General features: G+C 69.5%; 51 protein-coding genes (2 of these 51 running past the window's edge). 32 read left to right on the plus strand and 19 right to left on the minus strand.

Translation table 11 applies throughout. The annotated features are described in order from the left end of the window. The 3 genes in view from proS to ACVFYP_RS16695 are tightly spaced (at most 48 nt apart) and all read left to right on the plus strand, a layout consistent with a single transcriptional unit that may run on beyond the window. A protein-coding gene (gene proS / locus ACVFYP_RS16685) for a proline--tRNA ligase (RefSeq protein ID WP_499201331.1) crosses the window boundary here: on the plus strand, positions 1-27 show its 3' portion. Its footprint begins 1,278 nt before the window's first position; 27 of the gene's 1,305 nt are visible here — the last part of the coding sequence; the start codon falls outside the window, past its left edge; its stop codon occupies positions 25-27. 2 nt (positions 28-29) lie between these two features. After that, positions 30-1,280 (plus strand): lipoprotein-releasing ABC transporter permease subunit, encoded by a 1,251-nt coding sequence (locus tag ACVFYP_RS16690; RefSeq protein WP_499201914.1) that lies wholly within the window; start codon positions 30-32, stop codon positions 1,278-1,280. 48 nt (positions 1,281-1,328) lie between these two features. Beyond that, on the plus strand, positions 1,329-2,024 hold the full coding sequence (locus ACVFYP_RS16695) for an ABC transporter ATP-binding protein (protein ID WP_499201332.1): 696 nt from the start codon (positions 1,329-1,331) through the stop codon (positions 2,022-2,024). A gap of 4 nt (positions 2,025-2,028) precedes the next feature. Here ACVFYP_RS16695 and ACVFYP_RS16700 read toward each other — a convergent pair whose 3' ends face one another. After that, positions 2,029-2,499 carry a nucleoside deaminase gene (locus ACVFYP_RS16700; RefSeq protein WP_499201333.1) on the minus strand — a complete coding sequence of 157 codons (471 nt, stop codon included), beginning with the start codon at positions 2,497-2,499 and terminating at the stop codon, positions 2,029-2,031. Then, positions 2,496-3,137: a class I SAM-dependent methyltransferase gene (locus ACVFYP_RS16705; protein WP_499201334.1), complete on the minus strand. Its 642-nt coding sequence runs from the start codon at positions 3,135-3,137 to the stop codon at positions 2,496-2,498. Before ACVFYP_RS16705 ends, ACVFYP_RS16700 begins: the two co-directional genes overlap by 4 nt. Positions 3,138-3,392: 255 nt before the next feature. On the opposite strand from ACVFYP_RS16705, the gene ACVFYP_RS16710 reads away from it, so the two are divergent. The 4 genes from ACVFYP_RS16710 to ACVFYP_RS16725 all read left to right on the plus strand — a co-directional run bounded on the left by ACVFYP_RS16710 (position 3,393) and on the right by ACVFYP_RS16725 (position 9,330). Continuing rightward, entirely contained in the window at positions 3,393-3,602 is a 210-nt protein-coding gene (locus tag ACVFYP_RS16710; RefSeq protein WP_499201335.1) for a hypothetical protein, read from the plus strand. 323 nt (positions 3,603-3,925) lie between these two features. Beyond that, positions 3,926-7,369: a DNA polymerase III subunit alpha gene (dnaE, locus tag ACVFYP_RS16715; protein WP_499201336.1), complete on the plus strand. Its 3,444-nt coding sequence runs from the start codon at positions 3,926-3,928 to the stop codon at positions 7,367-7,369. 74 nt (positions 7,370-7,443) lie between these two features. Next, positions 7,444-8,178, plus strand: coding sequence for a hypothetical protein (locus tag ACVFYP_RS16720; protein WP_499201337.1), 735 nt, complete (start codon positions 7,444-7,446; stop codon positions 8,176-8,178). After that, complete coding sequence (locus ACVFYP_RS16725) at positions 8,179-9,330, plus strand: hypothetical protein (RefSeq protein WP_499201338.1); 1,152 nt, start codon at positions 8,179-8,181, stop codon at positions 9,328-9,330. A gap of 77 nt (positions 9,331-9,407) precedes the next feature. Here the strand turns inward: ACVFYP_RS16725 and ACVFYP_RS16730 are convergent, their stop codons facing one another. From ACVFYP_RS16730 to ACVFYP_RS16745, 4 genes are all read right to left on the minus strand, one after another. After that, positions 9,408-10,343, minus strand: coding sequence for an alpha/beta fold hydrolase (locus tag ACVFYP_RS16730; protein WP_499201339.1), 936 nt, complete (start codon positions 10,341-10,343; stop codon positions 9,408-9,410). 63 nt (positions 10,344-10,406) lie between these two features. Continuing rightward, positions 10,407-11,447, minus strand: coding sequence for a glycosyltransferase family 4 protein (locus ACVFYP_RS16735; RefSeq protein ID WP_499201340.1), 1,041 nt, complete (start codon positions 11,445-11,447; stop codon positions 10,407-10,409). Further along, positions 11,447-12,721: a glycosyltransferase gene (locus ACVFYP_RS16740; protein WP_499201341.1), complete on the minus strand. Its 1,275-nt coding sequence runs from the start codon at positions 12,719-12,721 to the stop codon at positions 11,447-11,449. The genes ACVFYP_RS16735 and ACVFYP_RS16740 overlap by 1 nt, the downstream gene beginning before the upstream one ends. Then, entirely contained in the window at positions 12,714-14,216 is a 1,503-nt protein-coding gene (locus tag ACVFYP_RS16745; RefSeq protein WP_499201342.1) for a hypothetical protein, read from the minus strand. Before ACVFYP_RS16745 ends, ACVFYP_RS16740 begins: the two co-directional genes overlap by 8 nt. Before the next feature lie 391 nt (positions 14,217-14,607). On the opposite strand from ACVFYP_RS16745, the gene ACVFYP_RS16750 reads away from it, so the two are divergent. Further along, positions 14,608-15,465 (plus strand): polysaccharide pyruvyl transferase family protein, encoded by an 858-nt coding sequence (locus ACVFYP_RS16750; protein ID WP_499201343.1) that lies wholly within the window; start codon positions 14,608-14,610, stop codon positions 15,463-15,465. Positions 15,466-15,482: 17 nt separating this feature from the next. After that, positions 15,483-16,379, plus strand: a complete 897-nt coding sequence (locus ACVFYP_RS16755) for a beta-1,6-N-acetylglucosaminyltransferase (protein WP_499201344.1) — start codon at positions 15,483-15,485, stop codon at positions 16,377-16,379. Here the strand turns inward: ACVFYP_RS16755 and cysQ are convergent. Next, positions 16,357-17,145, minus strand: a complete 789-nt coding sequence (gene cysQ, locus ACVFYP_RS16760; RefSeq protein WP_499201345.1) for a 3'(2'),5'-bisphosphate nucleotidase CysQ — start codon at positions 17,143-17,145, stop codon at positions 16,357-16,359. The genes ACVFYP_RS16755 and cysQ overlap by 23 nt on opposite strands. Positions 17,146-17,239: 94 nt before the next feature. Here cysQ and cysN point away from each other — a divergent pair, with 94 nt between their 5' ends. Genes cysN through ACVFYP_RS16775 form a run of 3 tightly spaced genes read left to right on the plus strand, consistent with a single transcriptional unit; the run spans position 17,240 to position 20,737 of the window. After that, positions 17,240-19,117: a sulfate adenylyltransferase subunit CysN gene (cysN, locus tag ACVFYP_RS16765; protein ID WP_499201346.1), complete on the plus strand. Its 1,878-nt coding sequence runs from the start codon at positions 17,240-17,242 to the stop codon at positions 19,115-19,117. 25 nt (positions 19,118-19,142) lie between these two features. Beyond that, the gene (locus ACVFYP_RS16770) at positions 19,143-19,937 is read left to right on the plus strand and encodes a hypothetical protein (protein WP_499201347.1); all 795 of its coding nucleotides are present in this window, start codon (positions 19,143-19,145) and stop codon (positions 19,935-19,937) included. Beyond that, entirely contained in the window at positions 19,934-20,737 is an 804-nt protein-coding gene (locus ACVFYP_RS16775) for a sulfotransferase family protein (protein ID WP_499201348.1), read from the plus strand. Before ACVFYP_RS16770 ends, ACVFYP_RS16775 begins: the two co-directional genes overlap by 4 nt. A gap of 13 nt (positions 20,738-20,750) precedes the next feature. Here the strand turns inward: ACVFYP_RS16775 and ACVFYP_RS16780 are convergent, their stop codons facing one another. The 3 genes from ACVFYP_RS16780 to ACVFYP_RS16790 form a co-directional block, all read right to left on the minus strand. Further along, complete coding sequence (locus ACVFYP_RS16780) at positions 20,751-22,817, minus strand: DUF6212 domain-containing protein (RefSeq protein ID WP_499201349.1); 2,067 nt, start codon at positions 22,815-22,817, stop codon at positions 20,751-20,753. Continuing rightward, positions 22,814-23,968, minus strand: a complete 1,155-nt coding sequence (locus tag ACVFYP_RS16785; RefSeq protein WP_499201350.1) for a glycosyltransferase family 4 protein — start codon at positions 23,966-23,968, stop codon at positions 22,814-22,816. Before ACVFYP_RS16785 ends, ACVFYP_RS16780 begins: the two co-directional genes overlap by 4 nt. 221 nt (positions 23,969-24,189) lie before the next feature. Beyond that, positions 24,190-26,541, minus strand: coding sequence for a glycosyltransferase (locus ACVFYP_RS16790; protein ID WP_499201351.1), 2,352 nt, complete (start codon positions 26,539-26,541; stop codon positions 24,190-24,192). A 268-nt stretch (positions 26,542-26,809) separates the two neighbouring features. Here ACVFYP_RS16790 and rpsB point away from each other — a divergent pair, with 268 nt between their 5' ends. The 17 genes from rpsB to ACVFYP_RS16875 all read left to right on the plus strand — a co-directional run bounded on the left by rpsB (position 26,810) and on the right by ACVFYP_RS16875 (position 43,635). Then, positions 26,810-27,664, plus strand: coding sequence for a 30S ribosomal protein S2 (rpsB, locus tag ACVFYP_RS16795; RefSeq protein WP_499201352.1), 855 nt, complete (start codon positions 26,810-26,812; stop codon positions 27,662-27,664). 131 nt (positions 27,665-27,795) lie between these two features. Beyond that, complete coding sequence (gene tsf, locus ACVFYP_RS16800; protein WP_499201353.1) at positions 27,796-28,704, plus strand: translation elongation factor Ts; 909 nt, start codon at positions 27,796-27,798, stop codon at positions 28,702-28,704. Positions 28,705-28,907: 203 nt separating this feature from the next. Next, a complete protein-coding gene (pyrH, locus tag ACVFYP_RS16805) occupies positions 28,908-29,630 on the plus strand; it encodes a UMP kinase (protein ID WP_499201354.1) in 723 nt (240 codons plus the stop codon). 74 nt (positions 29,631-29,704) lie between these two features. After that, positions 29,705-30,277, plus strand: coding sequence for a ribosome recycling factor (gene frr, locus ACVFYP_RS16810; protein WP_499201355.1), 573 nt, complete (start codon positions 29,705-29,707; stop codon positions 30,275-30,277). Positions 30,278-30,308: 31 nt separating this feature from the next. After that, positions 30,309-31,082, plus strand: coding sequence for a polyprenyl diphosphate synthase (gene uppS, locus ACVFYP_RS16815; RefSeq protein ID WP_499201356.1), 774 nt, complete (start codon positions 30,309-30,311; stop codon positions 31,080-31,082). Positions 31,083-31,098: 16 nt separating this feature from the next. Then, positions 31,099-31,962 carry a phosphatidate cytidylyltransferase gene (locus tag ACVFYP_RS16820; protein ID WP_499201357.1) on the plus strand — a complete coding sequence of 288 codons (864 nt, stop codon included), beginning with the start codon at positions 31,099-31,101 and terminating at the stop codon, positions 31,960-31,962. Continuing rightward, positions 31,962-33,131, plus strand: coding sequence for a 1-deoxy-D-xylulose-5-phosphate reductoisomerase (gene dxr / locus ACVFYP_RS16825; protein ID WP_499201358.1), 1,170 nt, complete (start codon positions 31,962-31,964; stop codon positions 33,129-33,131). Before ACVFYP_RS16820 ends, dxr begins: the two co-directional genes overlap by 1 nt. Positions 33,132-33,192: 61 nt before the next feature. Further along, positions 33,193-34,302, plus strand: coding sequence for an RIP metalloprotease RseP (gene rseP / locus ACVFYP_RS16830; protein WP_499201359.1), 1,110 nt, complete (start codon positions 33,193-33,195; stop codon positions 34,300-34,302). Between the two features lie 224 nt (positions 34,303-34,526). After that, positions 34,527-36,866 (plus strand): outer membrane protein assembly factor BamA, encoded by a 2,340-nt coding sequence (bamA, locus tag ACVFYP_RS16835; protein ID WP_499201360.1) that lies wholly within the window; start codon positions 34,527-34,529, stop codon positions 36,864-36,866. Positions 36,867-36,889: 23 nt separating this feature from the next. Continuing rightward, positions 36,890-37,678 carry an OmpH/Skp family outer membrane protein gene (locus ACVFYP_RS16840; RefSeq protein WP_499201361.1) on the plus strand — a complete coding sequence of 263 codons (789 nt, stop codon included), beginning with the start codon at positions 36,890-36,892 and terminating at the stop codon, positions 37,676-37,678. 4 nt (positions 37,679-37,682) lie between these two features. Further along, positions 37,683-38,714, plus strand: a complete 1,032-nt coding sequence (gene lpxD, locus ACVFYP_RS16845) for a UDP-3-O-(3-hydroxymyristoyl)glucosamine N-acyltransferase (protein WP_499201362.1) — start codon at positions 37,683-37,685, stop codon at positions 38,712-38,714. Positions 38,715-38,744: 30 nt separating this feature from the next. Next, positions 38,745-39,221, plus strand: coding sequence for a 3-hydroxyacyl-ACP dehydratase FabZ (gene fabZ, locus ACVFYP_RS16850; protein ID WP_499201363.1), 477 nt, complete (start codon positions 38,745-38,747; stop codon positions 39,219-39,221). Next, a complete protein-coding gene (lpxA, locus tag ACVFYP_RS16855; protein ID WP_499201364.1) occupies positions 39,218-40,078 on the plus strand; it encodes an acyl-ACP--UDP-N-acetylglucosamine O-acyltransferase in 861 nt (286 codons plus the stop codon). The genes fabZ and lpxA overlap by 4 nt, the downstream gene beginning before the upstream one ends. A gap of 2 nt (positions 40,079-40,080) precedes the next feature. Next, positions 40,081-40,941 carry an LpxI family protein gene (locus ACVFYP_RS16860; RefSeq protein WP_499201365.1) on the plus strand — a complete coding sequence of 287 codons (861 nt, stop codon included), beginning with the start codon at positions 40,081-40,083 and terminating at the stop codon, positions 40,939-40,941. A gap of 16 nt (positions 40,942-40,957) precedes the next feature. Then, positions 40,958-41,353, plus strand: a complete 396-nt coding sequence (gloA, locus tag ACVFYP_RS16865; RefSeq protein WP_499201366.1) for a lactoylglutathione lyase — start codon at positions 40,958-40,960, stop codon at positions 41,351-41,353. 9 nt (positions 41,354-41,362) lie between these two features. Further along, positions 41,363-42,760, plus strand: a complete 1,398-nt coding sequence (locus ACVFYP_RS16870) for a YcjX family protein (RefSeq protein WP_499201367.1) — start codon at positions 41,363-41,365, stop codon at positions 42,758-42,760. After that, complete coding sequence (locus ACVFYP_RS16875; protein ID WP_499201368.1) at positions 42,757-43,635, plus strand: DUF697 domain-containing protein; 879 nt, start codon at positions 42,757-42,759, stop codon at positions 43,633-43,635. The genes ACVFYP_RS16870 and ACVFYP_RS16875 overlap by 4 nt, the downstream gene beginning before the upstream one ends. A 2-nt stretch (positions 43,636-43,637) precedes the next feature. On the opposite strand, the gene ACVFYP_RS16880 is transcribed toward ACVFYP_RS16875, so the two are convergent. Continuing rightward, a complete protein-coding gene (locus tag ACVFYP_RS16880; protein ID WP_499201369.1) occupies positions 43,638-43,934 on the minus strand; it encodes a hypothetical protein in 297 nt (98 codons plus the stop codon). 149 nt (positions 43,935-44,083) lie between these two features. Further along, complete coding sequence (gene gltX / locus ACVFYP_RS16885) at positions 44,084-45,487, minus strand: glutamate--tRNA ligase (RefSeq protein WP_499201370.1); 1,404 nt, start codon at positions 45,485-45,487, stop codon at positions 44,084-44,086. A 173-nt stretch (positions 45,488-45,660) separates the two neighbouring features. Between gltX and ACVFYP_RS16890 the strand changes: the two genes are divergently transcribed. Beyond that, the gene (locus ACVFYP_RS16890; RefSeq protein WP_499201371.1) at positions 45,661-47,778 is read left to right on the plus strand and encodes a ComEC/Rec2 family competence protein; all 2,118 of its coding nucleotides are present in this window, start codon (positions 45,661-45,663) and stop codon (positions 47,776-47,778) included. 187 nt (positions 47,779-47,965) lie between these two features. Here ACVFYP_RS16890 and lexA read toward each other — a convergent pair whose 3' ends face one another. From lexA to ACVFYP_RS16920, 6 genes are all read right to left on the minus strand, one after another. Beyond that, positions 47,966-48,685 (minus strand): transcriptional repressor LexA, encoded by a 720-nt coding sequence (gene lexA / locus ACVFYP_RS16895; RefSeq protein WP_499201372.1) that lies wholly within the window; start codon positions 48,683-48,685, stop codon positions 47,966-47,968. A gap of 138 nt (positions 48,686-48,823) precedes the next feature. Further along, the gene (locus ACVFYP_RS16900) at positions 48,824-50,029 is read right to left on the minus strand and encodes a molybdopterin molybdotransferase MoeA (protein ID WP_499201373.1); all 1,206 of its coding nucleotides are present in this window, start codon (positions 50,027-50,029) and stop codon (positions 48,824-48,826) included. Continuing rightward, a complete protein-coding gene (moaC, locus tag ACVFYP_RS16905; protein ID WP_499201374.1) occupies positions 50,029-50,508 on the minus strand; it encodes a cyclic pyranopterin monophosphate synthase MoaC in 480 nt (159 codons plus the stop codon). Before moaC ends, ACVFYP_RS16900 begins: the two co-directional genes overlap by 1 nt. Next, entirely contained in the window at positions 50,508-51,323 is an 816-nt protein-coding gene (gene trpC, locus ACVFYP_RS16910) for an indole-3-glycerol phosphate synthase TrpC (protein ID WP_499201375.1), read from the minus strand. The genes moaC and trpC overlap by 1 nt, the downstream gene beginning before the upstream one ends. Beyond that, the gene (gene trpD / locus ACVFYP_RS16915) at positions 51,320-52,351 is read right to left on the minus strand and encodes an anthranilate phosphoribosyltransferase (protein WP_499201376.1); all 1,032 of its coding nucleotides are present in this window, start codon (positions 52,349-52,351) and stop codon (positions 51,320-51,322) included. Before trpD ends, trpC begins: the two co-directional genes overlap by 4 nt. Continuing rightward, a complete protein-coding gene (locus ACVFYP_RS16920; RefSeq protein ID WP_499201377.1) occupies positions 52,348-52,950 on the minus strand; it encodes an anthranilate synthase component II in 603 nt (200 codons plus the stop codon). The genes trpD and ACVFYP_RS16920 overlap by 4 nt, the downstream gene beginning before the upstream one ends. A gap of 132 nt (positions 52,951-53,082) precedes the next feature. On the opposite strand from ACVFYP_RS16920, the gene ACVFYP_RS16925 reads away from it, so the two are divergent. Both ACVFYP_RS16925 and ACVFYP_RS16930 read left to right on the plus strand, forming a co-directional pair. Beyond that, positions 53,083-54,063 (plus strand): Bug family tripartite tricarboxylate transporter substrate binding protein, encoded by a 981-nt coding sequence (locus ACVFYP_RS16925; protein ID WP_499201378.1) that lies wholly within the window; start codon positions 53,083-53,085, stop codon positions 54,061-54,063. Continuing rightward, entirely contained in the window at positions 54,060-55,262 is a 1,203-nt protein-coding gene (locus ACVFYP_RS16930; RefSeq protein WP_499201379.1) for a mandelate racemase/muconate lactonizing enzyme family protein, read from the plus strand. The genes ACVFYP_RS16925 and ACVFYP_RS16930 overlap by 4 nt, the downstream gene beginning before the upstream one ends. A 28-nt stretch (positions 55,263-55,290) precedes the next feature. Here ACVFYP_RS16930 and trpE read toward each other — a convergent pair whose 3' ends face one another. Continuing rightward, on the minus strand, positions 55,291-56,362 hold the 3' portion of the coding sequence (gene trpE / locus ACVFYP_RS16935) for an anthranilate synthase component I (protein ID WP_499201380.1). Its footprint extends 434 nt past the window's final position; the window shows 1,072 of its 1,506 coding nt (coding positions 435-1,506); its start codon lies beyond the right edge, outside the window — the gene reads right to left on this strand; the stop codon is at positions 55,291-55,293.

Genomic DNA, 56,362 nt, shown 5'->3' on the forward strand with positions numbered 1-56,362 from the left:
GATGCGCTGGCCAAGATCCTCGGTTGAGCATGTTCAACGCCTTCGAACGCGCGATCGCCTTCCGCTACCTGCGCGCCCGCAAGGGCGAGCGCTTCGTCTCGGTCATCGCGATCTTCTCGCTCGTCGGCATCGCGCTCGGCGTGGCGACGCTGATCATCGTGATGTCGGTGATGAACGGTTTCCGCATCGAATTGCTGGGCCGCATCCTCGGCCTGAACGGCCATCTGGGCGTGCATGCGATCGAGCGGTCGCTGTCGGATTACGATGGCATCGCAGGCCGCATCCGCGCTCTTCCGGGGGTGGTCTCCGCCACGCCGATCGTGGAAGGCCAGGTGCTGCTGACCAGCGAGGCGGGTGGTGCCTCCGGTGGCCTGGCGCGCGGCATCAAGCCGGAAGATCTGCGCGCGCGCGGCCTGGTGGCGCAGAACATCATGGAAGGCTCGCTGGACCGCTTCACCGGGGATGACGCCATCGTCGTCGGCACGCGCCTGGCCCAAAAACTGCGCATCGGCATCGGCGACAAGCTGACGCTGGTTTCGCCTCAGGGCCGCACCACGGTCTTCGGCACTGTGCCGCGGGTGCGAGCCTATACGGTTGTCGCGCTGTTCCAGGTGGGGATGCAGGAATACGACAGCAGCTTCGTCTTCCTGCCCATGCCGGCCGCGCAGACTTTCTTCCAGACCGGCGACGCGGCATCGCAGATCGAGGTCTTCGTGCAGGACCCGACCGGGGTACGGGCGGTAACGCGGGAGATCCGCGCGGCGCTGCAGAACACGCCGGTGCGCATCGTCGATTGGCAGGACGCCAATTCCAGCTTCTTCGCGGCGGTGCAGGTGGAGCGGAACGTGATGTTCCTGATCCTGACGCTGATCATCATCGTCGCCGCCTTCAACATCGTCTCCTCCCTCATCATGCTGGTGAAGGACAAGGGGCGGGACATCGCGGTGCTGCGCACCATGGGCGCCACGCGCGGGTCCATCCTGCGCGTCTTCCTGCTCTGCGGCGCCTCCGTGGGCATCCTGGGCACCTTGATCGGCTTCACGGTCGGCCTTGTCTTCTGCCTGAACATCGAGAGCATCCGCCAGGCGATCCAGGCGCTGTCGGGCACCGAGCTGTTCAATGCGGAGGTCTATTTCCTGACGCGCCTGCCCGCCGTGGTGGACCCGAAGGAGGTGATGCAGGTGGTCGGCATGGGTCTCGGCCTGTCGCTGCTGGCGACGATCTATCCGAGTTGGCGCGCAGCGAAGACCGACCCCGTGGTGGCGCTGCGCAATGAGTAGCGCTGCGATCGCGGCGCACCGCAGGGCCGCAGGCCCGAGGAGCAGAGCGTGAATCGCAGCGCCAACGAACAAGCGCCCCTCGAACTCCGAAACGTCACGCGCCGCTTCAAGACCGAGGCCGGGGTGCTGGAGGTGCTGATCGGCGCCAATCTGACCCTGCTGGCCGGCGAGATCGTGGCCCTCGTCGCGCCCTCCGGTACCGGCAAATCCACTTTGCTGCATCTGGCCGGGCTACTGGAAAAGCCGGATGCGGGCGAAGTCTATTTCGCGGGCCAGGCCGCCGGCACGCTGGGCGACGACGCGCGCACGGCGATCCGCCGCACCGGCATTGGCTTCGTCTACCAGTTTCATCACCTGCTGCCGGAATTCTCCGCCATCGAGAATATCGCCCTGCCGCAGATGGCGAATGGCGTGGCGAAGTCGGCCGCCGATACGAGGGCGCGCGAATTGCTCGCCGATTTTGGCCTGGCGGGGCGGGAGCAGCATCGCCCCGGCAAGCTATCGGGCGGCGAGCAGCAGCGGGTCGCCATCGCCCGCGCCCTGGCCAACAAGCCGCGCGTGCTGCTGGCGGATGAGCCGACCGGCAATCTCGACGTCGGCACCAGCGACCGCGTGTTCATGGAACTGCTGCAAGCGGTGCGCGGGCAGGGAATGGCGGCGCTCATCGCCACTCATAACCCGGAACTGGCGCGGCGCATGGACCGGGTGGTGACGCTGCGGGATGGCAAGGTGGTAGCGGGCTAGCCTCCTACCACGCGCCCCGATGCGGCGCCTCCGCCTCATCCTCCAGCAGCGGACCCACCACCTGGATGCGCCGCTGCCCCGCGGCGAAGACGTCGCGGCAGGGCAGGTCCATGGTCAGGTTTTCGGGATGTGGGCCGATCAGCGCCTTCAACCGGCGTTCTGACAGGCCATAGACCACGCGGCCGATCCCGGCCCAGTAGATGGCGCCGGCGCACATGGCGCAGGGCTCGGCGCTGGTGACCAGGGTGGCGGCGGCGCGGACATCCGGCGGCAGTTCCAGGCAGGCACGGGTGGCCAGCAGCCGTTCGGCATGGGCGGTGCCGTCACCGTGTGGGCCGAAGCCGTTGATCTCCTCCATCAGCACGCGGCCTTCCGGATCGGCCAGCAAAGCGGCGAAGGGGTGCTGGCCTGCGGCGCGCGCTTCGCCGGAAAGCGCGATGGCACGGCGGAGCAGCGGTAAGTCGCTGTCCGTCACCGGCCATCCATCCGCTGGCGCTTCTCGACGATGATGAAGTGCAGGTTCTTGAGATGCGCGGCGGGTGTGAAGGGAAAGGTGCCGATCACCTCCCGCACGCCAAAATGGTCGCCGCCGATGCGGTTTAGCATCGCCACCAGCTCGTCCCGCTCCGCGCCGAAGGGGTCCAGTTCGTTCACGGCCTTGGGGGAATTCTGATCCGTATGTTCCAGCAGCATCACGCCGCCGACGCGTAGGCAGGATGCCCAGGCGGTGAAGCACTTCTCCGGATCGTAGCTGTGATCGTAGGAGTTGCTGTAAATGAAATCGACCGACTCCAGCCATTCCGGCTTCGTGTCGTGGAAGTCCCACTGGATGGTATGGGGAAATTCGGTCGCCGTCGGGCTGATCTCGGTGCCGATCACCTCGATGTCCAACTGCTCCCGCATCCATGTCTGCTCATAGCCACGGCGCGTACCGTGACACAGGCCGAATTTCAGGGGATCGATATTTTGCCGTAGCCAGTTGGAGAGGAAGCCAATGGTTTCGCGATGGACCCAATGGGAATGAAGTTTGCGCCGGTTGCCGGCTTCCTGCACCGCCTTGTACTTCTCGTAGTCGAACATGCCGTCCGGGGTGAGATAGCTGTGCAGCTTCATTCGTCCATGCTCCCGACTTTCACGTCCATGGTAATGGGCTTCGGGCCGCCCCGCCATCTGGGCCGTTGTTGATGAGACCCGTCCTGGTCCAGCGCCTGGGGGGGTATGGGCAACCGCATGTTCGAGCATATGGCGGCGAGGGCCATCCTGCGCGCGCGATGCACGGCTGGTGTTTCGGCAAGGCCCGGCGGCGCCGCGCACCTTTCCCGAGGAGAGCCTCGTCATCTGTGTCAGGGGGCGGAAATCCTGGGCGGCGTGCACAAGGATTACCGCCCGATCCCGCTGGCCTTCTATGAGCGCCTGATCGCGGCGACAGGCCGCCCGGCGGTCTTCCTGGGCCATCTCGGGGAGGATGCCTATTCGGCAGCGCTGCGGAAGCGCTTTCCCGCGGCGACCTTCGTGCCAAGCATGGGGCCGATGAAGGATTTTCCGGCCCTGCGTGCGGCCCGCCATCTCGTCGTCTAGGCCAGCACCTTTTCCTGACTGGCCTGCTGGCTCTCGATGGCGGAGACGATCGCTTATCCTGGGGCTGTACCATCCGCGCCGGCGCATCGACATCGATCTGCTGCCACTGGCCGATCCCCGCTACCGGTTCCACCTGCTTGCGCCTGACCCCTGGACCGGCAGCGGGGCGGAAATGGCGGAGGTGCTGGACGGCGATCAGGCAGGCGAAGCCGTGCCCCCCTCGGCCCTGCTGCCGCTTGTGCAACCCAATGTCGTGCAGTCCACGCCGCTGGAGCCGGGCTGACGTAGGGGGTATCGTGGCCGCGAAGCCGGAGCCACCGTCCTTGTCCTTCGTCCACCTCCACACCCATTCCGCCTATTCCCTCAGCGAGGGCGCGATCAAGGCGGAAAAGCTGCCGGCCCTGGCGCGGGCGGCGGGAATGCCGGCGGTGGCGCTGACCGATTCGGGCAATCTGTTCGGCGCGCTGGAATTCTCCCAGGCCTGTTCCGGCAAGGGCATCCAGCCGATCATGGGCTGCCAGCTTTTCCTGTCGCGCGCGACCACGGATGAAGGCGGGCGCGGCAACGACCCCTCACGGCAGCGGCCGGACCCGATCGTGGCGCTGGCGCGGGATGCGGCGGGCTTCGACAATCTCCAGCGGTTGTCCTCGGCCGGCTATCTCGGCAGCGATGTTTCGGGCCTGCCCTGCATCTCGCTGGCCACGCTGGACGCGCATCGGGCGGGCATCATCATGCTGACCGGTGGCACCACCGGGCCGCTGGGCCGGCTGCTCTCCGAAGGCCGGCGTGACGCCGCGGCGAAGCTGCTGGCCCAGCTCAAGGACATTTTCGGTCCCGATGACTTGGTGGTGGAACTCCAGCGCCACGGCCTGGCCATGGAGAAGATGGTGGAGGCCGGGCTGCTGTCCCTGGCTGATGAGGCCGCGCTGCCCATCGTCGCCACCAATGACGTGTACTTCGCCGAGGCCAGCATGCATGCGGCGCATGATGCGCTGCTGTGTATCGCGGAAAGCCGTGTGATCGCGGAACCCGACCGCCGTCGCGTCACCGCCGAGCATTTCTTCAAATCCAGCGCCGCGATGCGGGAGCTGTTCGCCGACCTGCCCGAGGCCTGCGACAACACGCTCGCTATCGCGCAACGCTGCGCCGTGATGGCGGAATCGAAAAAGCCTGCCTTGCCGGTCTGCCCGAAGGTAATGCCGGGCATGACGGAGGCCGAGACGGTCGCCACCATGGCCAGGCGCGGCCTCGAAGGCCGGCTGGACGTGCTGGGGCTGGAGGAGGCGGCGCGCGCACCCTATCGCGAACGCCTCGCCTACGAACTGTCCGTCATCGAGAGCATGGGCTTCTCCGGCTACTTCCTGATCGTGGCCGACTTCATTCAATGGGCCAAAGCACAGGGGATTCCGGTGGGGCCGGGGCGTGGTTCGGGTGCGGGTTCGGTCGCCGCCTGGGCGCTGCTGATCACCGACCTCGACCCGATGCGCTGGGGCCTGCTGTTCGAGCGCTTCCTGAACCCCGAGCGCGTCTCGATGCCGGACTTCGACATCGACTTCTGCCAGGACCGGCGGGATGAGGTGATCGACTATGTCCGCCGCGAATATGGCGAGGACCGCGTCGCCCAGATCATCACCTTCGGCAAGTTGCAGGCCAAGGCGGCGGTGCGCGACGTCGGCCGCGTCATGGGTCTGCCCTATGGCCAGGTAGACCGGATCGCCAGCCTGATCCCCTTCAACCCGGCCAAGCCCGTGACGCTCGCCCAGGCGATCGAGGGCGAGCCGAAGTTGCAGGAAATGCAGCGCGGCGACGAACAGGTGCACCGCCTGCTGGAAGTCGCGCAGGAACTGGAGGGGCTGTACCGCAACGCCTCCACCCACGCCGCCGGCGTGGTCATCGGGAGGGAACCGCTGGTCGATATCGTGCCGCTGTACCGCGACCCGCGCAGCCCGGACCTGATCACCCAGTACTCGATGAAATATGTCGAGCAGGCGTCGCTGGTGAAGTTCGACTTCCTGGGACTCAAGACGCTCACGGTTCTGCAGCGCGCGGTGGAACTGCTGAAGGGGCAGGGGGTCACCATCGACCTCGACACGCTGCCGCTGGATGACGCCAAGACCTACGCCATGCTGGCGCGCGGCGATGCGGCGGGGGTGTTCCAGTTCGAAGGCCAGGGCATGCGCGAATGCCTGCGCATGATGCGCCCCGACCGCTTCGAGGATCTGATCGCGGCGGTGTCGCTGTATCGCCCGGGTCCGATGGCCAATATCCCCGCCTATTGCCAGCGCAAGCATGGCGAGAACTGGGCGGCGCCGCATCCGAAGATGGCAGAGATCGTCGGCGAGACCTACGGCATCCTGGTCTACCAGGAACAGGTCATGCAGATCAGCCAGGAGCTGGCCGGCTACACGCTGGGCGGCGCCGACCTGCTGCGACGCGCCATGGGCAAGAAGATCCGCTCCGAGATGGAGGCCCAGCGCAAGATTTTCGTCGAGGGCGCGACGAAGAATGGTGTGCCGGACGCCAAGGCCGGCGAGATCTTCGACCTGATGGAGAAGTTCGCGGAATACGGCTTCAACAAGTCGCATGCCGCCGCCTATGCCCTGGTCAGCTACCAGACCGCCTGGCTGAAGGCGAACCATCCGGTGGCCTTCCTCGCCGCTTCCATGTCGCTCGACCTCGGCAATACCGACAAGCTGGCGGGGCATATGCAGGAGGCCTCGCGCCTCGGCATCGCCGTGCTGCCGCCCGACATCAATCGCAGCGGCGCGGAGTTCCGCATCGAGGCGAAGGAGGACGGCACCCCCGCCATCCGGTTCGCGCTCGCCGCCGTGAAGCGCGTCGGCATGACCGCGATGCGGGAGCTTGTGGCCACCCGCGATGCCACCTCGCCCTTCACCTCGCTGTCGGATTTCGCCGGGCGCGTGGACCCCAAGCTGCTGAACAAGATGCAGCTCGAAAACCTGGCGCGCGCCGGTGCTTTCGACAGCCTGGAGCCGAACCGGGCGCGCATGGTCCAGGGCATGGAATTCGTCCTCCGCGCCGCGCAGGAAGCGGCGGAACGCCGGCTGAACCCGACGCGGGACATGTTCGGCGCCGAAACCGCGCCGCCACCCCTGCGCCTGCCCGAGGCCGAGGACTGGCCGGAGCTGGAACGCCTGTCCTTCGAGGCGGATGCGGTGGGCTTCCACCTCTCCGCCCATCCGCTGGACACCTACAAGCGCGTGCTGGGCAAGCTCGGTGCCGTGCCTTCCTCCCGCATCGCGGAGAAGGCGCGGGCGGGGGCCGCGCGGATGAAGCTGGCGGGCACGGTGGTCGCCGTGAAGTCGGGCCGCACCAAGTCCGGCAACAAGATGGCCTGGGTCCGCTTCTCCGACGCCGAGGGCAGTTTCGAGGTCACCTTCTTCAGCGAAACCCTGGCCCGCGCCGACGGCATGCTGACCGAGGGCACAGCGCTGCTGGTGACCACGGAAGTGCGGCTGGACGGCGACACCGTGCGCCTGACGGCGCAGGAGCTGGAGCCGCTGGAGAAGGTGGCGCAATCCCAGGGCCAGGGCATCCGCCTCTGGCTCGACCAGGGCAGCGTGGTGGAACGCATCCGGGACATGCTGGGCCGCGAGGGCAAGGGCCGCGGCGAGGTGCGACTGGTGCCCATGACCGGCCCGGGTCAGGAGGTGGAGATCGTCCTGCCCGGCCGCTTCAACGTCTCCCCCCGGCTGATGCAGGCGATGAAGGTGCTACCCGGCGTGTCGGATGTTGCGGAGCTGTAGCCGCGCGGCCTGCCCTCGGCTACCAATGCATCGCCCGCAGGAGGGGGCCTATCCTGTCGCACGGCCATCATCCCTTGCTTGATCTTTCGCCAGATCACCGCGCTGCCGCGCTGATCGAATCCGCCCTGCTCCACGCCCAGGCGGCGCGGATGCGGGAAGTGGCGGCGCCCTTCCTGGCGCGGCTCGACCCCGATGCGCGCCTGTTCGGCGAGTATCTGGTGGAGGAGGTCGCCCGCCTTTCCGCCCAGGTCGAAGCCCTGGCCCAGCTTCGCGCCGCCGACGCGCTGTCGCGGGAGGAGCGGATGCGGATCGATCCGCTGCCCTTCATCCCCGCCGACCGCCAGGAGGCCGCCGCGGCGGGGGAGGCGCGGCCGGAGGAAGGCCCCGTCGCCTTCGACGTCGCTTCCGACGATTTTGCCGGCTTCGGCTGGTATCCGGCCGAGCCCACCGATGCCGGCGCGCTGCGCTGGTCGGGCTTGTCGCGCTGCGCCACGGTGCAACTGCCGGCTCTTGGCGGCGGCCCGGTGCGCGTCACGCTGGCGCTGCGCGCCCCCTTTGGCGCGACTCTGGACCCCGCTGGCCTGGATGCCTTCCTCGATGGCCTCAACCTGGATCTGGAACAGGTGGCGCGGGACGGCGCCGTGGTGACCTGCCAGGGCGTCGTCATACTGCCGGCGCTGCCGCCCGGAGCACGGGTGACGCTGCTGCTGCACGGCGAGCGCTATACCGACCCGGCGACCGGCCCCCTGCGTGACGGCCGTACACTCGGCCTCGGCCTCGGCTGGCTGCGGATCGAGCGCGCGGCCTGAATGACGCGGCGCATCCTCGTCACCGGCGATCTGCTGCGGCCGCAGGATCGTCTGTTCAAAGCTTCGCAGAACGGCAACATCCTCTGGTTCCATCGCCTGATGCGCCGCGCCCTGGCCAATGCCAGCGCGCTGCCGGTGGAGGCTCTGATCTGGGATGAGCCGGGTGCCGCCTCGCCCGAGGGCGATGTGCGGGGCTTCGACACGCCGGGCTTCTACGCCGCCGCCGGCGCCATCCCGGATGTGTCCGGCTGGGTCGGGCTGTTCGACGCGCCGGACCTGCCGCGCGATGCCCTGGCGATGTTGGCGACGTCCCTGCACGATGTCGCGGTGGTGGTGGGGTTCGAACTGACGGAGCTGCAAAAGCGCCTGTTCAGCTGGATGGGTGTGGCGTGGGTCGACGTGAATATCCACCCCTACCGCTTCGGCCCTGATGTGCTCTTCGCGGTACAGACCGGCCATCCCGAAATCCTGGCCCGTCTGCTGCCGTACCATGCGGAGGACCATGTCTTCGAACCCTGGGCGGATCTTCTGTCCGCCACGGCGGTGAAGATGCCGCCGCGCCAGCCGATCACCGCGCGCTGCATGCTGGTAGGTCAGACGCAGGTGGACCGGGCGCTGATCCGTGACGGCAAGCTGCTGGACCTGTCGCATTTCACCGCCGCCTTGCACGCCGCCATCGGGCCGGAGGAGGCGGTGCTCTATAAGCCGCATCCCTACAATCCGGACGGCTTCGGCCTGCACCAGGTCGGGCTCCGCCTGTCCCGCATCCAGGAGACGCGGGAGAATGCCTATGTGCTGCTGGCGCAGAATGCCGTGCGCCGCGTCATCGGCGTTTCCTCCTCCGTGGTCGCGGAGGCACGGTTCTTCGGCAAGGAGGGTATCTTCCTCGGCACGCCGCCGATGCGCATCGCCCCGCGCCGGGCGGACCTGTCTCTCGCGCGTCATGCCAGCGTGGTGGATGCCTGGATGTCAGCCGATTTCTGGCGCGACCTGCTGGCGCCGGTGCTGCCGGTGACCGCGCCGGATGGCCGCCGGCCTGTGCTGCCCCCGAATGCGCTGCGGACTTCGCTGCGGCAGTTCTGGGGCTGGGACGAGATCTTCTTCCAGCTGCCTTGGGACTTGGCGCAGGGGCGGGCGAAGGCGCGGGGCTGAGGTCGCGCCTTGCCCCCACCCCGGCCCTCCACCGTTTACGGGGGAGGGTGGCCGCGGAAGCGGCCGGGTGGCGGCTGCTACACCGCCTCCCTCGGCTCCTCACCTTGGAAGAAGGGCAGGAACGCCCCCAGCACCAGGTCAGGGCGCTGTTCCGAGGGGTAGTGCCCCGTGGGGATCGCCCAGCCGCGCAGATCCGGCGCCCAGGGCGTCCAGGCCTCCATCACCGCCAGGTGCCGCCCGACATGGCTGTTGCTGCCCCAGAGCACCAGCACCGGGCAGGCGATGCGCTTCTGGCCGAAATCCGCGCGATCCATCTCATAGTCCAGTGTCACCGTCGCACGATAATCCTCGCAGACCGCATGGATCTGCTCGGGCGTCGTGCAGCGCGCATATTCGGAAAAGGCCTCGGGCGAGAAGATCGAAAGGCCGACGCCTTTCTTGTTCAGCTTGTAGTTGATGTAATAGTTCAGGTCCGCGCAGAGCAGCTTCTCAGGGAAGGGCGCCTTCTGCGCCATGAAGAACCAGTGGTAGCTCTCCAGCCCCCAACCCAAGGTGATATTGGACAGCAGGTGCCAGGTCGGCACGATGTCCAGCGAGGCCAGGGCCGAGACCTTCTCCGGATGATCCAGCGCCATGCGGAAGGCGACCCGCGCGCCGCGGTCATGGCCGGCGACGCCGAAGCGGGTGAAGCCGAGCGTCTGCATCACCTCCACGCCATCCTGCGCCATTGCGCGGAAGCTGTAGGCGGCGTGGTCCTCGCCACCCTCCGGCTTGCTGCTGTCGCCGTAGCCGCGCAGGTCGATCAGCACCACGGTGAAGTGCTTCGCCAGCTCCGGCGCCACCCGGTGCCAACTGACATGCGTCAGCGGGTTGCCGTGCAGCAGCAGCAAAGGCGGGCCGGCGCCGCCGATGGCGGTCATGATCTCTGCACCCGTGGTGCGGATGCGCTGGTGACGGAAGCCGGGTAGCAGGGCTGCCGCCACGGGGCTCGGCGGCTGCGACGTCTGGGACATGAGTGTTTCCTCCGCCGGCAGGCTCGGCGGGGGAGAGGCGCGGGTCAAGACGGGGCGGGGCGGTCAGGCCTCCGTCAGCAGCCGGATCACTTCCTCAGCGCAGGCCTCGATGGCCGCGACGCCGTGCGTGCGCTCGATGTAGCGGCGTGCGAAGCGGCCCATGCGCTGGCGCAACCCGTCATCCGCCAGAAGCAGCTCCACCGCATGCGGCAGCCCTTCCCGCGACACCAGCATGCCGGCGCCCGGCGGGATGCCGCCGGAGATGGTCTCATGGAAGGCGATGACCGGCAGTCCGCAGGCCATGCCCTCCACCGTCGCGCGCGGCAGACCGTCCATGGTCGAGGTATGCACCATGATGCGGGCGCGGCGCAGATGCTCGAACACCCTGGGCTGCGGCAGACGTCCCGGCAGGGACAGCCGGGGATTGCCGCGGTATTCCCGTTGCAACGGCGGCAGCATCGGGCCACCGCCGATCAGCAGCACCCGATGGCGCTCGACGAAGGGCAGCAGCACGCTCTGGTTCTTCCGCGCCTCCGCGAAGTTGCCGACATTGGCGATGTCATAGGCGGCATCGGCAAGCGGCACCGGCATGCCCGGCCCGACCGTGGCGAGGTCGATGTATTTCGGCAGTACCACCGCCCGCTTGGCCCTGGCCAGCGCCGGGAAGTGCCGCTGCATCTGTTCGTTGTATTCGCCGAGCACCAGGCTGGCGCGTGGTACCAGCGGGTCCGTCACCGCGCCACCGATGACCAGGCCAATGCGCGTGGAGGCAGGCAGCGAATCCTGCACGTCCTGGTTCACGCGGTAGCTGAGGCCCTTGTAGAACACCACATCCGGCGCGAATTCCGCGATCTCCGCCCGCAGCGCGGCAGAGGTCTGGCGGTGCGGGATATCGGTCGGGTTGTCGGGCGCGCAGAAGGTGCCGGGCACGCTGCCATCCAGCAGCATCTCCCGCTCCGTCCCCGTGCCAGCATGCATGCGGAACATGCGCGCATCCACGCCGCGCGCGCGCAGCGCCCGCGCCAGGATCATGTCGCGTGTCGCGCCGAGCATGTTGCGGCTGGCATGCGACATCACGATGGCAAGGCGCAGCTGGGCTTTCATCACAGGCTCTCCGCCGCGGCGCGCGCCGCATAGGCCGCATCGAGGGCGGCGAGGAATTCCGCGCGCCCCGGCACGTCGCGGATGCTGGCGCCGAGGGCCGCGCGCAGCGCGGGCTCCGTCGCCTGGCTCATCACCCGCGCCAGGTCCACCGGCGCGGCGCGCTTGAAATGCAGCCCGTCCACGCCGTGCAGCACCTTCTCCGCCATGCCACCGATGTCGGACACGATCAGCGGCGTGCCGGCGCGGCGCGCTTCCTGGATGACCACCGGAGAATTCTCCCACCACACGCTGGGCACCACCACCCAACCGACGCTGCGCATCAGATCCACCGCATCCACCGGGTCGTAGCGCCCGGCGAAGGTCAGGCTGGGGCCGGCGGCCTCGATCATCGTCTCCAGCGTCGGGAACAGCCGCAGCACATCCTCCCGCTCCGCGCCGAAGACCGTCAGCACGATGTCCGGATTGCCACGCAGCGCCATGGGCAGCGCCCGCAGCAGCACATCGAGGCCCTTGAAGGAGGTGGGCTGGCCGAAGAAGCCGAAGCGGTGCGCCATGGCCGCGGCATCGGCGGGTTCGCGCGGCTGCGCCAGCATCGCGTCGCCCAGGTAGTTCTCTACCACCGGGTCATGCGGCGTGGTCAGGCCCCACTCGCGGTAGCGCGCGCGGATGAACTCGCTCGGATGGATCACCGCGTCGAAGCGCGCCAGCACGGACAGCAGTGTCGCCTTGCGATAGGCGAAGCGTTCCAGCGTCTGGTCGGGGAAGCAGGCCAGGCAGCGCAAGGGCGATTCCTTGCGGCACAGCTCCCGCGACCGGGTCTTCACCATCTGGCCGTGGTGCAGGCAGATCGCCAGCATCTCATGGATCGTCATGACGAAGCGCGCCTTCGGCCGCGCCTGCATCAGCTCATCGATCAGATCGACGCCGAGCCGCCAGTAGTGGTGGAAGTGATAGACATCGCAATCCAGCCCAGCGAGGAATTCGACCAGAATGCGGCGCTGGAAGGGGTCGTCCCAGGCCAGCCGGTCTTCCGCCATGCCGGCGAAGGAGAAGACGTACTCGTCCTCCGCGAAGGGCATCACCGTCTCGATCGCATGGCTTTCGGCGTATTGGCTGCCGATCTCGCAGGCGCCGACATACAGCACCTGACGCCCGGCCGCGCGCATGGTCTCGAACTGCCGATAGGCCGCCAGCTCGCCACCGCCCTTGGAGAATTCGGGGTGCGAGTGGGCGACGATGCAGACCCGTTCGGCCGGGCGTCCGCTGTCAGACATGCCGCGCCGCCTCCGTCGGACCCTGGGTCCAAAGCCGCGCGAGATGCGCGTTCACCACCTCCGCCGCATGCGGGCTGCTCCAGCCGCGCTGCACCGGTTGGAAGGCCGCCTCGCCCGGCGTCACACGCTCCAGCCGCAACAGCCGGACCAGGGAATCCGCCAGCGATGGCTCGCAGCCCGCCACGCCATGCAGGGCCAGGAGCCGCGCGAGATCGGCGGCACCGAGGGCGCGGGAGAAGGCCTCCGCCGGGCGGCCGCGCGCCACGGCCGCGGCGAAGCGCGGTGCCTCTACCGCCAGCACGCCGGCACGGCCGCCGGCCTCCCGCAGCGCGTCCAGCGCCGCGGGGCCGACCAGTACCGGCAGGCGGCCCCGGCGCAGGAAGGGCTGCGCCACCTCCTCCGCCGCATCGCCCAGGATCAGAAGCTGGTCGCAGCGCCCTTCGAATTCGGGGGCGGTCACCTGGAACAGCCGGGCCGCGATCGGGTCATCCGCGCCGAGGATCAGGCCGAGCCGTGGCAACTGGCCGCCGGCCTCCCGCGGCCGCTGGGCGGCGAGGCTGGCCAGCATCGGCCCGAAGGCCGCTTCCCGCCGCGCGGTCAGCAGCCGCAGCAGGTTGAGCGCGGCGGCGGCGGCGGCCTCCCCGGCCTCGGCGAAGGGCGTGGTGCGGCAGACCGCGTCAAGCAGGTCCGGCGCCGTTGCACTGCGCGGACGGCAGCGCAGCCACAGCGGCTCCTCCGCCCGTATCCGAACCTCCAGCACCACTTCGAGCAGCGACAGACGGTCGATCCAGGCGGGATCGATGCGGCCGTGAAAGACCAGGGCCTGGGGCAGGGCGGCGACGTGGGCTTCGAGCAGTGGCAGCGCCAGGCTTTGGCTGGTCCCGCGACCATCCGGCGCCAGCCCGATCAGCGCGACCTCCAGCCGCGCCTCGGGCGGGAAGGGGGCGCTGCCACGCACCACCACCAGCACATCCCCGGCGAGGGACGTCAGGCTCTCCACCTCCTCCAGCCCCGGAACCGCCTCTACCTGCTTGCCGCGCACCGGGTGCAGGCGCGTGATCCAGTCGGCAAAGGCGCCGAAGGGGCGGTTGTCGAAATCGAGCAACCCGGCCAGGGCGGGCTGGCCGGCGGCATCGCGCAGCAGGGTGAAGCCCAGCGCCGGCGGCTGTTCCGCCAGCAGGCGGACCAGGCCGAGGCCCGGCTCGCTGTCCTCCACGGTGGCCTCGACCGCCCGGTCGCCGGCTTGGAGCAGGATACGCGGAATGGCGGGAAGTTGTCCGGCGACCAGGCAGAAGGTGAATGCGGCCAGGCCGGCCTCGCCGCATTCGGCCATGGGAAGGAAGATGCTGTGTTCGATCGGGCAGGCGGCCTCGCCATCCATCACGGCCAGTTCGGCCGCCAGCTTGGCCGATGCGCTGGCCCAGCCGACCAGAAGGCAACGGCCATCCGGAAGGGGGGCGAGACATTTCAGGCCGAGTTGCAGACCACCCTCCACCGGGGGCAGCCCCCCACACGCCAAAGCCCTGCCAAACCGCACCGCCTTTGCCATTCCGGCAGCGGCGCCGTCAAACGGGGTCCTGCCCCGACTGTCAACCGCGCATGCAGGCGGCGTGCCGCTCTCGTCATACCGTTCCATCTTGACGCGGCATCGCGGGGCGGTCACGCAGCAGACTGCGGGCGGCAGGCGCCTCGGGTCGCCGTGCCGTGTCGTCGCAAGGCCGGTCGGCATCTGGGTTTACTTATGCACGGCTTCGCGCCAAAGGCCAAGAAATGACAGCCAGCATGTCCTATCCTGCGCGCCGCGCTTCAGGCCGGCGCCGTTGATGGGCTACAGCGGCGGTGGTCTGCAGTGTTCTGGTCGTGAATGCCCCAGTCGGGAGCGCGTGATGAATATGAGGTTTCACCGGATGCTGGTCGAGGAAGTCCTGCTTCCTCTTCGCAACAAGTCCGTCCTGTTCCTGCCGAATTCCGGCAATGCCGGGGATTCGCTCATCAACATGGCGTCGATGCATTGCCTCGAACGGATGAACATCCGTTACAAGGCCGTGGGCTCCGGCGCCGATGTGGTGGACCAGACGGTGCTGCTGGGTGGCGGCGGCAACTTCATCCCGGCCTATGGCACCATCCGCAAGGCCCTGCTGAACTTCCATGACAAGGCGAAGGAGATCATCCTTCTGCCGCACACCATCCGCGGCAACGAGGATGTGCTGGAAATGCTGGGGCCGAACATCACGCTGATCGCGCGCGATGTGGAAAGCTATCAGCACGCCTTGCAGGTCGCGACGCGGGCGCGGGTGCTGCTGGGCCATGACATGGCCTTCCACCTGGACGCCGAACGGCTGCTGCGCCACAGCGATGCGCCCACCGTCTACCAGCCTGCCTTCGAGGAGGCGCTGGAGCGCCACAAGGTCAACCTCGCCGCGCTTCAGGCCAAGCCGCGCGTCTATTTCGCGCGCCGCGACGTGGAGCGGGCCGGTCCGATCGGTGGGGCCGATGCCGATATCTCCGCGATCTTCGCCTTCGGCACCTGGCCCGGCAAGGCGGAGATGTCCAGCTGGTCCTTCCTGGAGGCGATCCGCACCGCCCCGCCGATCGAAAGCGACCGCCTGCATGTCGGCATCGGGGCCGCGCTGCTCGGGAAGGACTGCGTGCTGCACGACAACAACTACGGGAAGAACAAGGGCGTTTGGCAGCACAGCCTGCGCCACCACTTCCCACATGTCGCCTTCGCGGCCGCAGGCTGAGAAAGGGCCCGGAGTCCATGCGCGACTGCGCCTTCATCGTCCTGGCCCATCGCGCGCCGCTGGTCTGCCGCCGCCTGCTGCGCCGACTTCGCCGGCATGGCGACGTTTTCCTGCATGTCGACGCCAAGGTCGATCAGGCGCCCTTCCTGGAGGTGGAAGCCGACGAGCTGCCGGGGCGTCTGCACCTGGCCGACCAGCGCTTCGATATCCGCTGGGGCGCCTTTTCCATGATCGATACCACGCTGGCCATGCTGGCCCAGGCACGCGGCATGCGCGACTATCACCGCTTCACCCTGATCTCCGGCGACACCTATCCGATCCAGTCGGATACGATGCTGGCCTCCTTCCTGGCTTCCGACACCGATGCCATCGGCTTGCGTTCCGGCGTGCATGACGAAAGGCGTTCGCGGCTGGAGCGTGTCTTCCTGCCCGACACCCAGCTCGGCGCGCTGAAAGGCCCGCTGACCCAGCGCTTCCTCGTCCCCGGCGATATCCCGCAATTGCGGGAGGCGATGGAGCTGCTGCCCACCCGCGCGGCCTTCGTCGCACGCACGAATTACTACATCGGCAGCCAATGGTGGTCGCTGACGGCGGCGACCCTGGCGCGGATCCTGGCGCATCTGGAAGCGGATCCGGAGTTCCTGCGCCAGTTCCGCTTTTCCGCCGTGCCGGATGAGAGCTTTTTCCAGACAGCCTTCATGGCCGCGGCGGAAAAGCCGGAACGGCGCGACCTTGGGCCGGTCCATGTCCGCTGGGACCTGTCGCCGCGCCCCTTCGTCTTCCTGCAGGCCACCCAGTTCCAGGAGCTGCGCGCCAGCAAGCGGCCCTTCGCCCGCAAATTCGCCGATGAATCGATGGAGCTCCTGGACCTGCTGGACAGCGATGCGGAGGCTACGCAGCCCCCCACGCAATGAAGCTGCCATTGCGGAAGCCGCCTGCCGCCTTGCCATAGGTGAAGGGCGCGCCTTCCGGCGTCTCCACCCGGCCGCCGGCGGCCTCCAGCACCGCCTGGCCGGCTGCCGTGTCCCATTCCATGGTCGGGCCAAAGCGCGGATAGACATCGGCCACCCCCTCCGCCAGCAGGCAGAACTTCAGGGAGGAGCCGATGGCGCGATGCTCGCCGATCGGCAGGCGGGCGAGATAGGCCTCGGTTTCCGCATCCATGTGCGACTTGCTGGCCACCGCGGTCCAATCCGCCGCCGGGCAGGGGCGGGCGCGGATCGGCCGCCAGTCGGCGCGCCCCGGATCGGCGCCGGGCGCCAACTGCGCCATCGCCGCGCCATGGCCTCGTGCGCCCCGCCAGATGCGGCCGAGCGCCGGCGCGTAGACCACGCCGCAGACTGGCCGCCCATCCTCGATCAGCGCGATATTCACGGTGAATTCGCCAGACGGGCCGAGGAATTCGCGGGTGCCGTCCAACGGGTCGACCAGGATGAAGGGCGCACCGGGCGGCGGGGCAACGCGCTGGGCATCCTCCTCCGACACCACGGCGATTCCGGGGGCGGCGGCGGGCAGGGCGGCGGCGATCACTGCCTCCGCCGCCAGATCCGCCTCGGTGAGCGGGGACCCATCCGCCTTGGCGGTCACGTCATGCGGCCGGGCGCGCACCTCGACGATGCGGGCGCCGGCCTCCGCGGCGATGGCGGCGAAGCGGGCCAGCAAGGGGGCGTGGTCGGTCATGGTCGTGGAATCCCGTCAGTCATTGCGCATCTTGCCCGGGCAAGGCGCGGCATGGGATAGCCACATCGCAAGATTGGGCCCTGTGGACCATATGATGGACAGCCTCCGCCAAACCGGCCGCCATGACCAGGACGCGCGGGGCCTCCTGCGCTTCCTGACCTGCGGTTCGGTCGATGACGGCAAATCCACCCTGATCGGTCGCCTGCTGTTCGACAGCCGCCTGATCATGGAAGACACGCTGGCCGCCATCACCAAGGACAGCCGCAAGCACGGCACGGTGGGGGAGGAGGTGGACCTCGCGCTGCTGGTCGATGGGCTGGAGGCGGAGCGCCAGCAGGGCATCACCATCGATGTCGCCTACCGCTTCTTCGCCACGCCGCGCCGCAGCTTCATCGTCGCCGACACGCCGGGGCATGAGCAGTATACGCGCAACATGGCGACCGGCGCGTCCAATTCCGACCTGGCGATCATCCTGTGCGACGCCCGGCGCGGCGTGCTGACCCAGACGCGGCGCCACGCCTATATCTGCTCCCTGCTCGGCATCCGGCATGTCGTGCTGGCGGTGAACAAGATCGACCTGGTGGGCTTCGACCAGGCGGTCTTCGACCGCGTCGCCGGTGATTTCGCCACCTTCGCCGCCGGGCTCGGCTTTCATACTTTGCAGCCGATCCCGGTCTCCGCCCGCTTCGGTGACAATGTCTCCTCCGCCTCCGGCAACACGCCCTGGTATCGCGGCCCGACGCTGATCGCGCATCTGGAACAGGTGGAGCCAGAGGCCGAGGCCGCGTCGCGGCCCTTCCGCTTCCCCGTGCAATGGGTGAACCGGCCGAACCAGGATTTTCGCGGTTTTTCGGGCACCGTGGCCTCCGGCCGCGTGGCGCTGGCCGACCCTGTGGTGGTTGCTGCCTCGGGCAAGTCCAGCACCGTTGCCCGTATTCTCGGCCCCGATGGCGACCAGCCGGAAGCCGTGGCCGGGGAGGCGGTGACGATCTGCCTGGCCGATGAGGTGGATGTGGCGCGCGGCGACGTGCTGGCGCCCCCGGCTGAACGCCCCGCCGTCACCGACCAGTTCGCCGCCCATATCCTGTGGATGGACGAGGAGCCGCTGCTGCCCGGCCGGCAGTATCTGATGCGCGCCGGCCATCTCTGGACGCCGGTCTCCGTCACCTCCATTCGCCACCGCGTCGATGTGAACACGCTGGAGCATCAGGCGGCGCGGCGGCTGGAGCTGAACGAGATCGGCTTCTGCAACCTCTCCGCCGCGCAGCGCGTGCCGCTCGATCCCTATGCGGAGAACCGGCAGACCGGCGCCTTCGTGTTGGTAGACCGCTTCAGCAACCGCACCGCCGCCGCCGGCATGGTCAGCTTCAGCCTGCGCCGCGCCACCAATATCCATCAGGAGGAATTCCTGGTGGACAAGGCGGCGCGCGCGGCGCTGGACCGGCAGAAGCCGCTGGCCATCTGGTTCACCGGCCTGTCGGGTTCCGGCAAGTCCACCATCGCCAAGCTGGTGGAACAGGCGCTGCACGCGGAGGGCCGGCACACCTACACGCTGGATGGCGACAATCTGCGCCATGGCCTAAACCGCGACCTGGGCTTCACCGATGCCGACCGGGTGGAGAACATCCGCCGGGTGGGGGAGGTGGCGAAGCTGTTCGTCGATGCCGGGCTGATCGTGCTGTGCTCCTTCATCTCGCCCTTCCGGGCAGAGCGGCAGATGGTGCGGGAGATGATGGGCGCGCAGGAGTTCATCGAGGTCTTCGTCGATACCCCGATCGAGGCCTGCATCCGGCGCGACCCGAAGGGCCTCTATGCCAAGGCGATCGAGGGCACGATCCGCAACTTCACCGGCATCAGCAGCCCCTATGAGGCGCCGGAACATCCCGAACTGAGGATCGAGACGGAAGGCCAGACCCCGGCCCAGGCGGCGGAGCGCGTGCTCGCGCATCTGCGCGGCCTGATAGGCCGCTGACGGCGAGCGGGATGGAGCCCTGAAGATGTCGATGTCGCTACTGTTCGAGGCCCGGGTCGTGGACTACCTGCGACAGGCCCGGCTCGACCAGGCCCCCTGCATCTTCGTGCATGTGCCGAAGACCGCCGGCACGTCGCTGCGCGCCGAACTCGCCGCGATCCTGCCGCCCGACATCAATATCCACGTCGACTACACGGATACGACGCGCAGCTTCCACGACCGCATCGACGATGCGGTGGAGCGGTTCCTCGACCAGGCGGAACCGCGCGGCATCCGCTTCGCCTCCGGCCATATCGTCGCCCGGCATGTCACCCGCATCGCGGAGCGCATGCCCCGGGCACGCTTCATCACCATGCTGCGCGATCCGGTGGCGCGAGTGGTCTCCGACTACCGCCACCAGCGATCGCCGCGCCAGCCGGGATTCGAGGCGTTTCGCGCCCGGGTCCCGACACTCGACGCCTATCTCGACCTGCGCTGGGAGATGGACAAGACGACGCAGCATCTGGTGCCGCAGGACCTCATCCGGCGCGGCGATGCCGCCGCCTGCATCGCCCATGTCGAGCAGCGTTTCACCTTCATCGGCGTGCAGGAGATGTACGACCTGTCCTTCCGCACCCTGACCGCCCTGGCCGGCGGGGCCCGCGCCCCCAGGCTGCGGGCCAATGTGAACACGGATGACGACGGCGGCGACGCCATCAGCGCCGAGACGGCGGCGCGCATCCGCGCGCTGAACCCGCTGGACTGCGCGATCTACGACCATGTGGCACGGCGCCTGCGTGGGGTGGAGCCGCTGTTGGCGGGCGCACTGGTCGCCGCATGACCCCCTTGCAGGCCTTCTTCGCCGGCGATTTCGATCGCTGGGTCGCGGCCTCCGACCCGCCACTCTGGCTATTCGTGCATGTGCCTAAAACCGCCGGCTCCTCCCTGACCTCGGAGATCTCGCAGCACCTCCGGCCCTATCGCAGCCTGCATATCGACCATCTGGACCGCAGCCGTCCGGCCATGCTGCGCTACGACACGGCGGTGGAGGAGGCGCTGGAGGCCTATGGCGCCGCCCCCTTCCGCTTCGCTTCCGGCCATGTGCAGCAGCGCCATGTGGCCCGGCTCATGCAAGGCGTGCCCGGCGCGCGGTTGTTCACCCTGCTGCGGGAGCCGGCGGCGCGGCTGGTTTCCGACTACCTCTATCAGCGGTCCCGCATGCACCCGTTGGCGGAGGAGGTGCGCCGCCGCATCCCGCATTTCGATGCCTTCCTTGACCTGCCCGGCCAACGTAACCGGGCGGCGCGGCATCTGGTGCCGAAGCCGATCGTCGATGCCGGCGACGCCGCGGCGGCGATCGCCCATGTCGAGGCGAACTACGCCTTCCTCGGATTGCAGGAACGCTACGCGCTGAGCTTCCGGGCGCTGACACGGATGCTGGGTCAGGGCCGGCCGCCGCAGGCCCGGCTGCGGGTGAATGACGCCGCGAACGCCGAGCGCATCGAGATCAGCGCCCGCCTTGCCGATCCGGAGCTGATGGGCCGGATGGCGGAGCTGAACGGCATGGACTGGGCATTGTACCGCTACTTCGCGGCCCGCTGGGACTCGGTGGCGCGGCGGCTGGAAGCCTGGCTGGGCTGAACCGGCGCAGCTTTTATCCCGGCCCGACGGTGGCGCGCGCCGGCGTGGCCCGGCTGGCATCCACGGCGGCGATCAGCACGCGGCCACGCTCTGCCCAGCTTTCCTGCTCCTCCAGCGGCAACCCGGCGACGCGCGCGGCGCGGCGGGCGAGGCTCGGCAGCAGCTCCAGCAGCGCGGCCAGCATGGCACGGTCCTGGGCCGAGGCGAGCTTGGCCATCGATTCGACCGTGCGCAGGGTCTCCAGCCGATAATAGGGGCCGTACTGGTCGCTGCCATCCTGCGGCCAGGTCTCGAACATCGCGGGCCAGCCCTTGATGCGGCGGAATTCCAGCCCGATGGTACCGCGGCGGTCGAACAGCTTCAGCCGCACCTCTCGCCACACGCCGGCCGCCGCGACCAGCCCCGTGAGGGCAAGGTCGATATGGCGGTAGCTGCCATCGGCATTGGTGGTGTGCTGGTGCAGCCGCAGGTCCTGGAACTCGGCGCCGCCCGGCGCCATTTCGCCGACCACCATGGGCAGCGGCGCCGGCGGTGTCATCGGGGTGCCAGCGTCAGGCGCGGGCGGCGGCAGCGGGGCCCCGGCTTCCGCGACCAGCAGCGGCGGTGGCGTGGGTGTGGCGCGCGGCGGTGGGCCGGGCAGGCCGACGGTCAGAGGCGCCGACAGCGCCTCCGCCATTCGCGAACTGGTGGGCAGCGCGGTCGCAAGCTCAGGCGCCTCTGTCACCTCGGGCGCGGCTGAGACCATGCGGCCAGGCAGGGGCACCGCTAGGCGGATGGGCTGCATGCCGTCGCGGCGCGGCTGGCCCATCTCAGGCGCGAGCCGCCGCGGCGTACCAGCCGCCCCAGCCATCAGCGCCAACGTCGTGACCTCCACCATCATCGACGCGGTGCCGCGGTTGCGCAGCGCCAGGGTCAAGGCCAGCGCGCCGCCGAGATCCGGCGGCAGCGACATGGAGATGCGCAAGGCGCCGCTGCCCTCGGCCAGCCGCCAGCCGCTGTCGCGCGGCTTGCCACCCTCCGGCCCGGCCTGGAGGCAGGCTTGCAGGCCTGTGGCATCACCCAGCCGGCAGGACAGTTCGGCCAGCGCCAGGTCGGCGGTGCCCGGGGGCAGGGTCGGCAGGTGCAGTTGCGCACTGGCGCCGGCGGCGATCTCCACCATCAGCCGCGCCGCCTCGCCGCCCGCCGCCACCATGCGGCTGCTGGCACCGGTCAGGGTCGCGGCGGCCATCGCCTGCGCCGAGACCGGCATGGCGAGGCCAGGAATCGGCGCCGGAAGGTGGCAGGCAGACCAATCGAAATAGCGCGGCAGAACCAGATGGTGCGGCTCCGCCACTTCGGCGCGGAGGGCCAGCGGCGCGGCGCCGCCGGTTGCCCCGGCGGAGAGTTGCAGGATATCCGACCCCGCCACCTCCACGGCCACCTCCAGCAATGCCTCGGCGGGGCCGGGCGGGGCGGGGCGGGGCAGTTCCAGCGTCAGCCAGCCGGTGGGCACCTCATCCCCGGCGACTACCCAGGCGGCCAGCACCCGGCCGGCGGCCAGCAGTCGCACCCGGAGTTGGCTGGCGCTGCTGGCGCGGGAGCCCGCGACATGCAGCGCGATGGCGGCCAGCCCTTCCGCGGGCCGGCCCAGATGCTGGCTGATTCGCGCGGGCAGCGGCGCGCCCTGCGGCGCAGGCGGCAGATCCAACACCAGGGTGCGCAGCGCGGTCGGGCGGCTGCCGGGCGCGCCGATCAGCGCCAGCTGCGCGGCGCGCGATTCTGTCAGCGCCTGCACCGAAAGGGCGAGCAGGCCGGGCAGCGGATCGGCATCCAGAAGCAGCGGAACCCCCGAAGGCAGCCGCTCCGCCAAGGCTGTGGCGGTCGAGGCATCAGGGGCGAGCACGGCCAGCGGCCGAAGTCCGGCCGGCAGCGGCACGGCGCCGCCCTGGGCGCGGCCACCCCGGTACAGCACGCCCTGCACCGGCCGCAGCACCAGGAAGGGCAGGGCGTCCAGCCCAGCCATGCCCGGCGCGGCGACAAGGCTGGGCTGACCACTGGCCATGCTGGCACGCTCGGCCTCGCCAATCAGGAAGGCGGTCATGCGGTCGTCTCCAGTCGGCTGGCATGATGGCTGGCGCTGGCGGCCCGCAGCAGGCCCAACCATTCAGGTAGAATTCGGTCCCAGGACCGGCGCGCGGCCTCGGCCTGGGCGAGGCGGACAAGCCGCATCGTCCCGGCGGGGTCGCCCAGCACTTCTCGCGCCGCGGTGGCGAAGGCCTGTGGCGTCGGTTCGGGCACCAGCCGGGCGAGGCTGGCGGCCCTGGAGCCAAGTCCTTCCAGGGCGGCTTCCGTCGCGATCACCGGGCATTGCGCGGCGGCGGCTTCGAGAAAGACCAGCGGCAGCCCCTCCAGCGTGGAGGGCAGCAGCAAGGCATCAGCCGCCTGATACCAGGCGGTGGGGTCGGCCAACTGGCCCAGCATGCGCAGGCGCCGGGCAGGATCGGCCGCGGCCTTGCGGTCGAGCTCAGCCCGCAACGGGCCCGCACCGGCGCAGGCCAGGGTCATGTCGGCGGCGGTGGCGATCTCGGCCAGGAGATGTGCGCCCTTCGCCCGCTCCAACCGCCCCACGAACAGCAGCAGCGGGTCGGTCGCCGAAAGGCCCAGCGCGCGTCGCAGCGCGGCCCGCACCAGGACGGCTTCCGCGCGGGGCGGTGCGGGGGCGGGGTTGTCGATCTGCGCGACGAAGCCAGGCCGCAGCCCAAACATGCGCTCGGCGCGGCGGGCGCCTGGGGCGGAAACGGCGCACCAGGCAGCGCCATCGAGCGCCAGTTCGGGCAGGGCCTCGGCGATGCCCGGCGGTGCGGGGCCATCGGGCGCGAGATGCAGCACGATGAGGCGCGGCAGGTCAGCCCCGGCCTGCATCAGGCCAAGTCCGGCATTCGGCCAGGGCAGGGGCAGCAGCAGCAGGTCCGGCGCCAGCTCCTCGATCAGCGCCGCCGCTGCCGCCCGCTGCCGCGCGGCCTCAGCCGGCGATGTGTCGCCAGAGCCGATGGCTGCGGCTCGCAGGGTGGGACTGGGAAGGTCAGCCGGCAGGGCCGCGGACAATGCGGGCAGCAGGGCTGGCTCGGCCGCCAAGGTGACCCGAAGGCCGGCCTGGGTCGCCAGGCGGGCGGCCAGCTGCGCGCTATGGCCCTCCGTCCCACCGAATCGGGTAGAGGGCAGCAGGACCAACACGTGTGTGAGCCTGTTCATTCGGCTGCTTCTGCCGACACAAGCACCCCGTTGGTACCACGATCCATATCGTTTTTTGACATGACGTTCACAATACCAGCACCCTTACAGCAAGATCGCGCTGGGCGGAATTGGTTAGATCAATCTCCTTTTGTGGAATTGGCGTGTGTTGCGATGCAATATAAATCCTGTTGCGCAGGTCCATGGCGCGTCCCGGCACGGGCGGTGCTGCTGACCGGACCCTAGGCGGCCGATGGCGGAGCGACGGGCAGCGCAGCGGCCGATCTGGCCTCGGTGCGGGTCACGCCGCGCGCCAGTCCGGCGAGGCTGCGCATGGCTGGCGCCATTGCCGCCGGCGCGAAGTGCCGCCGCCCGAAGGCCAGTGCCGCATCCCCCATCCGCACCCGCGCCGCGGGGTCCAGCACCAGCTCCGCCAGCGCAGCGATGAAGCCCGCCCGATCCCGCGCCAGGTGATAGGCCGTGCCGGCACCGCCCGCGATGCCGTACAGCGCTTCCGCCGTCAGCACGCTGGGTAGCCCGTGGCAAAGGTATTCGACCGTTTTGATCTTCAGCCCACCGCCATAGAAGACCGGGTTCACGCCGATATCGAGCGTGTTCAGGAAGTCCTCCGGCCGCGGCACCAGTCCATGCGCCACCACCCCCTGCCGGCCAGGCGGCACGGCGGCGGAGACCTGGCCCGCCACATGCAGCTCCGCCCCCAGCGGCGCGATTGCCGGCCAGACCTGGTCCAGCAGCCAGGTCAACCCGTCCCGGTTCATCGGGCTGTCGCCGCCGATGAAGCCGATTCGCACCTTGCCATCGGCGTGGCCCTGGGCCCGATGGGCGGGTTGCAGCACGTGCGGAGCCAGTAGCACCCGCCCGGGCAGCAGCGCGTCCAGCCAGCGGAACTCCTCCTGCTGGATCGCCAGGATCTGGTGGAAGCCGGAGAGAATCTTCAGCTCCTCCGCCGCGCTGATCTCGATGAAATGGCGGCGGCCGAAATGCGCGAAGTTGCGGACGCGCGTGGACATGATGTCGTGCGTGTCGATCACCGTCATCACCGGCTGCTCGATGGCGTGGCGCAGATAGGACAGACGGATGTACTCGATGATCACGGCATCCGGCGGATAGGTCGCCATGTGCTTGGCGAAGGCCAGCAGGGCGGAGGCGATGGTCGAGCGATGCTCGAAGGGCGTCATGCCCTTGGGCAGCTTCGCATCGGGCGTCGGCGGTAGCGGCCCGGTCGGGAAGAAACGGGCGCGGCCGCCCATCACCTCCTTGGCACGCGCCTTTTCGGGATCCGACATGGTGCCGATGAAGAACAGGTCGAGATCCATCTCCGACCTCGCGGCACGGGCCAGGGCGGCGATCCGGGCATGGTTGCCCAGGCGTTCCTCCCAGAAGCGCAGGTCCGTCACCAGCAGCGTGCGGGGCCGCTGGATGGCGAAACGCAGTGCGGCGGGGCTGGCGAGCCGGTGCTGCTCGGCGGCGACCGTCTTGGCGTAGCGATCCCAGAGCCGGGCGGAACTCGCGGCGATGCGGTCCCGCAGCGCCGGCTCCGCCACCGCCCGCGTCACCAAGGCGGCGAGCGCCGGGGCGTCTGCGGCGGCATGCCAGGCCTCCTCCGGTGCCATCCCGGCGAAGGCCTCCGCCGTGCCGGCCACCGGACGGCCGCGCGACAGCGCCTCCACCGTCTTGATCTTCAGGCCGGTGCCGCCCTCATGCGGGTTCACCACCAGATCGACCTGGGCATAGAGCTCGTCGGGATCGTCCACCGGGCCGATCGGCACCAGCCCCGGCCCAGGCTCCAGATGCCGCGCGGCGCTGCCGGCCACACGGATTTCCGCCCCTGCCGCCGCCAGGGCGGGAAGGTCCAGCGCCGCCAGGAAACGGTCCAGCGCGCGGGTATTCATGGGATTGGCGCTGCCCAGATAGCCGATCACAAACCGGCCATCCGAGGCGCGCGGCGGCAAAGGCGGGCGGTCGCCGGCGGGAATATGGCCCAGCGTCAGCACCGGGGCGGGGCTGTAGGCCTCCATCGCCTGGCGCTCCTCCTCCTGGATCGCCAGCACGACATCGGCGCGGCCAAAGCCGCGCGCCTCCTCCGCCTCGGTGGTATAGAAGAAGGACGGGGTCAGGCCGATGGCGCGAAGCCGATCGTCGCGGCCGCCGAACTGGTCATGCGTGTCCAGCACCTTCAGCACCGGCGTTGGGAAGCGCAGGTTCGGCTGCGGGAAGAAGGTAAAGGCGCGGCTGAGAAAGACATATTCCACCAGCACCATGTCGAAGCCGGGCCGCCGCGCGGCGAGGCCGACCAGCACTTCCTCCAGCGCCGGCTGGATCCAGTCGTCCAGGCCGAAGCGCTTGCCGAGGCTGGGTTTTTCCAGACCCCGGTCATGCGGCACCAGGATCAGCTCCCCCCAATCACGCCGCATCGCCGCGACATGTTCGGGGCCGACCTTCTCGCGGTCCAGCAGACACAGGGTCAGGCTGTGGCCGGCGGCCTTCAGTCCGGACAGCACGGCATGGATGCGGGCGCGGTTGCCCGCATCCTGCGGATGGCTCGGCGTGGGGGAGACGACCAGGATTCGCATGGGGCAGGCAGTCCGGAAGGCGAGGGGGCAGGATAGGGGCGCGGGCGGCGCGGGCAAGCACTGGTGTCGGCGACGGGGTTGCGGCGGGGCGGCGGCTGGGGCATATCGCGCCGGCCGGTCCGGGGTGTGCCTCGGGGCGGCAAATTCGCACGCGATGCACCTTCCGGGGGGTCCACCTCCGAAGGTCCGGTCCCCACCCCGCGGTTCACGGGCGGGGGCGGCAGCGCGGAGGCACAACCGGACCACTGGAAGTCAAGGAATCCGCCCCATGGCGATGCCCGACGTTACCCTGCGCGGCCTGCTCGAGGCCGGCGTCCATTTCGGACACCACACCCGCCGCTGGAACCCCCGGATGGCGCCCTACATCTTCGGCGTGCGCAACCAGGTCCATATCTTGGACCTGCAGCAGACCGTGCCGATGATGGACCGCGCGCTTCGTGCGATCCGCGACGTGGTGGCCGCCGGCGGCCGCGTGCTGCTGGTTGGCACGAAGAAGGCAGCGGCGGAATATGTGGCGGAAAGCGCCGCGCGCTGCGGCCAGTACTATGTGAACCACCGCTGGCTCGGCGGCATGCTGACCAACTGGAAGACCATCCAGGGCAGCATCAAGCGCCTGAAGCAGATGGAAGAGCAGCTGGGCGGCAACATCCAGGGCCTGACCAAGAAGGAAGTCCTGATGCTGACGCGCGAGCGCGAGAAGCTCGACCGCGCGCTGGGCGGCATCAAGGACATGGGTGGCCTGCCGGACATCATCTTCGTCATCGACACGGTGAAGGAGAAGCTGGCGATCGAGGAGGCCAACAAGCTCGGCATTCCGGTTGTCGCCGTGGTTGACAGCAATGCCGACCCGATCGGCATCGCTTATCCGATCCCCGGCAATGACGACGCCATCCGCGCGATCCACCTGTATTGCGACATGGTCGCCGGTGCGGTGCTGGACGGCATCTCCGCCGAGCTCGGTTCCTCGGGCGCCGATCTGGGCGCGCGCGAGGACCTGCCCGCCGAGGCGCTGCCGGATGTCTCCGAAGTGCTGCCCGAAGAGGTCGCCGCCGAGGTGACGGCCGAGTTGGCCGCCGAGGCTGCTGCCGAAGTCGAGCCTGCGAAGGACGCCCCGGCGGCCTGATGTTTGGTGCCCCCGCCTGGCGGGGGCGGCCTGGGCCGGATGCGGAAACCCCCGTCCGGCCCCTGATATCCTGATGCCGCCCCGGCGCTGGCCCGGGTGCGGCCGTGACTCGTAGGACGGGGACGATCGAAATGGCCGAGATCACCGCGGCGATGGTGCGCGAGCTTCGTGAGAAGACCGGCGCCGGCATGATGGATTGCAAGAAGGCGCTGGTCGAAGCCGGCGGCGATATGGAAGCGGCCATCGACTGGCTGCGCAAGAAGGGCCTGTCGGCCGCTGCCAAGAAGTCCGGCCGCGTCGCCGCCGAGGGTCTGGTGGGCGTCGCCTCTGGCCCGACCGTCGCCGCGATGGTCGAGGTCAATGCCGAGACCGACTTCGTGGCCCGCAACGAGGCCTTCCAGGCCTTTGTTGCCGAGGTTGCAGGCCTGGCGCTGTCGGTTGGCGACGATGTGGAGGCGCTGAAGGCGGCGACCTACCCCGGCACGACGCACTCCACGCAGGAGGAACTGACCCGGCTGATCGCCACGATCGGCGAGAACATGACCATCCGCCGCGCCAAGGTGCTGCGCGTGTCCTCCGGCACCGTCGCCACCTATATGCACAATGCGGTGAAGCCGGGCCTCGGCAAGATCGGCGTGCTGGTCGCGCTGGAGGCCGAGAACGAGCTGGAGGCGATGGAGGTGCTGGGCCGCCAGATCGGCATGCACATCGCCGCCACGCGCCCGGATTCGCTGGATGTCTCCGCGGTTGATCCCTCCGCGCTGGAACGGGAGAAGGCGGTGCTGCGCGAGCAGGCGGCCGGTTCGGGCAAGAAGCCGGAGATCATCGAGAAGATGATCGAGGGCCGCATCCGCAAGTACTACGAGGAAGTGGTGCTGTTGGAGCAGGTCTGGGTGCATGACGGCGAGAGCCGGGTGAAGGAAGTGGTGAAGAAGGCCGGCGGCCAGCTCACCGGCTTCGCCCGCTTCCAGCTCGGCGAGGGCATCGAGAAGGTGGTGAGCGACTTCGCCGCCGAGGTCGCCGCCGCCGCCAAGGGCTGATCCGGGGAACCGGACCGACCAAACGGGAAAGGGGCCGCCCAGGCGGCCCCACCCCGCCTATCTGCCTGGCGCATCGGCGCGCCAGGTCATTCAAGGCCTGAGACAGGCAGGGTCCGCCCAGGCGGGCCATGCCTTCGCCTTGCCCCCGCCACGATGCGCCGCTTATGTTGCGCGACGCCAGCCAGCCGGATTCCCGAGACAAGATGAGCAGACCCCCCCTGTACAAGCGCGTCCTGCTCAAGCTCTCCGGCGAGGCGCTGATGGGCTCCCGCGACTATGGCCTCGATATCGCGGTGCTGAAGAACATCGCGGCGGATATCCGCGATGTGACGGCGCTGGGCGTCGAGGTCTGCATGGTGATTGGCGGTGGCAATATCTTCCGCGGTGTCGCCGGCGCCTCCGCCGGGATGGACCGTAGCCAGGCCGATGCCATGGGCATGCTGGCCACCGTGATGAACGCGCTGGCGATGCAGAACTGGCTGGAGAAGCTTGGCGTGCCGACCCGGGTGCAGTCCGCCATCCCGATGGCGAGCCTCTGCGAGCCCTTCATCCGTCGCCGCGCCGTGCGGCACATGGAAAAGGGGCGGGTGGTGATCTTCGCCGCCGGCACCGGCAATCCCTTCTTCACCACCGACACCGCCGCGGCCCTGCGCGCCAATGAAATGGGCTGCGAGGCGCTGCTGAAGGGCACGCAGGTCGATGGCGTTTATTCCGCCGATCCGCGAAAGAACCCGAACGCGGAACGCTACACCACGATCACCTATCTCGATGTGCTGTCCCGCGATCTGGCGGTGATGGACGCCGCGGCCATCAGCCTGGCGCGGGAGAACAAGCTGCCGATCGTCGTGTTCAATATCCACGAACCAGGTGCCTTCACCGCCGTCATGAAGGGCGAGGGAAAGTTCACCACCGTGATCGATCCTTAAACCATTGTTTGCCGCATTTTCCGGATCGCCGGGCGGGTTTACCTGGCGCGGAATGCTCAAGAGGGAATCCAGGCATGGCCGCCGACTTCGCCGAGTATAAGCGGGAGCTGCAGCGCCGCATGGACGGCGCGCTGGAGACGCTGAAGAAGGAATTCCAGGGCCTGCGGACCGGCCGCGCCAGCCCCGCGCTGCTGGAGCCGATCCGTGTCGAGGCCTATGGCAATGTCCAGCCGTTGGTGCAGGTTTCCAATATCTCGGTGGCCGGTCCCGGCCTGCTGTCCGTACAGGTCTGGGACAAGTCCGTGGTGAAGGCGGTGGAGATCGCCATCCGCGATTCCGGCCTGGGCCTGAACCCGCAGACCGAGGGTCAGGTGGTGCGCGTGCCGCTGCCGCCGCTGACCACGGAACGCCGCAACGACCTAGTGAAGACCGCCGCGAAATACGCGGAGGCCACGCGCGTTGCCATGCGTGGCGTGCGCCGTGACGCGATGGAGACGGTGAAGGGCTGGGAGAAGGACAAGAAGTCCGAAGTCAGCCAGGACGATGCGAAGCGCTGGACCGACGAGATCCAGAAGCTGACCGACCAGAGCATCAAGACGGTCGATGCGACGCTGGCGGAGAAAGAAAAGGACATCCGGACCAGCTGATGACAGGCGCTGCGGCTCGGATGGGCGGGTGATGAGCGCGGCAGCCAAGCCGCTGGATGGCGGCGCGTCGGAAGCTCGCCCGCAGGGCGGGCAGGACGGACCGGCTCCGCCGTGCCATGTCGGCATCATCATGGATGGCAATGGCCGCTGGGCCACTGCCCGTGGCCTGCCGCGCGCCCTTGGCCATAAGGCGGGGGCAGAGGCGGCTCGGCGGACCATCGAGGCGGCCGCGCTATCGGGCATCGGCTGGCTGACGCTGTTCGCCTTCTCCTCCGAAAACTGGCAACGGCCGGCGGAGGAGGTGCGCGATCTGACCGGGTTGATGCGCATCTACCTGCGAGCCGAGGTCGGCACGCTGGTCAAGGAAGGTATCCGCCTGCGCGTGCTGGGGGAGCGCGAGCGCTTCGGCCCCGAGACGGTGCGCGCCATCGCCGCGGCGGAGGAAGCTACCGCCAAAGGCACCCGCATGAACCTGAACATCGCCCTGTCCTACGGCGGGCGCGGAGAGATCGTTGCGGCGGCGCGCGAAGCAGCGCGGCGGGTGGCCGCTGGCACGCTCGACCCCGCGAAGCTGGATGAGGCGCTGTTCGCCGGCATGCTGTTCACCGCCGGCATGCCGGACCCGGACCTGATCATCCGCACCAGCGGGGAACAGCGCATTTCCAACTTCCTGCTCTGGCAGTCGGCCTATTCGGAATTCGTCTTCCAGGACGTGCTCTGGCCGGATTACGGCGCTTCGCACCTCGCCGCAGCGGTCGGTGAATTCGCGCGGCGGGAGCGGCGCTATGGCCAGCGGGTCGCGTGACGCGGCGGATCGGGGCATGAGTCAGCAGGCCAGCACGGGCGAGACGAAGCGCTGGACGGATCTGCGCAAGCGGGCGCTGTCGGCCGCCGTGCTGTTGCCGGCCGCGCTGGCCTGCATCTGGTTTGGGGCGGAGAGCTTCACCGCCATGGTGGCGCTGGCGGTGGCGGTGCTGGCCTGGGAATGGGTGCATCTCTGTGGTCGGCGCACCCGGGTGTTTCCGGGCCTTGCTGTACCGCTGGTCGTCTTCGCCGCCGGGGCGCTGGCGGTGATGGAACAGGTGCGGCTTGGCCTTGCCGTGCTGCTGGCGGGCTTCGCCGCCACCTGGATCGGCGTGGCGCTGCGTGGGCGGCGCTCCGGCGTCACCCAGCCGGCGCGGCGGCTGGCGCTCGGCGTCTTGTATATCGGCCTGGCCGGTTTGGCGCTGATCGAGTTGCGGCATGACAATGAGGCCGGGCGCGGCAATGTGCTCTTCCTGTTCGTCGTGGTCTGGGCTTCGGATATCGGCGCCTATCTGGCCGGGCGCGCCTTTGGCGGGCCGAAGCTGGCGCCAGCGATTTCGCCCAACAAGACCTGGTCCGGGGCGCTGGGCGGGCTTGCCGCGGCGCTGGTCTTCGGCGGGCTCTGCGCCCTGGCCTTCACGCCCGGGGCCTCCCTGCCGGCGATCGCCCTGGTGGCGCTTCTGCTGAGCATGGCCTCGCAGGCCGGGGATCTGCTGGAATCCGCCATCAAGCGGCATTTCAAAGTCAAGGACACCTCCTCCCTCATTCCCGGCCATGGTGGGCTGCTGGACCGGCTGGACGGGGTGCTGGCGGCGGCGCCGGTGGCGGCGTTGCTGACCTATCTGCTGGGGCAGGGGCGCCCGCTTTGGGGTTGGGGCTGATGACGCGATCGGTCTCCATCCTCGGCAGCACCGGCTCGGTCGGGCGGTCCACCGTCGCGCTGCTGGACGCGGCCGCGCCCGGGGCGTTCCGGGTGGAGGCGCTGGTCGCCAACCGGGATGTCGCGACGCTGGCGGAGCAGGCGCTGCGGCTGCGCGCCAGCATGGCCGTGGTGGCGGACCCTGCGGCCTGGCCGGCGCTGAAAGCGGCCTTGGGCGGCTCTGGCATCGCGATCGATGCCGGCCCCCTGGCGGTGGAGGCTGCCGCGGCCCGCAAGGCGGATTGGACCATGGCCGCCATCGTCGGCGCTGCCGGGCTGCGCTCGACCCTGGTGGCGCTGGCGCGTGGCGGCACCTTGGCCATCGCCAACAAGGAAAGCCTGGTCTGTGCGGCGGAGCTGGTGCTGGAGGTGGCGCGCCAGGGCGGCGCCACCCTGCTGCCCGTCGATTCCGAGCACAACGCCATCTTCCAGGCTCTGGATGGTCAGGACCCGGCCGGAGTGGAGAAGATCATCCTCACCGCCTCCGGCGGGCCTTTCCGGGAGTGGAGCCTGGCGCAAATGGCCGGCGTCACGCCTGAACAGGCGGTGCGCCATCCCGTCTGGTCGATGGGGGCCAAGATCAGCGTCGATTCAGCCACCATGATGAACAAGGGGCTGGAGCTGATCGAGGCGGCGCGCCTGTTCCCGGTGTCGGAATCGCGGATCGAGGTGCTGGTGCATCCGCAATCGGCGGTCCACGGCCTGGTGCAGTTCAGCGATGGCTCGCTGCTGGCGCAACTCGGCACGCCGGATATGCGCACGCCCATCGCCCATGCCCTGGCCTGGCCGAAGCGACTTCAGGTCGCCATCCCGCGCCTCGACCTCGCCACGCTCGGCCAGCTGGATTTTTCGGCGCCGGACCCGCTGCGCTTCCCTGCTTTGCGCTTGGCGCGGGAGGCCTTGCAGGCGGGGGGTGGCGCGCCGACTATATTGAACGCGGCGAATGAGGTGGCTGTCGGCCTGTTCCTGGACCGGCGGATTGGCTTTCTCGACATCGCCGCCGTGGTGGCGGAGACGCTGGAGGGTCTGGTGGCACCGCGGGCCGAGACGCTGGAGGATATCCTGGCGCTCGACCAATCCGCGCGGCACGCGGCGCTGGGCCATGCCCTGGCGCGCACGGTGGTAGGCTGACCAGGGCCGGGGTCCGGCCCGTTAATGAAGACCTAGGCGCACGGCGCCGCTGGAGATCGTCTTGGACATCCTGCCCGAACCGTTTCGCACCATCCTCTCCTTCATCGTCGTGCTCGGCGTGCTGGTCTTCTTTCACGAGCTCGGCCACTACCTCGCCGCCCGCTGGCGCGGCGTCTATGTCGAGCGCTTCTCCGTCGGCTTCGGCCGGGCGATCGCCACCTGGACCGACCGGCAGGGCACGGAATGGCGCATCGGATGGCTACCGCTCGGCGGCTATGTGAAGCTGCACGGGCAGGAACAGCCCGAGGATGTTTCGGACGAGGTCCGCGCAGCCTGGCGCCCTGGCCAGACCTTTCACGAAAAGCCGGTCAGCGACCGCGCCATCGTCGTGGCCGCCGGGCCGTTGGCCAATTTCGTGCTCGCCGCGCTGATGTTCGGCGCGCTTTACATGACCGTCGGCCGGCCGGCCGCCACGACCGCGATCGGCACGGTGCAGGAAGGCTCCGCCGCCGCCAGCGCAGGTCTGCTGCCGGGCGACCGCATCCTGGCGCTGGATGGCCAGCCGGTGACCCGGTTCGAGGAGGTGCAGCGCCACATCCAGCCGCGCGCCGGCACGCCCGTGGCGGTGACGGTGCAGCGGGAAGGCCAGGAACGGGTGGTCACCGCAACCCCGGCCGCGCGCACCAACGGCGAGACGACAGTGGGCGTGCTCGGGGTCGGGGCCGCCGCCACCGAATTCCAGCGCCTCGACCCCTTCAGCGCGCTCTGGGCCGGCACGGTGCAGACGGCGGACATCACCAAGCAGACGCTGGGCGCGGTCTGGCAGATGATCGCCGGCGGCCGGGGTGCGGAGGAACTGGGCGGACCGCTGCGAATCGCCCAAATGTCGGGCCAGGTGGCGGAGCTCGGCATTGCCAGCCTGATTTCCTTCATGGCGGTGCTGTCGGTGAACCTGGCGCTGATCAACCTGTTCCCCATCCCGGTGCTCGATGGCGGGCACCTGATGTTCTATGCGGCGGAGGCGATCCGCGGCCGTCCGCTGCCGCCGCGCGCGCAGGAATATGGATTCCGCGCCGGATTCGCGCTGCTGATCACGCTTTTTGTCTTCGCCACCTGGAACGACCTGTCGCAACTCGGCGTGGTGCGCTGGGCGGCCAACCTTTTTGGCTGATTGGGGCTTCTGGCACAAAGTCGTTTTGAAACAGCGTACTGGGAAAAAACGCCCAGGGCGCGCGTGAAGAAAAATGACGGGCCAGCCCGATTTGCCGTGGTTCAGCCGCTTTTCGCGGCGACTGTGATCATCACCGGCCCGGCGCCTGGGCCGCTGGGGGTGGCGGCCCCCCGACCGCTCGGGTAGTCTCCGCCGCCTTACGCAGCCCCCCGGGGATACACCACTTGGTCGCCAATCGGCTTCTTCTGCTCGCAGCCACCTGCCTCGTCCCGGTCAGCCTCGCGCTGGACGCCGGTGCGCAGACCCGTGGGCCGCGCGCCCCCGCCGCCGCCATCGCCCCGGCTTCCGGTGTGGTGCGTGGCATCGACGTCACCGGCAACCAGCGGATCGAGGCGGACACCGTCCGATCCTACATGCTGTTGCAGCCGGGCGACCCCTTCGACGCCGACCGGCTCGATCGCAGCCTGCGCACGCTTTTCGCCACCGGCCTGTTCCGGGACGTGGCGGTGGCCCGCGACGGCGAGCGGATCCGCGTGACGGTGGAGGAGAACCCGATCGTCAACCGGGTGGCCTTCGAGGGCAACAGCAAGGTCTCGGACGATGTGCTGACGCCGGAGGTGACGCTGCGCGCCCGCGCCGTCTTCACCCCGCAGGCCGCCCAGGCGGACCGCCAGCGTATCCTCGACCTTTATGCCCGCCGTGGCCGCTTCGCCGCGCGGGTGGAGCCGAAGGTCATCCAGCTCGACCAGAACCGGGTCGATGTGGTGTTCGAGATCACCGAGGGTGACGCCGCGCTGGTCAGCCGCGTCAGCTTCGTGGGCAACACCGCTTATTCTGACAGCCGGCTGCGCGACGTCGTGGCGACGCGGGAACAGGCCTGGTACCGGATCCTCTCCACCTCCGACATCTATGATCCGGAGCGGTTGAATTTCGACCGGGAGCTGCTGCGCCGCTACTATCTGCGCCAGGGCTATGCCGATGTGCAGGTCACCGGTGCGGTGGCCGAGCTGGCGCCGGATCGCAGCGGCTTCTTCGTGACCTATACGATCGACGAGGGTCCCCGTTACCGGGTCGGCCGCACCGAGATCACCAGCACGCTGCGCGGCGTCGAGCCCGACTCTCTGCGGCGGGAACTCGCTGTCACCGAGGGCGACTGGTACGACGGCGATGCGGTGGAACGCTCGGTCGAGGCGCTTTCAGACGCTGTCGGCCTGCGTGGCGTGCCCTTCGTCGAGGTGCGGCCCCGGGTGACCCGGGACCGTGAGGCGCAGCGCGTCGATGTGATCTTCGAGGTCACCGAAGGCAGCCGCGCCTATGTCGAGCGCATCGACATCATCGGTAACAGCCGTACCGCCGATCGCGTCATCCGCCGCGAATTCCGCATCGCGGAGGGCGATGCCTTCAATGCCGCCCAGGTGCGGCGTTCGCGCCAGCGCATCCGCGACCTGGGCTATTTCGGCAATGCCGAGATCAACGTGCAGCCCGGCTCCGCGCCGGATCGCACGGTGCTGCAGACCACGGTCACGGAACGCCCGACCGGCGAAATCTCGCTGGGCGGTGGCTTCTCCACCGATGCCGGTCTGCTGACCGACTTCGGCATCCGGGAACGCAATTTCCTGGGCACCGGCATCGATGCGCGCTTGCAGACCCTGCTGGCGCAGCGCCGCACCCAGGTGGACTTCTCGGTCACCGATCCGGCCTTCCTGGATCGCAACCTGGCCGCCGGTGTCGACCTTTTCTACATCACCCGCGACCTGCAGGACACGTCGAGCTACTCGGAGAAGCGCGTCGGCATCGTGCTGCGCGCCGGCTACGAGTTCAACGAGCGGGTGCGGCAGAACTGGTCCTACAGCCTGGTACAGCGCGATGTCTTCGACGTGCAGTCGGATGCCAGCCGCTTCATCCAGGAACAGACTGGCGTGACGCTGCTGTCGCAGGTCGGCACCACCGTCTCCTATGACGTGCGTGACAGCCGGATCGAGCCGCGCAGCGGCTATATCCTGCGCGTCGGCACCGATGTGGCAGGCCTTGGCGGCGATGTCGCCTATGTCCGCTGGCGCGGCGATGTCGCCGGCTATGTGCCGCTGGAACGCTATCTCGGCAGTTCGGATTATGTGCTGGCCTTGCAGGCCGGCGTCGGCCTGCTCACCCCCTGGGGCGACCGGCCGGAGCGAATCATCGACCGCTTCTTCCTCGGCGGCGACAATCTGCGTGGCTTTGCGCTGGCCGGCGCCGGGCCGCGCGACACCTCCAACAATTCTTCCGACGACCCGCTCGGCGGACGTCTGATCTGGACCCAGACCACCGAGCTGCGCTTCCCGCTGCCGCTGCCCTCCGAGATCGGGCTGCTCGGCCGCGCCTTCGTCGATGTCGGCTCGCTCTCGCGCACGCCGGTTTCCGGCCCGGGTGTGCAGGATGACAGCTCGCCGCGCGTCGGCGCGGGCGTCGGGCTTTCCTGGCGTACGCCGGTCGGGCTCATCAACATCGACATCGCCCAGGCGGTGGTGAAAGAGTCCTACGACGAGACCCAGCTCGTGCGTTTCGGCTTCGGCACCCGCTTCTGAGCACTATCCGGGATCATCGACTCATGCGCCTGCGTCATTTCCTCGCGGCCTCTCTGCTGTTCGCGCCGCCTTTGCTGCTGGCCTCCCCGGCCTTCTCCCAGCAGCAGCAGGGCCAGCAGTGGTTTGTCCCGCCCGCCCAGGGTCAGGCCCCCCAGGGCCAGCAGCGGCCGCAGCCGGCTCAGCGTCCGGCCCAGCCCCAGCAGCGCCCGGCCCAGGCGCCGGCCGCCGGCCAGCGCACGCCCGCGCCGGTCATCGCGATCGTTGATATCCCCGAGGTGCAGCGTCTGTCGGCCGCCTTCAACCAGGTGCGGGAGGAGATCGAGCGGCGCCGCGCCAAGCTGAACGAGGATCTGCAGCGGGAGCAGGGCCGCTGGCGCGAGGAGCAGCAGGCGCTCGCCGCCGCCCGCGCGACGCTGGAGCCCGAGCAGCTGCGGCAGCGGGAGCGGGATTTGCAGGAGCGCATCACCGATGCGCAGCGCATCTTCCGTGACCGCTCCCGCGCCATCGACCAGGCTGCGCAGGCCGGCCTCCAGCAGATCGAGCAGGCGCTGGGTGCCGTCATCCGGCAGGTCGCCGCTTCCCGCGGCGTGAATATCGTGCTGCCCCGGCCGCTGGTCATCTTCAACGATGCCGGCTTCGACCTGACCGAGGAGATCTCGGCGCAGATGAACCGCGTTCTGCGCAGCGTGAATCTGCCGGCCGAGGGCGCCGCGCCCACCGATACGCCCCCGGGCGCCGCAGCCGCGGGCGCCCCGCCGCCCCCGCCGCCGCCCGCGCCGGCGGCACCCGCCGCACCCGCGCGACGGAACTGATCCAATGGCGGCGGATCCCCGCTTCTTTCCGGCGGGGTCCGCTTTGACCCTGGCCGAGGCCGCGGCCCTGGCCGGGGGTGAGCTGCGGGGCGGTGATCCCGCGCTGCGCATCACCGGCGTGGGTCCCTTGCAGGCGGCGGGTGCCGCCGAGGTCAGCTTCCTCGACAACCGACGCTACCTGCCGCAGGCGCTGGAGAGCCAGGCCGCCGCCATCGTCATCGCGCCCGAACTGGCGGGACGACTGCCCGACGGCCGGGCCGCGATCCTCACGCCGCATCCTTATCTGGGCTTCGGCCGGATCGCCCGCGCGCTGCATCCGCAGCCCGCGCCGCGTCCGGGCATTCATCCCACGGCGGTGATCGACCCCAGCGCCCGCATCGGCGCGGGGGCGGAAATCGGCCCCTATGTGGTGGTGGAAGCGGGGGCGGAGATCGGCGCCGGCTGTGTGATCGGCCCGCACGCCGTGGTCGGCGTCGGCGTGGTGCTGGGGGAGGGCTGCCGCATCGGCGCCCATGCCAGCCTTAGCCACACCATCGCCGGGCGCGGCGTGGTGCTGCATCCCGGCGCCCGCGTTGGCCAGGAAGGTTTTGGCTTCGCCGTGACGCCGGAAGGCCGGTTCGAGACGATGCCCCAGCTCGGCCGCGTGCTGCTGGAGGATGCGGTGGAGGTGGGCGCCAATGCCTGTATCGACCGCGGCAGCCAGACCGATACGGTGTTGGGCGCGGGCACGCGGCTCGACAACCTGGTGCAAATCGGCCACAACGTGCGGACCGGACGCGCCTGCGTGCTGGTCGCCCAGGTCGGCATTTCCGGTTCCACGCAGCTCGGCCACGGGGTGCAGTTGGGCGGACAGGCCGGCGTCACCGGCCATCTTCATATCGGCGATCGCGCGCAGATCGCTGCGCAGTCGGGCGTGATGTCCGATGTCGGTCCGGGTGAAGTGGTGGGCGGATCCCCAGCCCTGCCGATGCGCGAGACGCTGCGCGGGGTTGCCGCGTTGCGACGGCTGGCCAAACCCGCCAACCGCCCAGGCTGAGTTTGAGTGGAGCCAACGGAAGACAGGACGATGGATTCAAGCCCCGACAACACACCGGCAGCAACGGTGGAGCCCTATGACATCGCCCGCATCATGCAGGCGATCCCGCACCGTTTCCCCTTCCTGCTGGTGGATCGGGTGGTGGACATCTTCCCGAATGTCTCCGCCGTCGGCATCAAGAACGTCACCATCAACGAGAATTTCTTCCAGGGCCATTTCCCGCAGCATCCGGTCTTCCCGGGCGTGCTGATCATCGAGAGCATGGCCCAGACCGCCGCGGTGCTGGTGGTGGAAACGCTGGGTCCGTCGGCGCAGGGCAAGCTGGTCTATTTCATGACGGTGGACAGCGCCAAATTCCGCAAGCCGGTGGTGCCGGGCGACCAGATGCGCGTGCATGTCGTCAAGGAAAAGCAGCGCGGAAACATCTGGAAGTTCACCGCGGAAGCGAAGGTGGACGGCAAGGTGGTCGCCGAGGCGTCCTACGCCGCGATGATCCTCGACAAGTGAGCGAAGCCGTCCTCCAGGTGGATGTCGAACCCATGCCAGCCTTCATCCACCCCGCCGCCTATGTGGCGGCCGGGGCGCAGATCGGTGCGGGCTGCCGCATCGGCCCGGGCTGCGTCGTCAGCGCCGAATCGGTGCTGGAGGAGGGCGTGGAGCTGATCGCCCATGTCGTGCTCGACGGGCGTGTGCATCTCGGCGCCGGCGCGAAGATCTTCCCCTTCGCCACCATCGGCCTGCCGCCGCAGGACCTGAAGTACAAGGGCCAGCCGACCTCGGTCGTGATCGGCGCGCGGACCCAGGTGCGCGAACACGCCACCATCCATCGCGGCAGCACCGGTGGAGACGGCGTCACCCGCATCGGCGCCGACTGTCTGGTGATGTGCGTGGCCCATGTCGGGCATGACTGCCGCATCGGCGATGGCGTGATCCTGGTGAACAACGTGATGCTCGCCGGCCATGTCGAGATCGGCGACTTCGCCGTGATCCAGGGCGGCGCCGCCATCCAGCAATTCGTCCGCATCGGCCGCATGGCCATGGTGGCCGGCATGTCGGGGGTGGAACGCAATGTGCTGCCCTATGGCCGCGCCAAGGGCTACCGCGCCAAGCTGTCCGGGCTGAACACCATCGCCATGCGACGCCGCCTCGGCCTCAGCAAGGAACAGGTGGTGATCGTGGCCCGCGCGGTCCACGACCTGTATCGCGGCGGGCGTCCGGATGAGGCGATCGCGGCGGTGGCCGCCGCCCATCCCGGAAATGCGCTGGTCGAGGAAATCCTCGCCTTCGCCCGCAATCGCGGCCGCCACGGCCTGATCCCCTTCGGTCGCGCGGCCGAGGAGGACGAGGGCGGAGAGGTTTCTTGAGCATGCCCGACACCCTCGGGCTGATCGCCGGCGGCGGGGTCATGCCATTGCGGGTCGCCGATGCCGCCAGCCGCGCCGGCCGCCCGGTCTTCGTCGTGCTGGTCGAGGGCTTCGCCGACCCCCGGGATTTCGCGGCCTGGCCGCATGAGGTGGTCCGCATCGGCGCGGTTGGCCCGTTGCTTGGCGCGCTTCGCCGCCAGGGCGTGCGACAGCTGGTGCTCGCCGGCAAGGTGAAGCGCCCCTCCTTCCTGTCGCTGCGGCTGGATGGGGAAGGGGTGCGGCTGGCTGCCAGGGTAGGTCGCAAGGCGATCTTCGGCGGCGATGACGCGCTGCTGCGCGCGGTGATCGACGTGTTGCGGGAGGAGGGGTTCGACCCCATCGGCGCCCATCAGGTTTTTACCGACCTGCTGATCGAGGGCGGCTGCCCGACCCGGGCGCAGCCGGATGCGGATGCGATGGAGGATATCCGTCGCGGCATCGCCGTGGCCCGGCAGCTTGGCCATGCCGATGCCGGCCAGGGCTGCGTCGTGCAGCAGGGGATGGTGCTGGCGATGGAGGCGATCGAGGGCACGGATGCCATGCTGGCGCGCTGCGCCGAGCTGGCTCGGGAAGGGCCCGGCGGTGTGCTGGTGAAGCTGGTCAAACCCTCCCAGAGCAAGCTGGTCGACCTGCCGGTGATCGGTCCCGACACCATCCGTGCCGCCGCCGCCGCCCGGCTGCGCGGCGTGGCGGTGGAGGCGCGGCGGAACGGTCACGTGGGTACCATCGTTCTCGACCGCGATGCCACCATATCGGAGGCCAACGCCGCTGGGCTGTTCCTGCTGGCGATGGACGCCGACCAGGTCTTGAACGCCGCGTCTTGAACGAAGGAGAGATCGCATGAGCCAGGGCTCACTGCTGCACACCATGATCCGCGTCGGCAATCTCGACCGCAGCGTGGAATTCTACACCAAGCTGCTCGGCATGAAGGAGCTGCGCCGCCGCGACGTGCCGGACGGCAAGTACACCCTGGTCTTCGTCGGCTATGCCGAGGAATCGACTGGCGCCGCCGTGGTGGAGCTGACCTACAATTACGGCACTGAGAGCTATGAGATGGGCAATGCCTTCGGCCATCTCGCCGTCGGCGTGCCGGACATCTACGCCACCTGCGAGAAGCTGCGCGCCGGCGGCGCCAAGATCACGCGGGAGCCTGGGCCGGTGAAGTTCGGCACCACGGTCATCGCCTTCGTCGAGGACCCGGACGGCTACAAGATCGAGTTGATCGAGCGGAAGTAAGCGCGCCGCATGGCGATCCTGACGCCGCTGGAGGATGCGCTCGCGGGCGTGACCGATGCGGCGCGGGCGCTGGCGGGGCGGGAACGCGTGCGGCTGGCCGTCACCGGCCTGTCGCGCGCGGGCAAGACGGTGTTTCTGACCTCGCTGGTGTCGAACCTGCTGGCGGCGGGGCAGGGGGTGAATACGCTGCCGGCCCTGACGGCGGCCTCCGGCAATCGTCTGCGCCGGGCGCGCCTAGTGCCGCCAGGCATCGAGGCAACGCCCCGCTTCGACGCGAGCGCACATCTGGAGGCGCTGGCCGCCGATCCGCCGCGCTGGCCGGAACGCACCGAGGATCTTTCCACGCTCGAAATCGCCCTGGACCTGGCGCCGGCCTCCTGGCTGGGTCAGGCACGCGGCTGGGTCGCGGGGGAACGGCGCGTCACGCTGGAACTGCTGGACTATCCGGGCGAATGGCTGCTGGACCTGCCGATGCTGGACCAGTCCTACAGCGACTGGTCGCGCCAGACCCTTTTGCGGTTGCGGCAGGGGCGGCGGGCCGCGGCGGCGGCGGATTTTCTGCAGTTCGTCGATGCGTTGCCCGTCCAAGCGCGGGATGACGAGGCGCTGGCTCGCCAAGGCTTTCGCCTGTATCGCGCCGCGCTTCTTCGCTGCCGGGACGAGCTGGGCTTTCGCTTCCTCCAGCCCGGTCGGGCGCTGAATCCGGGGCCGCGCGGGGAGGCGCCGCTGTTGTGGTTCTTCCCATTGCCAAGCGGGGAGTTGGGCGATCTCGGCCGGCTGCTGGCGCGGCGTCACGCCGCCTATCTCGCTGATCAGCGCGCCGCCTTCTTTGAACCCTTCTTCCGACGCTTCCGCCGCCAGGCCGTGCTGGTCGACGCGCTGGGCGCGCTGCACGCCGGTGAGGAAGCCTTTGACGACACCGCCGCGGCGCTGTTGGCCATCGCCCAGGCGCTGCGGCGCGGTGGCGGCTGGCTGAACCTGCTGACGGGCCAGGGCGTGCAGCATGTTGGCTTCGCCGCCACCAAGGCCGATCACGTGCCGGCTGGGTCGCGCGATGCGCTGGTCGGGCTGCTCGGTGATCTGATCGGGCAGGCGCCGCCCGGCCCGGGGGCCGCCACCACCTCCGTCCACGCCATCGCCGCGCTGCGCTGCACGCAGGACGATATGGCCCGCGTCGATGGGCGGGACGTGCAGGCGGTGCGCGGCGTGTTGCTGGAGGGCGGGCGCAGCGCGCGCATCTATCCGGGGGAGGTGCCGGACCATCGGCCGGGTCACGATTTCTGGCGCAGCGGGGAATTCCGCATGCCGGTCTTCCGCCCGCCGCGCCTGGCTGGTGACGGGCTGGTGGGCATGCCCCATCTGGGTCTGGACCGGCTGCTGGCATCCCTGATCGGAGATTTGCTGTGAGCGATGCGCCGCGCGGTCCGCGCATTCTGACGGAGGAGTCGCTCGCGCCCGCGCCCCGGCTGGATTTCGGCTGGGATCAGGCGGTGGCGCCGGTCGTCGTACCGCCGCCGCGGCGCGGAGCATGGTCCGCACTGAGCCTTGCCGCCGGTGGCATCGGCGTGCTGCTGCTGGGCCTCTCCGCCATCGATGTCGGCGGCTATGTCGCGGATCAGTTTCTCCGAGCCCCCTGGCTCGGCTGGCTGACTCTGGGGGTGGCCACCGCGGGTTACGGGCTGATCGCCGCGGCCATTCTGCGCGAATTGCGCGGGCTGGCGGGCCTCGGGACGGTGGAGCGTGGGCGGGCGGCGGTGGCGCGCGGTGATTTCGCTGCCAGCCGCGCCGCCATGCTGGACTGGGCCGGACGGTTGCCGGAAGCGCAGACCATGCTGCCCGCCCTGCGCAAGGCGCCGGACCTACCGACACTGCTCGCCCTGCTGGAAGCCGGCCCGCTGGCGACACTGGACCGTGCCGCGGTGGCCGCTGGCCGCGCCGCCGCGCTGCAATCCCTGGCGGCCACCGCCATCGTACCGTCCCCGGCGCTGGATGGGCTGTTCATTGCCTGGCGCGGGCTGCGACTGGTGCGGGAGGTCGCGGCGATCCACGGGCTGCGGCCCGGGCTGATCGGCACGCTCAAGCTGCTGCGGCGAACGCTGTTCGAGGCCGGAGCGGTGGCCGCCGCCGATGTCGCCATCAATGCGGCGGTGACGGCGGTGACCACCAACCCCCTGGTCGCCTCCGTCGTCGGTGATGCCGCGACCGGGGCGGTGGCGGCGCGGCGGATGCTGCTGCTGGCCCGCGCCACGGCGCGCGCCTGCCGGATCGTGGTGCCGCGATAGCCTCAGGCGGCGCTGGGCCGCTGGCGCGGCAGGTCACGGCCGACCGGGCGACGCGCCTCGCCCAGGGGCAGGGCCCGCGCGCTGGGTCGGAGCGTCGCGCTGTTGTCGTGGTCCGGCACCTGTGGCCGTTCCACCGGGAACAGCACGGTATGTCCCCAGATGCAGACCATCAGCCCCATCGCGCCGAGCGCGAGCTGCGCCGGCAAAGGCAGGCCGGTGACGACGAGAATCGCGCTTGTCCAGGTGGCCGTGCCGAGGAAGCCGAGCACCCAGTAGCTGATCTTGGAGAAGGATCTCATCACACCCTCCGGACATCAGGATTGACGCAATTCACGTCTATTAATCAAATTTTTAGACTTTCCTGAAGATCTCCGTCAAGCGCGATTCCATACGGATCGTGAAACTGGCCGCCCCCCACTGGGGCGGCGCCTTCCATGCTCTTGAAAAATCAGTCCGGAGTCTGCGCAGCGGTGCGGATACGCGACAGCGACTCCTCCTTGCCCAGCGCGATCAGCACTGCGTCGATCGGTGGGCTCTGCGTGCTACCGGTTAATGCAACACGCAAAGGTTGTGCTGCCTGGCCCAGCTTGATGCCCTTCACCTCGGCATAGTCGCGCAGCCACTGTTCCAGATCCGCCTTCTCCCAGGGCGCCTCCGCCAGGAAGTCGGCAAGGTCGGCCAGCCGGGCGCGGGCCTCGGGGGTCAGCAGGGCTGCGGCCTTGGCATCGGGCTCCGGCGCACCCTCGGCCACCGCGAACATCGCGGCATCCGCCAGCTCCAGCAGCGTCTTCGCCCGGGCCTTCAGGTCCGGCATCAGGGCGCGGATGCGGGCCGCGGCATCCGTGCCGAAGTCGATGCCACGCTGGCTGTAGCGGGCCAGAACCTCCCGCAGCAGGCGGTCGTCATCGGCGTCGCGGATATAGACGCCGTTGAGATGCGTCAGCTTGGCATAATCCATGCGGGAGGCGGCGCGGCCGACATCCTTCAGGTCGAACAGCTCGATGGCGCGGTCGCGCGGGATGATTTCCTCATCCCCATGGCCCCAGCCGAGGCGCAGCAGGTAGTTGCACAGCGCCTCCGGCAGGAAGCCACGCTCGGCGAATTCCAGCGCGCCAACGGCGCCATGGCGCTTGGAAAGCTTGGCGCCGTCCGCCCCATGGATCAGCGGGATATGGGCGAAATGGGGCCGGAACCAGCCCATGGCGTCATAGACCATGCATTGGCGGAAGGTGTTGGTCAGATGGTCATCGCCCCGGATGACATGGGTGATGCCCATGTCGTGGTCGTCCACCACCACGGCATGCAGATAGGTCGGCGTGCCGTCGGAGCGCAGGATGATCATGTCGTCCAACTCCGCCGCCGCCACGCGGACCTCGCCCTGCACCAGGTCTGGCACCACCGTCTCCCCCTGCCGCGGTGCCTTGATGCGGATGACGGAGGGCAGGGCTGGCGCGTCCTTCGGGTCGAGGTCGATCCAGCGGCTGCCATCGTATTTGAAGGGGCGCTTGCTGGCCTCTGCCTCCGCCCGCATCGCCGCCAGTTCCTCCGGCGTGTCGTAGGCAAGGTAGGCTTTGCCGGCGGCGAGCAGTTCACGCGCCACCTCGGCATGGCGGGCCTCGCGGCTGGACTGCATGACCGGGGGCTCGTCCGGGCTCAGCCCGAGCCAGTCGAGGCTTTCCAGGATCTGGTCCACCGCCTGCTGCGTGCTGCGTGCCTTGTCGGTGTCCTCGATGCGCAGCAGGTACTGGCCGCCGTGATGGCGGGCGAACAGGTAGTTGAACAGGGCGGTGCGCGCGCCGCCGATATGCAGATAGCCCGTGGGCGAGGGCGCGAAGCGCGTGCGGACCGACATGATGTTCCGTGTCCCGGCAGAAAGTGGGACGGGCTGCTTAGCGCGGATCGTTCAACGCGCCAAAGCGATGGGCACGGCCTCCGTTGCGATGGCGGTGGGATGGCGCCACCATGGGTTGAATGTCCCTCGCTTTATCTTCCTCGGCGCCGCGGGGCCTTGGCACGCGGCTGGGCATGGCCCTGGCTGGGCTGGCCGGGGCGCAGCATGGCCGCTTTGCGCCCTGGCTGGCGGTGGCGATGGGCGCCGGGGTCCTGTTCTATTTCAGCCTGAGGGAGGAGCCGGAGGCGCAGGCGTTGTGGTTGGTGCCGCCCTTGGTCGCGCTGGCGGTAGCGCTGGGCCGGCGCTGGCCCTTGGCGGGCTGGGCCGCGGCGTTGCTGGCGGCCTTCGCGCTGGGGGCCGGGCTTTCCGGCTTCCACGCCGCGCGGCAGCCGCCCGCCCTGGCGCTGCCCTTCGGCGCCGTGGTGGTGGAAGGGCTGGTCACGCAGGTGGAGCGGCTGCCGGAGGGCCAGCGCGTGACCCTCGGCACGCCGCGTCTCGATGACGGGCCGCCCCTGCAACGCCTTCTCCGCCTCCGGCTGCGCGCCGGCGATCCGGCCGAGCCGCGGCCCGGTGACAGGCTGCGCGCGCGCGCCCTGATGCGGGAGCCCGGTGCCCCCGCCGTGCCCGGCGGCTACGACTTCCAGCGGGCCGCCTGGTTCTCCGGCCTCGGCGGGTCGGGCTTCGCGCTGGGGCCGGCGGAGGTGATGCAGGGCGGGCAGGGCGCCTGGCTTGCCGGGCTGCGCGCCCGGTTGGAGCAGCAGGTGGCGGCGGCGATTCCCGGCGCGGCGGGTGCTGTGGCGGCCGCGCTGGTGACCGGCTCGCAAAGCGCCATTCCCGTACCGGCCATGGTGGCGATGCGCGATTCCGGCCTGGCGCATCTGCTGTCCGTCTCGGGCCTGCATATGACCATCGTCATGGGGCTGGTCTTCACCGTGCTGCGCTTTAGCCTGGCGCTGATACCGTTCCTGGCCCTTCGGCTGCCGGTGAAGGCTCTGGCGGCGTTGGGCGCGCTGGCGGCGGGCGCCTTCTACATGCTGCTGACCGGCGCGCAGGTGCCGATGCAGCGCTGCCTCGGCATGGCGGCGCTGGTGACATTGGCGCTGCTCGCTGGACGCCGGTCGCTGACCCTGCGGGCGCTGGCCATCGCCGCCGCGCTGGTGATGGCGGCGGCGCCGGCGGAATTGCTCGGCCCCTCCTTCCAGATGTCCTTTGCCGCGGTGCTCGCGCTGATCGCGGGGCACGACGCGCTGCGGCCCTGGCTTGCGCGCTTTCGGGCCAAGCCGCGCTGGTGGCGACGGCCATTGCTATTCGGGCTGGGGCTGGTGCTGACCTCGGTGCTGGCGGGGGCCGCCACGGCGCCGATCGGGCTGCATTATTTCGGACGGCTGCAATTGTTCGGCGTTGTCGCCAATGCTGTGGCTGTGCCGCTGACCTCCCTGCTGGTGATGCCGGCGGCGCTGATCGCCGTGCTGGCCCTGCCGCTCGGCCTGGCGGAATGGCCGCTGCGGCTCATGGGCCTGGGGGTTGAGGCGATCCTGCTGGTGGCGCGGGTGGTGGCCGCCTGGCCCGGCGCAGCGCCGGCCTTGCCGCCGCTGCCCGGCTGGGGCCTCGCACTGGCCGGATTCGGCTTCTGCTGGCTGTGCCTCTGGCGCGGCCTGCCGCGGCTCCTGGCCCTGCCCGTGATCCTGGCCGGACTGGCCGCCGGGCAGATGAGCCCACCGCCGGACCTGCTGATCTCGGGCGATGCGCGGCTGGTGGCGCTGCGGACGGGGCAGGGTGTCCATCTGCATCGCCTGCCTGGCGCCAGTGCCTTTACGCGCGACAACATGCTGCGCGCCATGGGGGCGGTGACGGCGCTGGACCTGCCGCAGACCGGGGAGGTGGCGGATGGCGCGATCATCTGTACGCCAGACGCCTGCCGCTTCAGGCCCCGCCCGGATGGGCCGGAGGCCCTCCTGCTGCGGTCACCGGCCTTGCCGCGCGGGCAGCGCAGCCCACCGCTGAGTCCGGGTGAGAACTGCGCCCAGGTGGCGCTGGTGGTGGCGCTGGCCCCCGTCGCGCCGCGCTGCGGGCTGACGCTGGACCGCTTCGCCATGTGGCGACACGGCGCCCAGGCCGCCTGGCTCGGCACGCCGGTGACCCTCCGCCACGATCGCGGCTGGCGAGGTGACCGACCCTGGGTGCCGCCGGAGCCCATGCCGGGGCGGCCGGAGGTCCTGCCCATGGCGCCTCGCGATTCCGTGACGCATTAATCTTCCTTGAACCTTCCGCGTCCAGAATGCGTTCAAGGACAAGCGTCCGGAAGGAGGAACAACAGGATGACCACGGCCATCATGCTCTGTGCCGGTATCGCGGCGGGCGTCACGGCTCATGCCATGTGGCAGCGGCTGACGCAGTGGCGCGTGGCCCGCAGCCAGGACTGGGACCCCTACTGAGCCTTCAGTAGCGGCGCAGCAGCCCCACCAGCCGGCCCTGCACCCGCACCCGGTCGGGGCCAAAGATTCGGGTTTCATAGGCGCGGTTCGCCGGTTCCAGCGCCACCGAATTGCCCCGCCGGCGCAGACGCTTCAGCGTGACCTCCTGATCATCGACGAGCGCCACCACGATGGCGCCATTATCCGCGGTGTCGCCGCGCCGGATGATGACCGTGTCGCCGTCGAGGATACCGGCCTCCATCATCGAATCGCCCGACACCTCCAACGCATAATGCTCGCCGCCTGCCAGCAGCCCGGCAGGCACATCGATCATCGCCGTGTCGCGCGTTGCCTCGATCGGCATGCCGGCGGCGATACGGCCATAGAGCGGCAGGGACACCGCGCCAGCTTCATTCGCCGCCTTCTGCACCCCGGCCAGGCCTGGCGCGAAATGGCCGCGGATCACATTGGGTGTGAAGGCCGGCGGTGCGGGGGGCGGGGCTGCCTCCGCCGCGCGGCGAGGTGCCACATTCTCCGGCAGACGCACCACTTCCAGCGCCCGGGCCCGATGCGCCCGGCGCTTCAAGAAGCCGCGTTCCTCCAGCGCCGTGATCAGCCGATGGATTCCGGATTTCGACTTCAGCCGCAGGGCCTCCTTCATCTCCTCGAAGGAAGGGGAGAAGCCGGTCGCGCGCAGGTGCTTATCGATGAACATCAGCAATTCGTGCTGTTTGCGCGTGAGCATTGGCTTTCTCCAGCACCGGCCTTGGGGCCAATGGACCCCGAACAAACAAGCAACCGGTGTGGATGTTCTATGTAGGTTCCCGGCGGGGCGTCAAACGTTTTCCGTCCATCCGGGCGAAATTCGGAACAGAAACGGTTGTCAGATTCCGAATTGGCCGAGCGGAATGGCCGGCACTTCCGCCCCCTCCGGCAGCGCCGGGGCCAGGGCTGGCCTGAGAATCAGCGCCTCCGCCCGCGCCAGATTGGCGAGCATCGAACTATCCTGCTGCGGGAAGGGGGTGGCGACGGTGTGGCCGGCCGAATCGATGCGCAATGTGGCCCGCAGATGGTCGAATCGGCGGTCATTGGCCGGCAGCGCCGCGCCCGCGCGCACCAGGATGGTTGATGGCGCCGCCGCCGGAAGGCCGGAAAGCACCGCCAGCGCCGGCAGCAGGAACTGAACGCCACAGACCAGCGCGGAAACCGGATTGCCCGGCAGCCCCAGCACCGGCGTCGCGCCCAGCCTGCCCCAGATCAGCGGCTTGCCTGGCCGCATGGCGATCTTCCAGAAATCGAGGCTGAATCCGTCCTGGCCAAGCGCCGCCTGGATCAGGTCATGCTCGCCCACGCTGGCGCCGCCCGTGGTCACCAGCAGGTCGCAGCCTCGCGCCGCCGCGGCGGCAGCCGCGATGGCGTCCCGGTCATCCGCCACGATCGGCAGCACCAGCGGATCACCGCCGCCGGCCCGCACCAGGGCTGCCAAGGCGTGGGCGTTGGAACTGACGATACCGCCGGGCGGAATCGGCTCGCCGGGCAGGGCGATCTCGTCGCCGGTGGCCAGGATGCCGATGCGCGGCCGGCGATGGACCGAAAGCCACGGATGGTTGGCGGCCGCCGCCAGGCCGATGTCGCGGGCGGAAAGCCGCCGCCCGGCCGGCAGCAGCGTCTCCCCCTCGGCGAAGTCCAGGCCACGGCGGCGGATCCATCGGTTCGGCTGCACCGCCTCCCGCACCTCGACCCTCCCCTCGGCTTCGGTCGCATCCTCCTGCAGCAGGATGCCGTCGGCGCCCTCCGGCACGAAGCCGCCCGTGAAGATGCGCACCGCCTCGCCCGGCCCGACCTGCTGGCCGAAGGGGTGCCCGGCCGGGGCGGCTCCAATCAGCCGGAGCTTCGCCCCGAGGCCGGCATCGGCCGCGCGCACCGCATAGCCGTCCATCGCCGAGACATCGGCCGGTGGCTGGGTCAGCCGCGCCAGCACGGGCTGCGCCAATACGCGGTTCCAGCCCTCCGCCAGCGCCACCGTTTCCGCCGCGGTGGGGCGCAGGGCTTCCAGGATGCGGGTGCGTGCATCTTCCAGCGGGATCATCAGATCGCCTCGTAAACGCCCGATTTACCGCCAGATTTATGCACCAAGCGCACATCCTCGATGCGCATGCCGCGGTCAGCGGCCTTGCACATGTCGTAGATGGTCAGCGCCGCCACAGTCACTGCCGTCAGCGCCTCCATCTCCACTCCAGTCTGGCCAGTGACCTTGGCGAGCGCCTCGATCTCCACCGCATCCGGCTCGGCGATGGTCAGATCCACAGTCACCTTGCTCAAGGCGAGGGGGTGGCAGAGCGGGATAAGGTCGCTGGTGCGCTTCGCCGCCATGATGCCGGCGATGCGCGCGATGCCCAGCACGTCGCCCTTGCCCACCGTGCCCTGGCGGATGAGCGCCAGCGTTTCCGGCGCCATCACCACCCGCCCACGTGCCACGGCGATCCGGTGGGTGGCCTCCTTATCCGAGACATCCACCATGGCCGCCGCACCGGCGGCATCGAAATGCGTCAGGCGGGGTCCGTTCATCAGATGGCGTTGATGAGTTGGCGCGCCGCCGCCGTCACATCCTGCTGGCGCAGCAGATGCTCGCCCACCAGCAGGCAGCGCGCGCCGGCGCGGCACATGCGGCGCACATCCTCCGGCGTTCGGATGCCGCTTTCACCCACCGGGATCCGGTCGGCAGGGATCTGCGGAATCAGCTCGTCCGAGGTGGAAAGATCAGTCACCAAGGTCTTGAGATTGCGGTTGTTCACACCGATCAGCCGCGTCTCCAGCGCCAGGGCGCGATCCAGCTCCCGCTGGTCATGCACCTCCGCCAGAACCGCCATATCCAGCGACCGGGCCACATCCTCCAGCTCATGCGCCTGCTCGTCGCTCAGCGCCGCCAGGATCAGCAGGATGGCATCCGCGCCCATCGCCCGGGCCTCGAAGACCTGCCAGGGATGCACCATGAAGTCCTTACGCAGCACCGGCAGGGAACAGGCGGCCCGCGCCTGCACCATGTGGCCCAGGTCACCCTGGAACCACGGCGCGTCCGTCAGTACGGACAGGCAGGCGGCCCCCGCTGCCTCATAGGCCCGCGCCAGCTCGGCCGGCTCAAAGGGCTCGCGGATCAGCCCGCCGGAGGGGGAGGCGCGCTTGATTTCCGCGATCAGCCCGACCCGCCCATCCGCCACCGCGGCGCAGAGCGCCCCGGTGAAATCGCGGGGCGGGGCGGCATGGCGGGCCTGGCTCTCGACCTCGGAGAGCGGCATGGCCTCCGACCGCTGGCGCACCTCCTCATATTTATCGGCCAGGATGCGGGCCAGCGTGTCGGAAATGACGGGGGCGGAGACGTTCATGCGGGCGATGACTCGGATACGGGGGGAGGCGCCGCGGCGGCGCGCAGGCGGTTCAGCACGGTCAGCGCCGCGCCACTGTCGATGGCCTGGGCGGCGATGGGCACGCCGGCGCGGATGTCGTCCACCCGGCCCGCCACGACAAGGGCCGCGGCCGCATTCAGCAGCACGCAATCGCGATAGGCGCCCGGCGCGCCTTCCAGCAAGGCCAGCAGCGCCGCGGCATTCTCCGCCGGGTCGCCGCCACGGATGGCCGATTCCGGCGCGCGGAGCAGCCCCGCCTCCTCCGGCGTCACCTGAAACTCATGGATCCGCCCGTCGCGCAGTTCCACCACCTGGGAGGGGCCAGCAAGCGTAAGCTCATCGAGCCCCATGCCATGCACCAGCCAGGCCCGTTCGGTGCCGAGCCGGGCCAGGGTTTCGGCCATCGGGCGCAGCCATTCGGGGGCGAAGGCGCCGGTCATCTGCCGTGTCACCCGCGCCGGATTGGCCAGCGGGCCCAGCAGGTTGAAGATGGTCCGCGTGCCAAGCTCCATGCGCGGCCCGGCGGCATGGCGCAGCGCCGCGTGGTGGCGGGGAGCCATCAGGAAGACCATGCCGGCCTCCGCAAGCACCCTCGGCAGCGCCTCCAGCGGCGTTTCCATCACCGGGATGCCCAGGGCCGAGAGCGCATCGGCGGCCCCCGATCGGGAGGACAGCGCCCGGTTGCCATGCTTGGCGACCTTCACCCCACAGCCGGCCACGACCAGCGCGGCGGCGGTCGAGATGTTCAGCGTGCCGGCCGCATCCCCGCCGGTGCCGACGATATCCATGGCCCCAGGCGGCGCCTCTACCGCGATCATCCGCGCGCGCATGGCCCGCACGGCGCCGGTCATCTCCGCCACCGTCTCCCCGCGCACGCGCATCGCCATCAGCATGCCGGCGATCTGCGCCGGTGTCGCCTCGCCGGCCATGATGAGGCCAAAGGCGGCCTCCGCCTCGCTCTCCGCCAGCCGCTCCCCCGCCGCCAGCCTCGCTAGGATTTTTTTCATGCTGCCGCGGTCGTGGTGGGGAAGGTGTTTCGGCGGGTCGATAGGGCGAGGAAGTTGCGGAGGATGTCGTGGCCGTGGTCGCTGGCGATGCTTTCGGGGTGGAACTGGACGCCCCAGATGGGCAGGTCGCGATGGGCGAGGCCCATGACCAGGCCGTCCGCTGTACGAGCGGTCGGGATCAGCGTGTCGGGAAGGTGCTCGACCACCAGGGAATGGTAGCGTGTGGCGCGGAAGGGGGAGGGAACACCCGCAAAGACATCGGTGCCGCCATGGGTCACATCCCAGACCTTGCCATGCACCGGCTCCGGCGCCCGCACCACCCGCGCGCCAAAGGCCTGGCCGATGGCCTGGTGACCGAGACACACGCCCATTAGCGGCAGCCGCTGTTCGGCCGCCGCAGCGATGAGGTCGAGGCAGATGCCCGCCTCGTTCGGCGTGCAGGGCCCCGGCGACAGCACGATGGCCTCCGGCTGCAAGGCGAGCGCCGCCTCCACCGAGAGGGAATCATTGCGCCGAACCTCAACCACCGCTCCAAGGTCACCCAGGAAGTGGTAGAGATTGAAGGTAAAACTGTCGTAGTTGTCGATCAGGAGGATCATGATCTGGTGACTTTTGTCCCGGAACGCCTGGGAATCAAGCCGTGCCCGCCTCGCCACCGCCTGACGGGGTTCCGCTGGTCTCGCCGCCGGGCCTAACCTTCGGCCCAAGAAGAGTCGGAATGGGTGGAAACAATGCATATCCAGGGAATGCTGCGCCGGCTTTTGCCGGCCTTGGCGGTCGCCAGTCTGGTGGCGCTGCCGGTCATGGCGGCCGATCTGCCGGACCGACCCGTGCGCATTCTGGTGCCCTTCGCGCCCGGTGGAACCAGCGACATCGTCGCCCGCGTCCTCGCCGAGGCGGCCTCCGCCCATCTGCCGCGCGGCGCCGTCGTGGAGAACAAGGCGGGCGCCGGCGGCAATATCGGCACGGTGGAGGTGGCGCGCGGCCCGACGGATGGCACGCTGCTGCTGCAATGCGCCTTCGGCCCCTGCGGCGCCAATCCAGCGCTCTATGCCAATGCCGGCTATGACGTGCTGCGGGATTTTGCCCCCGTCATCCTGACCGGCGCGGTGCGCAACGTGATGGCGGTGCGACGCGACCTGCCGGCCCAGAATGTCGCGGAGTTCCTGGCGCTGGCCCGCAGCCAGCGCGGCGGCATCAGCTTCGGCTCCTCCGGCGTCGGCGCCTCCAACCATCTGGGGCCGGAGCTGCTGCGGGCGGTGACGGGGATCGAGATGGTTCACGTGCCCTATCGCGGTTCCGGCCCCGCCATCACGGACCTGATCGGCGGGCGGATCGACGTGTTCTTCGACAACCTGCCCTCCATCCTGCCGCATATCCGCGCCGGATCGGTGCGCGGCCTGGCGGCGGTCAGCGACCAGCGGCTGCCGGAATTGCCGGATGTGCCGACCTTCGCCGAACAGGGCGTGCAGGGCATGGCGATCGATAGCTGGTTCGGCTTCATGGCCCCCGCGCGCACGCCACCTGCCGCGATCGCGGCGCTGAACGCCGCCTTCAACCAGGCCCTCTCCGACCCCCGCGTCCGCTCCCGCATGGCGGAGCTGGCCGTGGCGCCGCTGGGCGGCACGCCGGAAGCGATGGGCACGCATGTGCGGGCGGAGGTCGCCCGCTGGGCCGATGTGGTCCGCCGCCAGGGAATCCGCGCCGAATGACACCCTCCACCATCACCTGCGTCCGCACCCTCCGGGTGCCCGAACGCGCCAATATCCTGTGGGTCGAGATCGAGACGGCGGAGGGCCTGACCGGCCTCGGCGAGAGCTTTCGCGGGGGGGCGGCGGTGGAGGGCCAGATCCACGAACTGGTCGCGCCCTATCTGCTCGGCCAGGATTCGCGAAACATCGAGCGCATCCACCGGCATCTGATGACGCCCTATGTCGGCTTCGGCGCCTCCTCCGCCGAAATGCGGGCGGCCTCGGCGGTGGATATCGCGCTCTGGGACCTGATGGGGCAGCGGCTGGGCGTGCCGGTTCATGAGGCGCTTGGCGGGCTGAGCCGCGACCGCATCCGCGCCTACAACACCTGCGCCGGCTACGACTACAACAGCGCCAAGGACCGCCGCGACGTGCGCGCCGGGGAGAATGCCGTCGGCCCCTATGACGACCAGGTCGCCTTCATGCAGCGCGCCGATGAACTGGCGCATTCGCTGATGGAGGAAGGGTTCACGGCCATGAAGATCTGGCCCTTCGACGTCTACGCACCGGCCTCCGGCGGCCAGCTCATGAACCTGGACGATCTGAAGAAGGGCATGGAACCCTTTGAGAAGATAAGAAAAGCCGTGGGCGACAAGATGGAGGTGATGGCGGAGCTGCACTCCATCTTCTCCCTGCCCGCGGCCACCCGCATCTGCCAGGCCCTGGCGCCGATCCAGCCCTTCTGGGTGGAGGATCCGATCTGCAAGATGGACGACACGGCGGCCCTGGTGGAGTTGCGGCGCGCGGTGCCCGGCATGCCGATCTGCGCCAGCGAAACCCTGGGCGGCAAGGTCGCCTTCCGCGACCTGCTGGTGGCCGGTGCCACGGATGTTGTGATGGTCGACCTGACCTGGTGCGGCGGCCTGACCGAGGCCCGAAAAATCGCGGCGCTGGCGGAAAGCTGGGCGCGGCCGGTGGCGCCGCATGACTGCACCGGCCCGGTCACCCTGGTCGCCAGCCTGCACTTCGCCCTGCACGCCTCGACGGCGATTTTCCAGGAGGTGGTGCGAGCCACGCTCGCCACCTGGTACCGCGACCTGGTGACGGTGCTGCCTCGGGTGGAGACGGGGTTCTGCTACCCGATGCAGGGGCCGGGGCTGGGGACGAAGCTGCAGCCGGATACGCGCAAGCGGGCGGCGGTGCGGGAGAGCAAGCGCTGAGGTGAGGGGTGGCCCGGCCTGTGCCGGGCTACCGCCGCTGCGCGGCGAAGCGCACCGCTTCCTCTGCCGCCCGGAACAGGGCGCGCGCCTTCTGGTGCGTCTCCTGGTACTCCGCCTCCGGATCGCTATCCGCCACCACGCCGGCGCCGGCCTGCACATGCATCAGTCCGTCCTTCACCAAGGCCGTCCGCAGCGCGATGCAGATGTCCATGTCGCCATCGGCGCCAAAATACCCGACGCCGCCGGCATAGGCGCCACGGCGGGAAGGCTCCAATTCCTCGATGATCTGCATCGCCCGCACTTTGGGCGCGCCCGAGAGCGTGCCGGCGGGGAAGCCCGCGGTCAGGGCATCCAGCGCATCCAGCCCGGGGCGCAGGCGGCCCACCACTTCGGACATGATGTGCATGACCTGGGAATAGCGCTCGACCTGGAATTTCTGGGTAACGCGGACGCTGCCGATCTCCGCCACGCGGCCGACATCGTTGCGGCCGAGGTCGATCAGCATCAGGTGCTCGGCGAGCTCCTTCGGGTCGGCCAGCAGCTCGGCCTCCAGACGCTTGTCCTCCTCGGGGGTCGCGCCCCGGGGCCGGGTGCCGGCGAGCGGCCGCAGTTTGACCTCGCCATGCTTCACGCTGACCAGGATTTCGGGCGAGGCGCCGACCAGCGACAAGCCGTTCAGGTCGAGGAAGAACAAATAGGGCGCCGGGTTGAGGCGGCGCAGCGCGCGATACAGCGAAAAGGGCGGCAGGCCGAAGGGCGCGGTGAAGCGCTGGGCGGGCACCACCTGGAACACGTCGCCGGCCGCGATGTAGTCCTTCGCCTTCAGCACGGCGGCCTTGTAGGCCTCCTTGGTGAAGTTGGAGGTCGGCGCCGGTGGTACCGGCAGGCTGGCGGGGGGCGCCGGACGGGGCAGGGGGCGATCCAGCGCCGCCTCGGCCTCATCCAGCCGCGCCTGTGCCAGGTCCCAGGCCGCTTTCGGGTCCTGGCCGGCTTCGGGCCAGACCGGCGTCACCAGGGTCAGCGTATCCCGCACATGGTCGAAGACGGCGACCAGCGTGGGGCGGATCATCACCGCCTCCGGAATGCCAAGCACATCCGGA

The sequence above is a fragment of the Roseomonas sp. F4 genome (assembly GCF_053891155.1).

Excerpts from the sequence above, each read along its gene's own strand:
- trpC (WP_499201375.1), bottom strand. The coding sequence starts at position 51,323 with ATGAACGTCTCCGCCCCCGTCATTTCCGACACGCTGGCCCGCATCCTG.
- gltX (WP_499201370.1), bottom strand. The coding sequence starts at position 45,487 with ATGTCGGTCCGCACGCGCTTCGCGCCCTCGCCCACGGGCTATCTGCAT.
- cysQ (WP_499201345.1), bottom strand. The coding sequence starts at position 17,145 with ATGACCGACCACGCCCCCTTGCTGGCCCGCTTCGCCGCCATCGCCGCG.
- pyrH (WP_499201354.1), top strand. The coding sequence starts at position 28,908 with ATGAGCAGACCCCCCCTGTACAAGCGCGTCCTGCTCAAGCTCTCCGGC.
- ACVFYP_RS16705 (WP_499201334.1), bottom strand. The coding sequence starts at position 3,137 with ATGAAGCTGCACAGCTATCTCACCCCGGACGGCATGTTCGACTACGAG.
- ACVFYP_RS16690 (WP_499201914.1), top strand. The coding sequence starts at position 30 with ATGTTCAACGCCTTCGAACGCGCGATCGCCTTCCGCTACCTGCGCGCC.
- ACVFYP_RS16880 (WP_499201369.1), bottom strand. The coding sequence starts at position 43,934 with ATGAGATCCTTCTCCAAGATCAGCTACTGGGTGCTCGGCTTCCTCGGC.
- ACVFYP_RS16785 (WP_499201350.1), bottom strand. The coding sequence starts at position 23,968 with ATGAACAGGCTCACACACGTGTTGGTCCTGCTGCCCTCTACCCGATTC.
- ACVFYP_RS16780 (WP_499201349.1), bottom strand. The coding sequence starts at position 22,817 with ATGACCGCCTTCCTGATTGGCGAGGCCGAGCGTGCCAGCATGGCCAGT.
- dxr (WP_499201358.1), top strand. The coding sequence starts at position 31,962 with ATGACGCGATCGGTCTCCATCCTCGGCAGCACCGGCTCGGTCGGGCGG.
- fabZ (WP_499201363.1), top strand. The coding sequence starts at position 38,745 with ATGGATTCAAGCCCCGACAACACACCGGCAGCAACGGTGGAGCCCTAT.
- cysN (WP_499201346.1), top strand. The coding sequence starts at position 17,240 with ATGGACAGCCTCCGCCAAACCGGCCGCCATGACCAGGACGCGCGGGGC.
- ACVFYP_RS16755 (WP_499201344.1), top strand. The coding sequence starts at position 15,483 with ATGCGCGACTGCGCCTTCATCGTCCTGGCCCATCGCGCGCCGCTGGTC.
- frr (WP_499201355.1), top strand. The coding sequence starts at position 29,705 with ATGGCCGCCGACTTCGCCGAGTATAAGCGGGAGCTGCAGCGCCGCATG.
- gloA (WP_499201366.1), top strand. The coding sequence starts at position 40,958 with ATGAGCCAGGGCTCACTGCTGCACACCATGATCCGCGTCGGCAATCTC.
- ACVFYP_RS16870 (WP_499201367.1), top strand. The coding sequence starts at position 41,363 with ATGGCGATCCTGACGCCGCTGGAGGATGCGCTCGCGGGCGTGACCGAT.
- ACVFYP_RS16920 (WP_499201377.1), bottom strand. The coding sequence starts at position 52,950 with ATGATCCTCCTGATCGACAACTACGACAGTTTTACCTTCAATCTCTAC.
- trpD (WP_499201376.1), bottom strand. The coding sequence starts at position 52,351 with ATGAAAAAAATCCTAGCGAGGCTGGCGGCGGGGGAGCGGCTGGCGGAG.
- lexA (WP_499201372.1), bottom strand. The coding sequence starts at position 48,685 with ATGCTCACGCGCAAACAGCACGAATTGCTGATGTTCATCGATAAGCAC.
- tsf (WP_499201353.1), top strand. The coding sequence starts at position 27,796 with ATGGCCGAGATCACCGCGGCGATGGTGCGCGAGCTTCGTGAGAAGACC.
- ACVFYP_RS16790 (WP_499201351.1), bottom strand. The coding sequence starts at position 26,541 with ATGCGAATCCTGGTCGTCTCCCCCACGCCGAGCCATCCGCAGGATGCG.
- ACVFYP_RS16900 (WP_499201373.1), bottom strand. The coding sequence starts at position 50,029 with ATGATCCCGCTGGAAGATGCACGCACCCGCATCCTGGAAGCCCTGCGC.
- ACVFYP_RS16930 (WP_499201379.1), top strand. The coding sequence starts at position 54,060 with ATGACACCCTCCACCATCACCTGCGTCCGCACCCTCCGGGTGCCCGAA.
- ACVFYP_RS16730 (WP_499201339.1), bottom strand. The coding sequence starts at position 10,343 with ATGTCCCAGACGTCGCAGCCGCCGAGCCCCGTGGCGGCAGCCCTGCTA.
- ACVFYP_RS16740 (WP_499201341.1), bottom strand. The coding sequence starts at position 12,721 with ATGTCTGACAGCGGACGCCCGGCCGAACGGGTCTGCATCGTCGCCCAC.
- ACVFYP_RS16860 (WP_499201365.1), top strand. The coding sequence starts at position 40,081 with ATGCCCGACACCCTCGGGCTGATCGCCGGCGGCGGGGTCATGCCATTG.
- ACVFYP_RS16750 (WP_499201343.1), top strand. The coding sequence starts at position 14,608 with ATGAATATGAGGTTTCACCGGATGCTGGTCGAGGAAGTCCTGCTTCCT.
- ACVFYP_RS16770 (WP_499201347.1), top strand. The coding sequence starts at position 19,143 with ATGTCGATGTCGCTACTGTTCGAGGCCCGGGTCGTGGACTACCTGCGA.
- lpxD (WP_499201362.1), top strand. The coding sequence starts at position 37,683 with ATGGCGGCGGATCCCCGCTTCTTTCCGGCGGGGTCCGCTTTGACCCTG.
- ACVFYP_RS16725 (WP_499201338.1), top strand. The coding sequence starts at position 8,179 with ATGACGCGGCGCATCCTCGTCACCGGCGATCTGCTGCGGCCGCAGGAT.
- ACVFYP_RS16925 (WP_499201378.1), top strand. The coding sequence starts at position 53,083 with ATGCATATCCAGGGAATGCTGCGCCGGCTTTTGCCGGCCTTGGCGGTC.
- ACVFYP_RS16820 (WP_499201357.1), top strand. The coding sequence starts at position 31,099 with ATGAGTCAGCAGGCCAGCACGGGCGAGACGAAGCGCTGGACGGATCTG.
- ACVFYP_RS16840 (WP_499201361.1), top strand. The coding sequence starts at position 36,890 with ATGCGCCTGCGTCATTTCCTCGCGGCCTCTCTGCTGTTCGCGCCGCCT.
- ACVFYP_RS16890 (WP_499201371.1), top strand. The coding sequence starts at position 45,661 with ATGGCCCTGGCTGGGCTGGCCGGGGCGCAGCATGGCCGCTTTGCGCCC.
- moaC (WP_499201374.1), bottom strand. The coding sequence starts at position 50,508 with ATGAACGGACCCCGCCTGACGCATTTCGATGCCGCCGGTGCGGCGGCC.
- rpsB (WP_499201352.1), top strand. The coding sequence starts at position 26,810 with ATGGCGATGCCCGACGTTACCCTGCGCGGCCTGCTCGAGGCCGGCGTC.
- ACVFYP_RS16775 (WP_499201348.1), top strand. The coding sequence starts at position 19,934 with ATGACCCCCTTGCAGGCCTTCTTCGCCGGCGATTTCGATCGCTGGGTC.
- uppS (WP_499201356.1), top strand. The coding sequence starts at position 30,309 with ATGAGCGCGGCAGCCAAGCCGCTGGATGGCGGCGCGTCGGAAGCTCGC.
- ACVFYP_RS16735 (WP_499201340.1), bottom strand. The coding sequence starts at position 11,447 with ATGAAAGCCCAGCTGCGCCTTGCCATCGTGATGTCGCATGCCAGCCGC.